Consider the following 55,187-nt stretch of genomic DNA (forward strand, 5'->3'; position numbering starts at 1 on the left):
CGGCACCTTCGTGCTGGTGTTCGTGGTGATCGGTTTCGGCGGCGGCCGTCAGGGCGACGGCGGACTCGCCGCCCTCGGTGCCCTTCCGGTGGCGCTGCTCGTGATCGCGATCGGCGCGTCGCTCGGTGGCCCCACGGGATACGCGATCAACCCGGCTCGTGACCTCGGCCCGCGCCTGGCGCACGCCTTCCTGCCGATCAAGGGCAAGGGATCCTCGGACTGGTCCTACTCCTGGGTCCCGGTGGTGGGACCGATCATCGGCGGTGTGCTCGCCGGCCTCGCCGCGATCCCGCTGCTGCCGATCCTCACCTGAGCCGGGCATCCGTCTCCCTGATCCAACAGAACACCTCTCAGAACCATCTCTACAAAGGAGTTAGACATGACTGACACGAAGTACGTCCTGGCCATCGACCAGGGCACCACCTCCTCGCGGGCGATCATCTTCGACCACGCCGGCACGATCGTCTCGACCGGCCAGAAGGAGCACGAGCAGATCTTCCCGAAGGCCGGCTGGGTCGAGCACGACCCGATCGAGATCTGGGACAACGTGCGCGAGGTCATCGGGCAGGCTCTCTCGAAGGCCGACCTGACCCGCCACGACATCGCCTCGGTGGGCATCACCAACCAGCGCGAGACCGCGGTGGTGTGGAACAAGAACACCGGCAAGCCCGTCTACAACGCCATCGTGTGGCAGGACACCCGCACGCAGTCGATCGTCGACCGCCTCGCGGCCGACAGCGACCTGGGCGTCGAGCGCTTCAAGCAGATCGTGGGCCTCCCGCTCGCGACCTACTTCTCGGGCACCAAGATCGTCTGGATCCTGGAGAACGTCGAAGGGGCCCGCGAGGCCGCCGACGCCGGCGACCTGCTGTTCGGCACCACCGACTCGTGGGTTCTCTGGAACCTCACCGGCGGCACCGAAGGCGGCGTGCACGCCACCGACGTGACGAACGCCTCGCGCACCCTCTTCATGGATCTCGAGACGCTGCAGTGGCGCGACGACATCCTCGAGGCCTTCGGCGTGCCGAAGTCCATGCTGCCCGAGATCAAGAGCTCCTCCGAGGTCTACGGCCAGGTCGAGTCGTCCAACCTGCTGCGCGAGGTCCCCGTGGCGGGCATCCTGGGCGACCAGCAGGCCGCCACCTTCGGTCAGGCCGCGTTCGACGCCGGCGAGTCGAAGAACACCTACGGCACCGGCAACTTCCTGATCTTCAACACCGACACCGAGATCGTGCACTCCAAGAACGGACTGCTCACCACCCTCGGCTACAAGCTCGGCGACGCCCCGGCGCACTACGCGCTCGAGGGCTCGATCGCGGTGACCGGTTCGCTCATCCAGTGGCTGCGCGACAACCTCGGCATCATCTCCTCCGCCCCCGAGGTGGAGGAGCTGGCCAAGACGGTCGACGACAACGGCGGCGCGTACTTCGTGCCGGCGTTCTCGGGGCTGTTCGCTCCGTACTGGCGGTCGGATGCCCGTGGTGCGCTCGTAGGCCTGACCCGCTACGTGAACAAGGGGCACATCGCCCGGGCCGCCCTCGAGGCGACCGCGTTCCAGACCCGCGAGGTGCTGGATGCGGTCAACGCCGACTCCGGCGTCGACCTCACCGAGCTCAAGGTCGACGGCGGCATGATCGCCAACAACACCCTGATGCAGTTCCAGGCCGACATCCTGGGCGTGCCCGTGGTGCGGCCCGTCGTGGCCGAGACCACGGCGCTCGGTGCGGCGTACGCGGCCGGCCTGGCGGTGGGCTTCTGGGGTTCGCTCGACGAGCTCCGCGCCAACTGGCAGGAGGACTCGCGCTGGACGCCCAACATGGACGACGCCGAGCGCGAGCGCCAGCTGCGCAACTGGAAGAAGGCCGTCACGAAGACCCTCGACTGGGTCGACTCTGACACTGAGTAGATTGCGCGGGCGCCGGGCTTCGCTCGGCGTCCGCTGCTGCGCCGGTCCCTGCCCGGCGCAGGGCGACATGTGAGCGCGCGGTCGACGGGCGCGGGCTTCGCTCGCACCCGTCGGCCACACGCTCACCTTGGGTCGTCGAGTAGGGCCTGTTGCGTGGTGCCACGCGGGTGTCGGGGTTGATGCGTGAGGTCTTGTGGGTGTCACCGTGTTACGGGTTTCACGTGGGGTTCATACGGCTGAAACACGGCGGGGTTAGCGTGGGGGCATGGGGAGAATTGAGTTTCACGAGAACAAGAGCGCTCTGCTGTTCGTGGGGGAGGCCGAGGTGCCCACCGCGGTGCTGTTCGAGCTGAAGGACGGCTGGCACGCCAAGCTGGCACGGCTGCACACCGCTCAGGCCTGGTCGGGGCCGTACGAGAGCCCCGAAGCGGCGCTCGGGGCATTCGCCCGGCCGTAGCATCCGTTCCTCGGGTCCGGCGAGCGACATCCGGGTCTTGATGCGGGATGCCCGGCTGTGCCAGGGTGACCTCTAGACCGGTACGCGCGTTCTGGATCGGGGTCCCTCATGAGCGACAGTCCCACCGAGAAGTACCCGGCCTTCCCGCCGGGCGGCTCCGGATCGGGTGCGGGCGGGATCCCGCCGCTGCCTCCCGGGGCGAACACGCCTCCGAGTCCGCCCACGCCACCCCGACCGCCCGTCGGCCCACCGGCGGGGCCGCCGTCCGGTGCCGTGCCGCCGAGCCCACCGCCGTCGAGCCCACCGCCGTCAAGTTCACCGCCACCCGGTTCACCGCCACCGAAGAGATCCAAGGCCTGGATCTGGATCATCGTGCTCGCGGTCGCCGTGCTGGCCCTGGTTGCCGTGGTGCTGGGCCTGGTCTTCGGCAACGGAGCCGACACCCCGGCTCCGACCGCATCCTCGACCGCCTCGGCGACCCCGAGCCCCACCGCGACGAGCACGCCGACGCCCACCACCTCGGCGTCGCCGTCCGCGTCGCCGTCCAGCGATCCCGCCCCGGACCCGGATCCGAATCCCGACCCGGGCCCCGATCCGCAGCCCGGCGTGGCCGCGCCCGTGATCATCTCGTTCTCGGCCTCGCAGAACACCGTGCCGTGCTCGGTCGACGCACCGGGCTTCCCGGGCCTCGCGAGCACGCCGATCACGTTCAGCTGGTCCAGCAGCGGGGGAGCGAAGGCCTGGTTCGGCGTCGACACCTCGGATGCGCAGGCCGCTCCGTACCAGTCGGTGTCGCCCGACGGCGGCTCGATCACGATCGACTTCCAGTGCTACGACGACCACGTCTACGCCTTCACCGTGGTGGGTGCCGACGGCCAGAAGACGAGCTCGACGGTGTCCGTCTCGAACACCGGCGACCGCCCCTGATCGCCGCCCGCTGAGCGGCGCCCGAGCACACCCCCCTTTCGATCCTCAGGGCCTTAACCCCCTGTTCGGGAGCATCCGCGATCCTGCCTTGTGTGACAGCATTTCCCCATCTAGAGAATGGGAATCTCATGGCATTGAAAGCGGTTCGCGGCACGTTCCTCGACTTCATCGACGACCCGTGGAAGCACGTCGGGAACGAAGAGGCCGCCGTGCGCTTCGAGCTCGACGGCCTGCTCGTCATCGACGACGGCATCATCGTGGACTTCGGCCCGTACGCCGAGGTCGCCCCGAAGCATCCGGAGGCCGAGGTCACCGAGATCGCCGACCGGATCATCCTCCCCGGCTTCATCGACGGCCACATCCACCTCCCGCAGACCCGCGTGCTCGGCGCCTACGGCGAGCAGCTGCTGCCGTGGCTGCAGAAGTGGGTCTTCCCGGAGGAGCACCGCTACGCCGAGCGCGACTACGCCGAAGAGGGCACCAAGCACTTCTTCGACAACCTGCTCGCCTCGGGCACCACCACCGCACAGACCTTCACCACCGGCAGCCTCACCTGCAACGAGGTCTTCTTCGAAGAGGCCTCGCGCCGCAACATGCGCATGATCGGCGGCCTCACCGGCATCGACACGCACGTGCCCGACTACTTCGCCAACACGCCCGAGCAGTTCTACGCCGACTCGAAGACGCTGATCGAGAAGTGGCACGGCACCGGCCGCAACCTCTACGCCATCACCCCGCGGTTCGCCTTCGGCGCCTCGGTGGAGCTGATGGAGGCCTGCCGCACGCTCAAGCAGGAGTACCCCGACCTGTGGATCAACACCCACATCTCGGAGAACCCGGCCGAGATCCACGGCGTGCTCGCCCTGCACGACGACTGCACCGACTACCTCGGCGTCTACGAGAAGTTCGACCTCGTCGGCCCGAAGTTCACCGGAGGTCACGGTGTCTGGCTCTCCAACGACGAGTTCCGCCGTTTCAGCGACAAGGGCGCCGCCGTGGCGTTCTGCCCGTGCTCGAACCTGTATCTCGGATCGGGCCTGTTCCGCCTCGGCCGCGCGCTGGATCCGGAGCACCGCGTGCTCATCTCGATCGGCACCGACATGGGCGGCGGCAACCGCTTCAGCCTGCTCAACTCGCTCGAAGACGCCTACAAGGTCGGGATGCTGCAGAACACCATCCTCGACGGCTCGATCGTGCCGAGCGACCAGGACCTCGCCGAGTCCGAGCGCAACAAGCTCTCCTCGCTGCGCGCCTTCTACCTCCTCACCCGCGGTGGTGCCGAGTCGCTGTACATCGACGACAAGGTCGGCACCTTCGACATCGGCAAGGAGGCCGACTTCGTCGCCCTCGACTGGACCCAGGGTCCGCCCGCCGCGCCGTGGCACGCCTCGCTGCTGCTGGAGAAGGCCGGCGACGTGCTGAACCTGCAGACCGTCACCGACCTGCTGTTCGGCATCATGATGGTCGCCGACGAGCGCGCCGTCGACCAGACCTGGGTGATGGGCGAGCTCGCCTACCAGAAGGCGTGACTGCCGTGACCGAGACCAGCGCGGGAACGGCGGCGGCGGAGAAGGCCGGCGGTCCGGTCGCTCTGGTCGTGCACCGGCGCCTGGCGGAGTCGAGCTACGAGACGTACGCGGCCTGGCAGGAGCGGGTGGGCGAGCACATCGCCCAGTGGCCCGGTTTTCTCGACCGGCAGGTCATCCGTCCCGACCCGCCGCTGCAGGTGGACTGGGTGGTGGTGCAGCGCTTCCGCGACGTCGACTCGGCGCGCGGCTGGCTGCAGAGCGCCGAGCGCCAGCAGCTGATGACGGAGATCCGCGACGAGTTCATCGGCAACGACGACGTGCACCTGTTCACCGAGGAGGCGAAGCATCCCTCCGAGGCGGCGTCGGTGCTCATCTCGAGCAAGGTGGCGCCGGAGGACGAGTCGGCCTACCTCGACTGGCAGCGCGAGATCTCGGCGGTGGAGTCGCGTTTCGACGGATTCCTCGGCCACAAGATCGAGCGGCCGGTGCCCGGGGTGCAGGAGGACTGGGTGGTCATCCTCAGCTTCGACACCGACGCGCACCTGAACGCCTGGATCGACTCGCCCGAGCGCAAGGCGCTGCTGGAAGTCGGCAAGGCGTACAACGAGAAGCTGTCGCTCACCAAGGCGAGCTACGGTTTCGGCTTCTGGAGCGGGCAGAAGGACAAACCGCTGCCCGATCCGGTGTTCAAGAGCAACCTGCTGGTGCTCATGATGCTCTACCCGATCGTGTTCCTCTGGGGCTACTTCGTGGCGGCGCCGCTGTTCGACGACCACGGGGTGCCGTTCTGGCTTTCGCTGTTCATCGGCAACCTGGTGTCGACCCAGCTGCTCGGCTGGCTCTTCGTGCCCTGGGCGTTCCGGATGTTCGGCTGGTGGATCAAGCGCAACCAGCCCGCCCGGGTGCACTTCTACGGCTACGCCATCGTGATCGCCGTCTACGCGATCTCGATGGCCGTCTACGCCTGGCTGATCGCGATCCGGGCCGCTTAGCGTCGTTCGCTCCCGCGCCGGGGAAGGTCAGGGGAGGGCGGCCGCCAGGGCGTCGGCGGCGAGCTGGGCGCTGGTGTCGGCGTCGCGCATCCAGAGGGGGACGGCGCGGGTGCGGATGCCGGCCGCCTCGAGCACGGGGACGGATGCGGCATCCGTCTCGTCGACCAGCCAGGCGTCGAGCAGGCCGGTGGTGCTGCGGCGGCGGGAGCCGTAGTGCTTGGCGACCGCTGCGGCGGTGGTCTCGACACCGATCGCCGTGAGGCAGGCGTCCGCCATGCCGCGCACGGCCGCGCCGGAGATGATGGGGGAGACCCCCACGATCGGCGCCTTCGCCTCGCGCAGGGCCGCCCGCAGGCCCGGCACCCCGAGGATGGTGCCGATCGAGACGACGGGGTTCGACGGGGCGATGAGCACGATGTCGGCGTGCGCGATGGCGTGCCGCACCTCGGCCGTGGGCGAGGCCGCGTCGACCCCCACCTGGATGAAGCGCTTGGCGGGCACGGTGGCACGGTGCTTCACCCACCACTCCTCGAAGTGCACGATGCGGCGCCGGCCGTCGAGCTCGATCTCGACGTGGGTCTCGACGGACTGGTCGCTCATCGGAAGGAGCCGGATGCCGAGGTTCCAGCGTTCGGCGAGGCGTGCGGTGGCCTCGGTGAGCGTCAGGCCGTCGCGCAGAAAGCTCGAACGGGCGATGTGGGTGCCGAGGTCGAGATCGCCGAGCGTGAACCACGGCCAGCCGACGCCGTAGGCGGTGAGTTCGGCCGAGACCCGTTCGCTCTCGCCCTTGCGGCCCCAGCCACGCTCGTCGTCGTTGGCGCCGCCGAGGGTGTACATGATCGAGTCGAGGTCGGGGCACACCCGCAGCCCTGTGAGCCACATGTCGTCGCCGGTGTTCACCACCGCCGTGATCTCGGCGGTCGACCCTCCGTCGCCGTTCGGATACGCCTTCCGCAACTGCGTGCGAAGCCCCCGCAGGAACCTCGCACCCCCGACTCCGCCCGCCAGCACCGTGATCTTCACGTCACCATTCAATCCCATCGAGAACCCCGGGACGTCAGGCGAACGATTTCATCCTCCCCACGGATCGTCGATCGGTCAGAGAGTGAGCGCCGGCGTGTGCAGTGCCGCCACCAGGGGGGCGAGTTCGGGTGCCGAGGCGGCCTCGTCGAGGGCCTGCTCCAGCACCTCGTCGTGCACCGGGCGTGCCGTCGCCAGCAGCGACTGGCCCGCGGGAGTGAGCTCGGTGTAGATGCCCCGGCGATCGTCGGCGCAGAGCACGCGGCGCAACAGGCCCCGATCCTCCAGCCGGTTCACCAAGCGCGTCGTGGCGCTCGGGGAGAGTGCCGAGGCGCGCGCCAGCTGCTGCATCCGCATGTGCCAGCCGTCTTGCCGGCCGAGGGCGTCGAGCACGGTGAACTCGACCACCGACAGGGACGCGGATGCTCCCAGCGCCTGCTCGAGCCGGGTCTCGAGCAGCGCGTGCAGTGCGGCGAGCGTGCGCCACCCCTGCGCGCGGATCTCCACGGCATCGTCGGCGATTCCCACGAGAGCTCCCTGCATCCACGAAAGCTTGCTTGCGCTAATAGTAAGCGTGTGCAACTATCTAACTCGGCCACGCATTATCCCGCGTGTGCAAGTAATCATAACCGACCACACCAGGAGACAGCCATGCCCCTCGGCCTCATCGCCCTCGCCCTCGGCGGATTCGGCATCGGCCTCACCGAGTTCGTGATCGCGGGGCTCCTCCCCGAGGTGGCCGCCGACTTCGGCGTCGACGAGGCCACGGCCGGCTGGCTCATCTCGGGCTATGCGCTGAGCGTGGCCGTGGGTGCGGTGGCGGTGACGCTCGCCGTGACGCGACTGCCCCGCAAGCCCGTGCTGATGGGGCTGCTCGTGCTGTTCATCGTGGGCAACCTCGTCTCGGCGCTCGCCCCCGACTACGGCGTAATGCTCGCCGGCCGCGTCGTGGCCGCTCTGTGCCACGGCGCGTTCTTCGGTATCGGAGCCGTGGTCGCGGCCTCCCTCGTCGCACCCGAGAAGCGTGCGAGCGCCATCGCCGTGATGTTCACGGGGCTCACCCTGGCCAACGTGCTGGGTGTGCCCTTCGGGACCTTCATCGGCCAGGCCTACGGCTGGCGGGCCACCTTCTGGGCCATCACGGTGATCGGCGTGATCGCCCTGGCGGGCATCGCGGCCCTCGTGCCCGCCCCCGAGAAGGCGCGGGCCGGCGGGAGCGACGAAGCCGCGACGGATGCGCCCGCCCGCTCGAGCATCCGTTCGGAGCTGAGCGCCTTCCGCTCCGGCCAGGTCTGGTTCTCGATCGTGGTGACCGTGCTGGGCTTCGGCGGCATGTTCGGTGCGTTCACCTACATCGCCTACACGCTCACCGGGGTGAGCGGCTTCGACGCCTCCGTGGTGCCGTGGCTGCTCGTGGTGTTCGGGATCGGCCTGTTCGCCGGGAACCTCGTGGGCGGGCGCCTCGCCGAGCGATCCGTCGACCGCACCCTGATCGTGATGCTGGCGGCTCTCACCGCGGTGATGGCCGCGTTCGCGCTCACGGCGCAGAACCAGATCGCCACGGTGATCGCGCTCGTGCTGATGGGGGCTTTCGGCTTCGGCACGGTTCCCGCTCTGCAGACCCGGGTGATGGATTTCGCCCCCGCGGCCCCCACCCTCGCCTCCAGCGCCAACATCGCGTCGTTCAACATCGGCAACGCACTCGGAGCCTGGATCGGCGGCCTCACCATCGCCGCCGGCCTGGGCTACACCTCGCCCCTGTGGACGGGCGCCGCCTTCAGCGCCGCTGCCCTCGCGGTGATCGTGCTGGCCTCCGCACGCGCCGGACGCGCCGCACGCGCACGCGCCCGCGCCCGCGCCTCAGCGGGCCTGAGCCAGCGCGGCCGCCGCGAGCAGACCGCCGACGAGCTCGAAGTCCTCGCTGACCCGCCCCGCGGTCACGCGTAGGAACTGCCCGCCGCCCGGCGCCGTCGAGAACGTCGACCCCGCCGCCACGCGGATGCCGCTGGCCGCGAGCGTCACGATCGCCGCCTTCTCGTCGGCCACGGGGATCCAGGTGTTGATGCCGTCCGACGCGGTGTGCGGCACCCCGTTGCGCACCAGGGCCTCCGAGAGCATCCGCTGCCGGGCCTGGTAGATCCGCCGCGCGTCGTGCACGGCGTTCACCGAGACGCTCGCCGTGAGCAGCTGGTAGAGGATGGTCTGCAGCATCCGCGAGGTCCATCCCGGGCCCAGCATCCGTCTGGCCACGATCCGGTCGATCAGCGCCTCCGGGCCGCCGAGCGCCGCGATCCGCAGATCGGGCCCGTGCGACTTGGCGTAGCTGCGGATGTGCAGTGTGCGCTGCGGCAGCCAGGCGCCGAGGCTCTGCGACGGCGACGACGAGATCTCTCCCGAGTGGTCGTCTTCGATGATCACCGGATCGCCCAGGTGCTCGTGCGCCCGCAGCACCCGCGCGAGCTCGCGCATCCGCCCCGCCGTCATCGAGATGCCCGTGGGGTTGTGGGCGCGCGGCTGCAGGATGATCGCCACGGGGTTCAGCAGCAGGGCCCGGGCGAGCTGGTCGGGTCGCATCCCCTCGGCGTCGAGCTCCACCGGGATCCGCTCGACCCCCAGGTGCTCCAGCAGGTCGAGGAAGGGCGGGAAGCCGGGGTTCTCGACGACGACCCGGTCACCGAAGCGCACGAGGGTCTCGAGCGAGCGCGAGACGGCGTCGAGGGCGCCGTCGACGATCGTCAGCGAGCCGACGGAATAGGACCAGGATGCCCGCAGGTGCCGCTCCAGCTCGGGCAGCACGGGGCTGGAGAGGTAGCTGGCGGTGTCGGCGCGGGTGGGCAGCTTGGTGAGGGCGGCCGACAGGTCGGGCAGCAGCAGCGGATCGGGTGTTCCGGTCGAGAGGTCGAGCCGGGCCACGACGTGCGAGCCGGCGAGTTCGCCGAAGTGCGGCGGCATCCACGGCGCGGTCGCCTGCAGCACGAAGCTGCCGGCCCGGCCGCGCGAGGTGATGAGTCCCACCCCGCTGAGCGCCTGCCAGGCGCTGCTCACCGTGGCGGGGCTCACCCCGAGGTTCGAGGCCACGTCGCGAACGGTCGGCAGCCGGTCGCCGGCGTTCAGCGCTCCCGTGCGGATGAGCCGCGAGATGGCGGCGGCGATGCCCTCCGGAGTGCGGTGTTCGACCGCCTCCACGATCGTGTCGAGCATCTGGCTCCGATTCGTCGAAGGACCCGGTGATAGCCCACCGGGGGTGGTGCTCGCAACTCTTGACATATTTACTCTCGCGTCACAGTCTGAAACACACGAGAAATGTTCAGACCGAATAATAACAAAACGGGCTGCGGAGACAAGCTGCTCGTCCCTCACCGAAAGGCAGTGCAGATGGCGACGATCCGAGCGGCGATCACCCAGGCGTCCTGGACGGGCGACAAGGAATCCATGATCGCCAAGCACGAGCAGTTCGCCCGTGACGCGGCGGCCGAGGGCGCGCAGGTGATCTGCTTCCAGGAGCTGTTCTACGGCCCCTACTTCGGCATCACGCAGGACAAGAGGTACTACGCCTACGCCGAGGCGGCCGACGGCCCGATCGTGCAGCGCTTCGCGGCGCTGGCCAAAGAGCTCGGCCTCGTGATCATCCTGCCGATCTACGAGGAAGACCAGCCGGGCATCTACTACAACACCGCCGTGGTGGTGGATGCCGACGGCACGATCCTCGGCTCGTACCGCAAGCACCACATCCCGCACGTCGACCGCTTCTGGGAGAAGTTCTACTTCCGTCCGGGCAACCTGGGCTACCCGGTGTTCGACACCGCCGTGGGCAAGATCGGCGTCTACATCTGCTACGACCGCCACTTCCCCGAGGGATGGCGCGAGCTCGGCCTGAACGGCGCCCAGATCGTGTTCAACCCCAACGCCACCAAGCCCGGCCTCTCGAACCGTCTGTGGGAGCTCGAGCAGCCCGCGGCCGCGGCCGCCAACGGCTACTTCGTGGCCGCCCCCAACCGCGTGGGCCGCGAGGACAACGAATACGGCGACCTCGCCGTCACCTTCTACGGCACGAGCCAGTTCGCCGACCCGCAGGGCAACATCGTGGGCGGCTACGCCTCGGGCGACGAGGAGGAGCTCGTCATCCGCGACCTCGACCTCGACATGATCCGGGCCGTGCGCGACGACTGGCAGTTCTACCGCGACCGTCGCCCCGACTCGTACACGAGCATCCCGAAACCGTAACCACCGAGCGAGCAACGGAGCTGACGATGACCAAGACCCTGATCACCAACGGAACCGTCGTGAATGCGACCGGCACGGCGCAGGCGGACGTGCTGATCGACGGCGACACCATCGCCGCGGTGCTCGCACCCGGCAGCACCCTGCTCGGGTTCGACCTCGCGGGCAACGTCGACGAGGTCGTGGATGCGGCCGGCAAGTACGTGATCCCCGGCGGGATCGACGCGCACACGCACATGGAGATGCCGTTCGGCGGCACGTTCGCGAGCGACACCTTCGAGACCGGTACCCGGGCCGCGGCGCACGGCGGCACCACGTCGATCATCGACTTCGTGGTGCAGTACGCGGGCGAGAACATCCTCGACCAGTACAACCTGTGGCAGGAGAAGGCGGCCGGCCAGTGCGCGGTCGACTACGGCTTCCACCAGATCCTCTCCGACGTGCAGGACAGCTCGCTGACGGCCATGGATGAGCTGATCAACGAGGGCGTCACCTCCTTCAAGCTCTTCATGGCCTACAAGGGCGTGTTCCTGAGCGACGACGGCCAGATCGTCAAGGCCATGCAGAAGGGCGCCTCGAACGGGGCGCTGATGATGATGCACGCCGAGAACGGCTCGGTCATCGACCTGCTCGTGCAGCAGCACATCGAGCGCGGCGAGACGACCCCGTTCTACCACGGCGTCTCCCGCCCCTGGCAGGCCGAGGAGGAGGCCACGCACCGCGCGATCATGCTCGCGAACCTCACCGGCGCCCCGCTCTACATCGTGCACGTCTCCGCCAAGGAGGCGCTCGCGCAGATCACCCAGGCCCGCGACACCGGCCAGAACGTGTTCGCCGAGACCTGCCCGCAGTACCTCTACCTGTCGCTCGAAGACCAGCTGGGCGCCACGAGCGAGCAGTGGGGCGACTTCGAGGGCGCGAAGTGGGTGTGCTCCACCCCGCTGCGCTCCAAGCACGAGGGCCACCAGCACCACATGTGGCAGGGCCTGCGCACGAACGACCTCCAGGTCATCTCCACCGACCACTGCCCCTTCTGCATGAAGGGCCAGAAAGACATGGGGATCGGGAACTTCTCGAAGATCCCGAACGGCATCGGCTCGGTCGAGCACCGGATGGACCTGATCTACCAGGGCGTCGTGATGGGTGAGATCTCGCTCCCGCGCTGGGTGGAGCTGACCAGCACGACGCCGGCGCGGATGTTCGGCATCTACGGCAAGAAGGGCGTCATCCAGCCCGGCGCCGACGGCGACGTGGTGATCTACGACCCGAACGGCCACACCTCGATCGGCATCGGCGAGGGCCGCACCCACCACATGAACATGGACTACTCGGCCTGGGAGGGCTACGAGATCGACGGCCACGTCGACACCGTGTTCTCGCGCGGCCGCAAGATCGTCGACGACAACGCCTACCTCGGCGCCAAGGGCGACGGTGCGTACTTCAAGCGCGGCCTGAGCCAGTACCTGATCTGAGAGAGAGACACACAGCATGGATTTCGGCGTCGTCGTACAGACCAACCCGCCCGCCGCCCGCACGGTGGGACTGGCGAAGCTCAGCGAGCAGTACGGTTTCGACTACTTCTGGACCTTCGACTCGCACCTGCTCTGGCAGGAGCCCTACGTGATTTACTCGCAGATCCTCGCCGAGACGCACAAGATCAAGGTCGGCCCGATGGTCACCAACCCGGCCACGCGCGACTGGACGGTCACGGCATCCGTCTACGCCACGCTCAACGAGATGTACGGCAACCGCACGGTGTGCGGCATCGGCCGCGGCGACTCGGCGGTGCGCGTCACCAACGGGGCGCCCACCACGCTGAAGGCGCTGCGGGAGTCGATCCACGTCATCCGCGAGCTGGCGTCGTCGCGCTCGGTCGAGTACAACGGGGCCACCCTGCAGTTCCCGTGGAGCCACGGCTCCGAGCTCGAGATGTGGGTGGCCGCCTACGGTCCCCTCGCGCTGAAGCTCACCGGTGAGGTCGGCGACGGCTTCATCCTGCAGTGCGGCGACGTCGACATCGCCAAGTGGATGATCGCCACCGTGCGCCAGGCCGCCGAGAACGTGGGCCGCGACCCCGATGCCATCACGTTCTGCGTGGCCGCCCCGATGTACATCGGCGACGACTGGGAGCACATGCGCGACCAGTGCCGCTGGTTCGGCGGCATGGTGGGCAACCACGTGGCCGACATCGTCTCGAAGTACGGAACGGATGGCGCGGTTCCGCAGGCGCTCACCGACTACATCAAGGGCCGCGAGGGCTACGACTACAACGAGCACGGCCGGGCCGGCAACACGCACGCCGACTTCGTGCCCGACGACATCGTCGACCGCTTCTGCATCCTCGGCACCGCCGAGGACCACATCGCGAAGCTCCAGCAGTTCAAAGACATCGGAGTCGACCAGTTCGCCGGGTACCTGCAGCACGACAACAAGGAGGAGACCCTCCGCGTGTACAGCGAGACGGTGATGCCCGCCATCCGCGAGCACATCACGGCCAAGGCATGACCGCAGCCCCCTCGTCGAGCGCTCGCGCGAAGGCTCCCCGGCCGCGCTCCGGCCCGGGCGGGCAGAACGCGCCCCGCGGCAATGCGGTGCTGAAGCGGATCGCCTTCGGCGTCGGCGGCGTGCTGCTGCTGATGGTGCTCTGGGAGCTGTACAAGGCGCTCGGCCCCGCATCCGGAGTCGTCGTGGGCGACCTCACCATCCTGCCGCGCACCACCGACCTCGCCATGCCGCACGTCTGGGACATGGTGGGCCGGCTGTTCGGCGAGACCGGATCGGGCCGCAACGCCCAGCCGGTGTGGCTGGCCGTGGCGCAGGCCGCCGTGTTCACCCTCGGCGTCGCCGCCGTGGGCTGGGTGGTCGGCGTGGCCGTCGGGCTGCTGCTGGCCGTGCTGATGCAGCGCTTCCGCACGGCCGAGTCGGCGGTGCTGCCGTGGATCATCCTCAGCCAGACCGTTCCGCTGATCGCCATCGCCCCGCTGGTGCGCCGCTGGGGTTCGCAGCTCGAGTTCGGCGACTTCACCTGGGAGAACTGGATGTCGGTGGCCGTGATCGCCTCCTACCTCGCGTTCTTCCCGGTGTCGATCGGCGCCCTCCGCGGGCTCAACTCGCCCGACGCCATCCACGTCGAGCTGTTCCGCAGCTACGGGGTCGGCTGGTGGAAGACGCTGTTCACCCTGCGCCTGCCGGCCAGCGTGCCGTACCTGCTGCCGGCGCTGCGCCTCGCGGCCGCCAACGCCGTCATCGGCACGGTCGTCGCCGAGGTGTCGATCGGCCTGCGCGGCGGCATCGGCCGGATGATCATCGAATACGCCCAGCAGGCCTCCGGCGATCCCGCCAAGACCTGGGCACCCATCTTCGGAGCCATCGCGGTCGGCCTCGTCGCCGCCGGCTTCATCGCACTGCTCGGAGTCGTGCTCCGCCGTTACCGCAGAGGGGAGGTGCCCGCGTGAGCGAGGCATCCGCAGTTCTGGTCACCGGGGTCGACAAGATCTTCACCGGCAAGAAGAAGGCCACCGTCACGGCGCTGGAGAAGATCGAGCTCACGGTGGCACCGGGCGAGTTCGTGTCGCTGATCGGGCCCTCCGGATGCGGCAAGTCGACGCTGCTGCGCCTGATTGCCGATCTCGACACGCCCACCACGGGCACGATCTCGGTGTTCGGCAAGACCGCCCGCCAGGCCCGGATCGACCAGGAGTACGGCATCGCCTTCCAGCAGGCGGGCCTGCTGCCCTGGCGCACGGTCACCGCGAACATCGAGCTGCCGCTCGAGCTGCACGGCGTGGGCGCCGCCGCCCGCAAGGCGCGCTCGGCCGAGCTGCTCGCGCTGGTCGGCCTCTCCGACTTCGCCGAGAGCTACCCCGACCAGCTCTCGGGCGGCATGCAGCAGCGCGTCGCGATCGCCCGCTCGCTCGCAGAGAGCCCCCGGCTGCTGCTGATGGACGAGCCCTTCGGAGCGCTCGACGAGATGACCCGCGAGCGGATGCAGACCGAGCTCGTGCGCATCACCGCCGAGACCGGCGCCGCCGTGGTGTTCGTCACGCACTCCATCCCGGAGGCCGTGTACCTCTCCAACCGCGTCGTCGTGATGTCGCCGCGGCCCGGGCGCATCCGCGACATCCTCACGGTCTCGCTCGGGAGCGCCGCCGAACGCACCGAGCAGCTGCGCGAGAACGAGGCCTTCTTCGAGAACGTCAGCAAGGTGCGCGAACTGCTGCACGGCGAGGCGCCGGTCGGCATCCGCGGGGTGGAGACCCGATGAACGCCTCGGCCGGCCGCCTGCGCACCGTGCTCGCGCCGGTGCTGCTCGGCGTGGCCGCGCTAGCGCTCTGGCAGCTGCTGATCGTGGCGTTCGAGATCAAGCCGTTCATCGTGCCCGGGCCGCTGGCCATCGGCGAGCAGTTCGGCTCGAACCTCGACACGGTGCTCGCGGGCGCCCTGGTGACCGGCGGCAACGCCCTCGTCGGGCTCGTCATCGGGGGAGTGCTGGGCATCCTGTTCGCCATCGTCTCGGCGCTCGTCCGCGTGATCGACGAGCTGAGCGCGGCCGTGATCGCGGCGCTCGCCGTGGTGCCGATCGTGGCCCTCGCCCCCGTGCTTTACACGATGTTCGGGGCGGGAGCCGAGACCGCGCGGCAGCTCGTCGCGGCGATCGCCGTGTTCATCCCCGTCTACATCAACACGCTGCGGGGGCTTCGCCAGGTGCGCCCGGTGCACCGCGACCTGATGCACGTCTACGCGGCATCCGCCTGGCAGACCACCCGCACGGTCACGGTGCCCGGCGCCCTGCCGTTCATCTTCACCGGGCTGCGGATCGCGTCGAGCCTCGCCGTGATCTCGGCGCTGATCGCCGAGTACTTCGGCGGCCCCGTCGGCGGCCTCGGCAAGTCGATCACCTCGGCCGCCTCGTCGTCGAACTACCAGCTGGCCTGGGCCTACGTGCTCGGCGCCATCCTCGTCGGGCTCCTCTTCTACTGCGTCACCCTGGCCATCGAGACGTTCGCCACCCGCCACTACAAGCCGAACCGGTAGCCGGCCCACCAGACCCCGGATGCCCCGCACCACCGCGCATCCGGTCGCTCCACCCGCACCATCCGCAGCACCATCCACTAGGAGGAAGCATGAAACGCAGCACACGTCTCATCACCGGCGTCGGAGCGCTCGCCGTCACGGCACTCGCGCTCGCCGGCTGTTCCAGCGGAGGCTCGAGCTCGGGCTCCGGCGACTCCACCGACGCCGCATCCGGCGACCTGACCCCGGTGAGCCTGCAGCTGCAGTGGTTCTCGCAGGCGCAGTTCGCGGGCTACTACGCCGCACTCGACCAGGGCTTCTACGAGAAGGAGGGGCTCGACGTCACCATCCTCGAGGGCGCCGCCGACATCGTCCCGATCGACGTGCTCACCGGCGGCGACGCCGACTTCGCCATCTCCTGGGTGCCGAAGGTGCTCGGCTCGATCGAGCAGGGCGCCGCCGTCACCGACATCGCGCAGATCTTCGAGCGCTCGGGCACCACCCAGATCTCGATGAAGGACCAGAACATCACCTCGGTCGCCGACCTCAAGGGCAAGACCGTCGGCAGCTGGGGCTACGGCAACGAGTGGGAGCTGTTCGCCGGCATGGCGAAGGACAAGGTGAACCTCTCCGACATCTCGCTCGTCTCGCAGGCCTTCGACATGAACGGCTTCCTGGCCGGCGACATCCAGGCCGCCCAGGCGATGACGTACAACGAGTACGCGCAGGTTCTCGAGTCGGTGAACCCCGCGACCGGCGAGCTCTTCACTCCCGACGAGCTCAACGTGATCGACTGGAACACCGAGGGCACGGCCATGCTGCAGGACGCCATCTGGGCCGACAGCGACCGCCTGGCTTCGGACTCGGACTACGCCGACACCGCGGTCAAGTTCATCAAGGCCTCGATCGAAGGCTGGGCGTACGCCCGCGACAACCCCGAGGAGGCCGCGAAGATCGTGACCGCCGCGGGCTCGCAGCTCGGCGAGAGCCACCAGCTCTGGATGACCAACGAGGTCAACAAGCTGATCTGGCCCTCCACCTCGGGCGTCGGAACCATCAACCAGGACCAGTGGGACCAGACGGTCTCCATCGCGATGGACACGCCGAACGAGACGGGTGCGACCGTGATCACGGAGGAGCCGCCGGCTACTGCGTTCTCGAACGAGTACGTGGAGAAGGCTCTGGCCGAGTTGAAGGACGAGGGTGTTGACGTCATGGGAACGGATTACAAGCCGATCTCTGTGACGTTGAAGGAGGGCGGCGAGTAGTCTCGCTGTTCGTCGATCCGGGGGTGTTCCGTCCTCCGCCTAGGGGTTGAGCAGAGCTCAAAGGCGGCGGAGGCCGGAACACCCCCGGATCGACTGCTGGTAGTACAAGTCGATGCAGACAAGAGAATTAGGGAAAAGGCATGGAACTCGATCCGGGAGACCAGCAGCTGGCGCTTGAGTTGGATCGGGCGCATGTGTTCCATTCGTGGTCGGCTCAGGGGGCGCTGAAGCCGATGGTGATCGCCGGTGGGGCCGGCTCGACGGTGTGGGACTTCGAGGGGAACCAGTACCTCGACTTCTCGTCGCAGTTGGTGAACACGAACATCGGGCATCAGCATCCGGCGGTCGTCGACGCCATCAAGGCGCAGGCCGACCTGCTGACCACGGTGGCACCGGCTCATGCGAACCTGACGCGGGGCAAGGCCGCTCAGCTGATCTTGGAGAAGGCCGGTCCGTCGTTCAGCAAGGTGTTCTTCACCAACGGGGGTGCGGATGCCAACGAGAATGCCATCCGGATGGCCCGGCTCTACACAGGGCGCGACAAGGTGCTGTCGCAGTACCGGTCGTACCACGGGAACACGGGGGCGGCCGTGGTGGCCACCGGCGACTGGCGGCGGGTGCCGAACGAGTATGCGCGGGGGCACGCCCACTTCTTCGGACCGTTCGCGTACCGCTCCGAGTTCTGGTCGACCTCCGTCGAGGAGGAGTGCTCGCGGGCGCTGCACCACCTCGAGCGCATCATCCAGGCCGAGGGGCCGGCGGGGATCGCCGCGATCCTGATCGAGACGGTGCCGGGCACGGCGGGCGTACTCGTGCCGCCGCCCGGGTACCTCAGCGGGGTGCGGGCGTTGGCCGACAAGTACGGGATCGTGCTGATCTTCGACGAGGTGATGGCCGGGTTCGGACGCACCGGAGGGTGGTTCGCGTTCCAGTCGCTCGCCCCGCAGGAGGGTGGGCTCGTGGAGCCCGACCTCATCACCTTCGCCAAGGGCGTCAATTCGGGTTACGTGCCGGCCGGCGGAGTGATCATCTCGCCGTCGATCGCCGAGACCTTCGACGACGCCGTCTTCCCGGGCGGACTGACGTACTCGGGGCATCCGCTGGCCATGGCTGCGATCGTCGGCACCATCGACGCGATGGAGTCGGAGGGGATCGTCGACAACGCCGAGCGGATCGGGCGCGAGGTGCTGGCCCCGGGGCTGGCTGCGCTGGCCGAGAAGTACGAGGTGATCGGCGAGGTGCGCGGGCTCGGCGTGTTCTGGGCGCTCGACCTGGTGACCGACCGGGCGACGCACGCCCCGGTGCCGGCATCCGTCATCGGCGAGTTGAAGGCCGCGCTGCTCGCGCGGGGCCTGCTGCCGTTCTTCGCCGACAACCGGCTGCACGTGGTGCCGCCGTGCGTGGTGACCGAGGCCGAGGTGCAGAAGGCGCTGGCGATCTACGACGAGGCGTTCGGCTCGCTCGACGTGCAGGTCTGATACCAGCCGGCCGGTCGGCGTGCCGGCTCGCGACGATAGCCGTCGCGGGCCAGCACGGCGATCGAGCCGACAATGCCGGCGAGGGCCACCAGGGCGAACAGAACCAGTGCGATCATCAGGGGGCCTCCTCGGGTGGATGCTCCGGTCGTCTGCGGGCCGGATGACTTCACCGTGGCAGCGCCGAGGTGTTAAGCACAATCGATTGATTCTGCAATTACGGTGTAGGATTCCTTCATGGACGTACGCCGGCTCGAACTGCTGCGTGAACTCGCCGAGCGAGGGAGCATCACCGAGGTCGCCCGCGCGACGCACCGCACCCCGTCGGCGGTATCGCAGCAACTGCGTGTTCTCGAGCGTGAGGCGGGCCTGCCGCTGACCGAGAAGGCCGGCCGCGGGATCGTGCTGACGGATGCGGGGCGGGCTCTGGCGCGCAGCGCCGCCGACGTGGCCGTGGCGATCGAGCACGCGAACGCGCTCTGGGACGAGTTCCGCAACGACCCCACCGGTGAGGTGTCACTGGCCACGTTCCCGACCGGCGGGCAGATGCTGCTGCCGGGCACGGTGAAGCGGCTCGACGCCATCGGCGGGCTGACGCTGCACTGCTCGGACCGCGATCCCGAGAGCGACGACTTCCCGGCTCTCACCGCCGACTTCGACATCGTGCTGGCGCACACCGCCTCGCCCTCCGCCATGAACTGGCCCTCGAACGAGATCACGGTCGTGAAGTTGATGACCGAGCCTTTGGACATCGCGCTGCCGCCGGGGCATCCGCTGGCCTCGAAGGAGCTGCTCGACCCCGAGGACCTCATCGGCGAGCGCTGGATCGGCGTGCCCTGGGGCTACCCGTTCGAGCGGGCCATCCAAGACATCTCGACCGCCGCCGGCACACCCATGAACGTGGTGCAGCGCTTCGGCGACACCCGGGTGACCGAGGCCTTCGTGGCGAACGGCCTCGGCATCGCCATCCTGCCCTGCTACACGGCCGGCGGCGCCTACCGCAGCGAGATCGTGCTGAAGAACCTGCGCGGCGTCGTCTCGGAGCGCCACATCTTCGCCCTCATGCGCCCCGACCGCGCCGAGCGCCTCGCCGTCCGCACGGTCGTCGACGCCCTCCGCGCCGAGGCCGACGCCGTGGTCGCCGCCAACGCCCACCGCAACCCGCCTCGCCCCTGACGATAATGAGCATTCATCGAGTAAAGTCGAGGAATGATCCGGAAAAAGTTCACCCCTAACCGCACGGCGGCGATCGCCCTGGTCGTCGGAGTCGTGTTCGTCGTACTCGCCGTGACCGCCGTCCTCCTTCTGGTGTTCGGGCAGGAGGAGAGTCGGCGCACCGTCGGCAAAGTGTTCGCCCTCGCCCCCGTGATGGGGCTGCTCGGTCTTCTCGGCATCGGCCTCGGCATTCGGGCGGCATTCCATCGCGTGTGCCGGGCGTGCACTGCGCGCGTGGAAGAGCTGCCTGATCTCGCTTATGCCGCAGCCGACGGTCCCGAGCTGGTTCGTGCCATCACCCACGCGGACTGGGCGGCTGCGCAGGCGCTGACTCCCGTGGAGAAGCGCAAGATCCTGCCGTCGAAGGCCACGCCGAACACGGTGGTGGTGAATCCAGAGGCGTGCACCGGGTGCGGAAAGGCGGGGTGGGTGAGTGCCTATCGTGCCGGCGCGGAGATCCCGGATGCCGTGCAGCTCATCTCCGGGCGCGAGGCCGACGGTGCAGAGCTCTCCCGCCTCGTGAGCGGCCCCGGGGGTCGCTGACTCGGGTAGAATCTCGTAGTGAGCACATTCAAGAAGACCCCTTTCACGGTCAACGTGCGCGACCTCCTCCACAAGCCGGGGGAGATGCGCGAGCACTCCTTCGACGTGGCGGTGAAAGAGAAGCTGGGCGAAGGCCTGGTGGCCGTTCAGGCCGGCGAAGAACTGCATGTCGACGTGCGCCTCGAGTCGGTGCACGAGGGCATCCTGGTGAGTGCCGAGGTCTCCAGCGAGGCCGACGGGGAGTGCGGGCGATGCCTGCGCGAGATCACTCTGCCTGTCGAAGTCGAATTCCAGGAGCTTTTCGCGTATTCTTCTGACGAAGCTTTCGATCACGAGGTTCACGACGACCATGTCGATCTCGAACCTCTGATCAGGGATACGGTGGTTTTGTCGCTGCCGTTCCAGCCGGTGTGCACGCCGGATTGCCCAGGCCTCGACCCGGTGACGGGCGAGCGACTGGCCGATCAGCCGGCGGCCCCTGCACCCGAAGCGATCGATCCGAGATGGTCGGCGCTGGCCGGACTGACTGGGTCTGGAAATACGGCAGCTTCCACAGACACGGACTCCGACGAAAACTAGTCGCGGGTCCACGAACCCCGGCCGTGTGCTGAACAGCGCAGGGCAGGCCGAGAAGAAGAGAGAAAATCATGGCGGTTCCGAAGCGGAAGCAGTCACGCTCCAACACCCACGCGCGTCGTTCGCAGTGGAAGGCCGAGGTCCCCACGCTCGTCAAGACCATCGAGAACGGCAAGACCACCTACAGCCTCCCGCACCGCGCGAAGGTCGTCGAAGACTCCGCGGGCACCCCGCTGTTCATGGAGTACAAGGGCCGCAAGGTCGCCGACGTTTAGTAGTTCTCTGAGAGGTGCGACCGTGTCTTCCGACTACACCGAAGACCGGTCGCACCTTTTGGCGACCCTGCAGATCGCGCTCGACGCCGACCTGCTCGATCTCGCGCTGACCCATCGCTCGTATTCCTACGAGCACGGCGGCATCCCCACGAACGAGCGCCTCGAGTTCCTCGGCGACTCCATCCTGGGCCAAGCCGTGACGGTGATGCTCTACACGACGTTCACGGATCTCGACGAGGGCGAGCTCGCCAAACGTCGGGCCTCGCTGGTGTCGACCGTCGCGCTCGCCGAGATCGCCCGCACCATCGGGCTCGGGGCCTACCTCAAGCTCGGTCGCGGCGAAGAGCTCACCGGGGGCCGCGACAAGGCCTCGCTGCTCGCCGACACCATGGAGGCGCTGATCGGCGCCACCTACCTCGATCAGGGTCCGGATGTCGCGACCGCGCTCGTGCTGAGGCTCGTGTCGCCGCTGGCGAACGACCCGCTGCGCTTCGGCATCTCGATGGATCCGAAGACCTCCCTGCAGGAGCGGGCCGCCCAGCTGGGCTACGAGGCCCCGGTGTACGAGATCCAGGAGAGCGGGCCCGACCACCGCAAGACCTTCGAGGCCACCGTGTCGGTGCGCGCGGTGTCCGACGGGTCCACGGTCGCCGCCTCGGGCAGCGGGTCGAGCAAGAAGCAGGCCGAGTCGCTCGCTGCCGCGGCGGCGTTCGCCCTGCTCGGCGGTGCCGCGGGCGCTCCCGCAGGTACCGGATCCGGTGCCTGAGCTCCCCGAGGTCGAGGTCGTCCGCGCCGGCCTCGAGCCCGCCGTCTCGGGCGCGCTGATCACGGGCGTCGAGGTGTTCGACCAGCGGTCGCTCAAGCGGCACAGTCCTCTCGAGGGGTCGTTCGAGGCTCTGCTGACCGGGCGCCGGATGCTCGCGGCTGGTCGCCGGGGCAAGTTCCTGTGGTTCCCGCTGTCGGCGCCGAAGACCGCCGAGGCCGGCTCCCACCCCGATGCCGACGAGCGCGCTCTCGTCGCTCACCTCGGGATGAGCGGACAGGTGCTGCTGCGCACGCCGGGCGTCGAGGAAGACGGCCTGCTGCGCATCCGGCTGCAGATCGAGCATCCGGAGCACGGCGAGTTCTGGGTGAACTTCGTCGACCAGCGGATCTTCGGGTCGATGGCCGTCGACCGCCTCCTGCTCACGCCCGACGGGCATCCCGGCGGCTACTTCGGGTTCGGTGCCGGGCGGGACGGCGCGACCGGATGGGCGCGCGTGCCGTCGCAGGTCGCGCACATCGCGCGCGATCCGCTCGACCCCGCCTTCGACGACGAGCGCTTCTTTGCAGCTCTGGGCCGCAAGCGCACCGGCATCAAGCGCGCCCTGCTCGATCAGACCCTGATCTCCGGCATCGGCAACATCTACGCCGACGAATCGCTCTGGGCGGCCCGCCTGCACTACGAGTACCCCTCCGACAAGCTGGCCAAGCCGCGGATGCGCGAACTGCTCGCCGAGGTGCGGATCGTGCTGGAGAAGGCGCTGGCCGAGGGCGGAACGAGCTTCGACGCGCAGTACGTGAACGTGAACGGCGCGTCGGGCTACTTCTCGCACAGCCTGAATGCCTATGGCCAGCAGGGCAAGCCGTGCCCGCGTTGCGGCACGCCGATCGTGCGCGAGCAGTTCATGAACCGCTCCTCGCACCTCTGCCCGCGCTGCCAGCGCCCCTTCCGCGCCCGCACGCCGCGCTGAAGCGGTAGTCGGTCAGCGGATGCAGATTTCGGGCTGACCGACGCCGTATAGGGGGTCGGTCAGCGAAATTTCTGCATCCGCTGACCGGATGGCCTCTCAGGCGGCGGCCTCGGCCGGGGCGGGGGCGGATGCCGGCGCGGGGGTGTGCTTCACGTGGGCGGCGATGTGGCCGAGCAGGGCGGCGATCAGCGTGATGAGGGCGGCGACGGCCACGCCCCAGCCGATGTGCAGCATGAGCAGAAGGGCGCCCACGCCGGCGCCCGCGGCGATCAGCACGATGGCGGCCGCCCGGCGGAACCAGGGCTGGCCTTTGCCCCCGGCGAGCCGGGAGTCGGCGGCGAAACCGGTGATCGTGGACGTGACCACCACGGTCGTGACATCCTTCACCGCGATGTGGCGGGCCGTGGCCGCCTGCATGCCCATCGCGGCGGCGAGGAGCACCGTGATGATGAGCTCCCAGGGCTGCGGCGGTTTGCCGTTCAGCACGAACAGGGCGATGGCGAGTCCGGCGAGCACGGCGCCCACGACGGCGAAGAGCCAGGTGGTGCGGGTCGTCCAGCCGGCCTTGACGGGGCGCAGCACCCGCCCGCCGATGACGGCGCCCAGCATGAAGGCGAACAGCGCGAGCAGCGGGCCGACCCAGGGCAGGTCGTCGGCACCGGCGAGGGCCATGCCCAGGATGACGACGTTTCCGGTCATGTTGCCGGCGAACACCTTGTCCAGACCGAGGTAGCCCACCGCATCCACGACCCCGGTGGAGAAGGTGAGGGCGAGCATCAGCCCGAGGTGCAGGTTGTCGCGCTTGGCGCGGAGTCTGGTGAGCACTGTCGTTCCCGTCGGTGAGTTGTGTGAATCAAAGCCGATGCACGTTTCGGTCATGTAAAAGATTCCGGAGGAGTTGCCGGAGGATGCCGCAGAGTTCCCGGGCGGGCGTGCCGACGATGCCCTGAAACGGTAGCCGCTCGGCCGGGGCCCGTGCAAACGGGCGCTACTCTCGGGTTGTCGGCGCGCCCACGGAGTGCCCTGCTGCGCCGAGAGCACGTGAGGAGAGGTGACCGCATGTCGATGTCGGCCGCACTGCAGCCCGGCGCGGGGGAGATCCGCGCCACCGAATACCTCGCGGCGACCCGCGACAACGTGCTCTGGGGCCGGCTGCCCTGCGCGAGCGATCGTGCGGTGCTCGAGATCGATCCGGGAACCGAGGTGACGATCGACACCCTCAGCCACGAGGGCATCCTGGAGGACCAGGGCCGCAATCCGGCCGGGTTCTTCGCGGCGCACGGGGTGGACCGCGACTTCGTGCTGTCGGACGCGATCGGGCTGGCCGCCTCCGACTACCCGCGGCACGCATCCGATGGACCCCACGTGGTGACGGGGCCGATCGCGATCCGCGGGGCCCGGCCGGGCGACCTGCTGAAGATGACGGTGCTGGAGACCACTCCGCGGGTGCCCTACGGGGTCATCTCGAACCGGCACGGCAAGGGCGCGCTCGTGGGCGAGCATCCGCTGGGCCCCGACAACGTGAGCGTGTTCGCCGAGCTGCAGGACACCCTCGAAGGCACCCGCATCGGGGCACTGCCGCTCGTGCCCGGTGGCGACCCCGTGGTGCGCTTTCCGCTCGCACCGTTCCTCGGCATCATGGGGGTCGCGGTGTCGGGCGACCAGCGACCGCACTCGGTGCCGCCGGGAGCGCACGGGGGGAACATCGACATCAACGTGCTGACCGTGGGATCGGCGCTGTACCTGCCCGTGCAGGTGCCGGGCGCGCTCGCCTACGTGGGCGACCCGCACTTCGCGCAGGGCGACGGCGAGGTGGCGCTCACGGCGATGGAGGCCTCGCTGCGGGTGACCGTGCGGTTCGACCTGCTAGCCCGCTCGGACGCCGAGGCCGAGTTCGGCGCGATCGCCGGGCCGATGGCGGAGACGAGCGAGTTCTTGGTGCCCACCGGCATGGACGAAGACCTCGACGTGGCCGTGCAGAACTGTGTACGGGCCGCGCTCGCGCTGCTGGAGGCGCGCTACGGCATGGATCGCGCGCTGGCTTACGCCTACCTCAGCGCCGCCACCGACTTCAACATCTCGCAGGTCGTCGACATCGTGAAGGGCGTGCACGCGCGCATCCGGGTGTCCGACTTCGCCGGGGTGCGCTGAGCGCTTGCCACGCTGAGCGCTTCGTACGCTGAGCCCGGCTCGCGCCGGACCGGACGAGACAGGATGCGGCCCCGCGGCCGCCCAGACCAGGAGAGAACCGCAATGCCCGAGCACGCCATCCCGGCCGGAGTCACCACCATCGACGGCGCCCTGGAGCCCGCTGCGCTCGACGAGCTGCTGCTCGCGTTCCGCGGCTACGAGAGCGCTCTGATGGCCAACGATCTCGAGGTGCTCGACCGCTCGTTCGCGCGCGGTGCGTCGACGCTTCGGGGGGATGCCTCGGGGCTGCTCGTGGGGCACGACCGGATCAGCGCGTTCCGCGGGCTGCGCGGGGGCCTGCCGCCGCGCACGATCACCGAGGTGCATCTGCGGGTGATCGGCCCCGAGGCGGTGCTCATCGTGTCGGTGAGTGCACCGGTGAAGGGGGGCTCGGGTCTGCAGACCCAGCTGTGGGAGCGGCGCGAGGGGGCGTGGGTGATCTCGGCCGCGCACGTGCACGGAGCGCCGCCCGCGCTGAACGGCTCGGTGTGGCGGGTGGCCGGGGTTCCGCTGGTGCCGGCGGTGCCTCCGGTGCCGGCGCTGCCGCTGGGCGCAGCCGCTGCGTCGGGTGAGGCGGGTCCCGGCGGTGGCGTGGCCCGCGTGGCAGCCGGCGACGACGGTGGCGGTGCCAAGCCGCGTGCGCTCGAGGGGATGACCGTCGCGGTGAAAGACCTCTACGCCGTGGCGGGCTTCGCTATCGGCGCGGGGATTCCGCAATACCTCGCCGAGGCGCCGGTGCAGACGCAGGATGCCGCGGCGGTGGCCGCAGTCCGGGCCGGGGGAGCCGCGCTGCAGGGCATCGCCCAGACCGACGAGTTCGCGTACAGCATCGCCGGGCGCAACGTGCACTACGGCACCCCGCCGAACGTGGCGGTGCCCGGGGCCATCCCGGGCGGTTCCTCCAGTGGTCCCGCGGCCGCGGTGGCCCTCGGCCAGGCGACGATCGGGCTGGCGACCGACACGGCGGGCTCGATCCGCGTGCCCGCCTCGTACAACGGACTCTGGGGTCTGCGCACCTCGCACGGCTCGGTGAGCGCCGAGGGTCTGCTGCCGCTCGCGCCGAGCTTCGACAGCATCGGCTGGCTGACGCGCTCGGCCGCGGCGTTGCGGGCGGCGGCCGCGGTGTCTTTCGCGGGTGCCCCCGGGGCGACGGCGGTCGCCGGCGTGCCGGGCGCCGCAGGTGGTGGGATCGTCGGCGTGCACGGGGACGCGGCGGGCTTTGACGGTGCGACGAACGCTGCGGAGGGTGGCCGTGTGGGTGCACCCGGAGGCGGCGGGGCGAGCGGGCTCCAGGCCAGGTTCGTGGTCGACCCCGGACTGCTCGAGGGGTGCGACGAGACGGTCCGCGCGGCGTTCTCCGGGCTCGTCGACGGACCACGGGCAGCCGAGCTGTTCGGCGTGATCGAACAGGTCGATCTGGGGGACCTCGATGCGCTGTTCGCCGCCTTCCGGACGGTGCAGGCCGCCGAGGCCTGGCGGGAGCACGGCGACTGGATCACCGCCCACCCGGGCGTGCTCGGACCGGACATCGCCGAGCGATTCGATGTCGCCTCCGCGGTGGACGCCGATGCCGAGGCCGCCGGGCGCGCCCACCTGGCCGACGCACGCGAACGGCTCGACACCGTGCTCGCCGGGCGCATCCTGCTGCTCCCCTCGGCCTCCTCGGCGGCACCGGCGCTGAACGCGCCCGCCGAGACGATCGCGGGCGTGCGCGCGGCCACCCTGCGGATGACCTCGGTGGCCGGAACGGGCGGCTATCCCGCCGTCTCGGCCCCCGTGCTCTCGGTGCCCGCTCCGGGCGGCCGCGCCCCGCTCGGCCTGTGCCTGGTGGGCCCGCGGGGTTCCGACCTCGCCCTCATCGACGTGGCGGCACAAGTGGCGGAGCTCCTCCGTGCCTGACCCACCGCGATCCCTTCCCTCGCCGACCCGTCACTTCGTCCCGTTCCGAGGCGTCGAAAGCGGGACATTCTGACGGGTCGATGCCGGGTTGCGGCGGAGCGACTGCGATAAACGGTGCGCGGGGCGCTCGACGAAGAGCGCGAAGAGCGCGGCCGCCGGGAAGCACAGGAGCAGCGCGATCAGCACGGTGCCGGGCGCACTGCCGAACAGCCTCACGGCGCCCACCAGGATCGGCTCGTGCACGAGGTACAGGCTGAACGAGATCGCACCGAGCCAGCGCACGGGGCGGCTGGTGGACATCCGGATCAGCGCCGGTGCCAGGCCCACCAGCACCACGACCAGCGTGACTCCGGCCAGAGCGGATGCCGTGTCGACGACGGTGAGCCACCCGGTATCGAGCCCGCTGCCGCGGAGGACCGATCCGACTGAGCACGACGCGACCGCCAGGGCGATCCCGGCGGCAGTGACGACCGTGGCGACCAGGGCGGGCACCCGCGGGGAGCCCGACGACGTGGGCGGTGTCGGGTGGTCCCGCATCCGTCGCCCGCCCGGGCTCTGGAGCCGGCGAGCCAGGCCGCTCAGCTGCGGCCAGCCGAGCGCGAGCGCCACCCCGATCGCGAACATCGGCAGGTAGAGCAGGATCTCGGAGCCGAGGCGCGCGCCGAGCGTGGCCAGGGCGATCCCCAGTGCGACCCCCGCGGCCGGCGGCACGCGCCGCAGCACGGCGATGTACAGCACGAGGAGGAGCGAGAACAGCACCTCCCACTGCAAGGTCCACAGCGGGGAGAGCGTGCCGCTCGTGCCCGCGACCAGCGTGGCGTCGGCGACGAGCCCGGCCGGTGTCATCCCGGGGGGATGCCCGTCGATCCACTGCCCGAGCCCCAGGTTCGCAACCCTCGGCGCGATCAGCAGGCTGGTGGCGGTGAGAGCCAGCGCCGCCCATACCGGGAGATACAGCCGGGCCAGGCGCGACAGCAGGTAGGCGCCGTAGTCGAAACCGGACCGGCCGGTGGCGAAGCGCGTGAGCACGAGCCCGGAGAGCACGAAGAACAGCCAGACGGCCTTGTTGCCGATCACCCCGACACCCTCGGCGACCTGCTGCAGGCCGGCGACGGTGAGAACCGGGTCGGCCAGCAGGATCAGACGGGCGTGCCCGAGCACGACCGTGAGCGCGGCCAGGCCACGCAGGCCGTCCAGCGAGGCGATCCGACTCGACGTGTTCATGGAGAGCGAGGCTAACAGAACATGAACAATGCTCAGGCACCATGACGAGGTCTGTGGATAAGATCCGCCCGTCCGAAACATGTGTGAAACGTCCGTTTCGTATGATGGCGACGACGAAACAAACTTTTCGATCACGCCGCGAGGAGACGACATCATCAGTCAGCCGATCAACCCGCCGCCCCGCCTTCTGATGGGCCCCGGCCCGATCAACGCCGACCCGCGCGTGCTCCGCGCCATGTCGGCGCAGCTGGTGGGCCAGTACGACCCGGCGATGACCGCCTACATGACCGAGACGATGGGCCTGTACCGCGAGGTCTTCAAGACCGCCAACGAGCAGACGCTGCTGATCGACGGCACGAGTCGCGCCGGCATCGAGGCCGCGATCGTGTCCCTCGTCACACCGGGCGACCGCGTGCTGGTGCCGGTCTTCGGGCGCTTCGGGCACCTGCTGCGCGAGATCGCCGAACGGGCGGGCGCCGAGGTGCACGTGATCGAGCGCGAGTGGGGCACGGTGTTCACGGCGGCCGAGATCGAGGAGGCGATCGTGCGCACCCAGCCCGCTCTGCTCGCGGTCGTGCACGGCGACACGAGCACCACGGTGGCGCAACCGCTCGAGGGGCTCGGTGAGCTCTGCGAGAAGCACGGCGTGCTGTTCTACACCGACGTCACCGCGAGCCTCGCCGGCAACGCCTTCGACACGGATGCCCTGGGCCTGGACGCCGTGACCGCCGGCCTGCAGAAATGCCTCGGCGGGCCCTCCGGGTCGGCTCCCGCGACCTTCTCGGCGAAGGCGGTTTCCGTGATCGAGAGCCGCAAGAGCATCGAGGCGGGGATCGCCGGCGACGACTCCGAGATCCGCGAGTCACGCATCCGTTCGAACTACTTCGACCTGGCGATGATCTTCGACTACTGGGGCGAGAAGCGCCTGAACCACCACACCGAGGCCACCACGATGCTCTACGGCGCGCGCGAGTGCGCCCGCCTGCTCGTGGAGGAGGGTCTGGATGCGGCCGTCGAGCGGCACCGCCTGCACGGCGCGGCGATGTTGGCGGGCGTGCGAGGTCTCGGCCTCGAGGTGTTCGGCGATCTCGCGGTGAAGATGAACAACGTCGTGGCCGTGCACATCCCTTCGGGCGTGAACGGCGACGCCTTGCGCGGTGAACTGCTCGAGGACTTCGGGATCGAGATCGGCACCTCGTTCGGGCCGCTGCACGGCAAGGTGTGGCGCATCGGCACCATGGGCTACAACGCCCGCAAGGATGCCGTGCTCAGCACGCTCGCCTCGCTCGAGCAGGTGCTGCGCCGGCAGGGGGCGTCCGTCACGGCCGGCGGGGGAGTGGGCGCCGCCTACGACGTGTACAGCGACGGATCGGTGGCCTGATGGCCGACATCCACGCCCTCGACGTTCCCGAGACCACGACCGCAGCCACCCTCCTCGCCCGCTGCGAGGAGCTCGCCACGCACAGCTCGCTGCCCGACGGGCTGATCGAGCGCGTGTACCTCTCGAAGGAGCACGCCGAGGTCAACGCGATCGCCGCCGACTGGATGCGCGCCGCCGGAATGACCACCTGGCAGGATGCGGCGGGCAACCTCTGCGGCCGGCTCGAGGGCGCGACGCCAGGGCTCCCGGCGCTGCTGCTCGGCAGCCACCTCGACACCGTGCCCTCGGCCGGCAAGTACGACGGCATCCTGGGCGTGCTGACCGCGATCGCCGTGGTGGAGCGGCTGCACGCCTCCGGGCGTGCGGCGACGCTGCCGTTCGCGGTGGAGGTCGTCGCCTTCGCCGACGAGGAGGGCACCCGCTTCGGGCGGGCGCTGCTCGGCAGCCGCGCGTATGCGGGCACCTGGGACGACGCCTGGTGGGAGCTCCGCGGCGAAGACGGCGTGACCCTCCGGGACGCCTTCGTGGCCTGGGGGCTCGACCCGGCGGCGATCGGCGAGGCCGCCCGCTCGCGCTCGGACTTCGTGGGCTACCTCGAAGCCCACATCGAGCAGGGCCCGTACCTCGAGGACGAGAACAAGGCGCTCGGCATCGTCTCCTCGATCGCCGGCGCCCGTCGCTTCCTGGTGACGATCATCGGCCGCGCCGGGCACTCCGGCACCCCCTACGAGCGGCGCCGCGACGCGCTCGCCGGGGCCGCGGATGCGATCATCGCCATCGAGCGGATCGCGCGATCCGCTCAGCTCATCGCGACCGTGGGGCACCTCGAGGTGTTCCCGGATGCGGTGAACGTCATCCCGGGCAAGGTGGAGTTCAGCCTCGACCTGCGCGGTGAGTACGACAGCGAGCGCGACCGCATCTGGACGGTGATCCAGGACATGCTGTCGGACATCTGCCGGCAGCGGCGACTGCGCTGGGAGAGCGTCGAGACGCACTCGGCGCCGGCCGCGGTGTGCAGTGCGCGGCTGCGCGGCGTGATCGCCGAGGGCATCCGCTCGACCGGCGACCGGCGGCCGATGTCGTTGTTCTCCAAGGCCGGGCACGACGCGATGGCGATCGCCGAGATCGCCGAGATCGGGATGCTCTTCGTGCGCTGCGAGGGCGGCGTGAGTCACAATCCCGAGGAGCGGGTGACGGCGGCGGACGTCGCGGCCACGATCGACGCCTTCGAGCACGCGGTATTGGCGCTGGCTCGCGCATGACGATCGAGACGGCCGCCGATGCGCCGATGAACATCGGGCAGCGGATCGACCGCTCGTACGGCGAGCTGTCGCCGCAGGAGCAGCGGGCGGCCGACTTCATTCTCGACCATCTCAGCGACCTGGCGATCTACTCGGGGACCGAGCTCGCGCAGCGCAGCGGGGTGTCGAAGGCGACCGTGTCGCGGTTGTTCCGGCGGCTCGGCTTCGAGAATGCGCAGGAGGTGCGGGAGCACGCGCGGTCGCTGCGGTCGCTGGGCGTTCCGGTGGGGGGATCCTCGCCCGGGGCATCCGCCGACCTGTCGGCCCATCTCGTGCGCGAGGTGGAGAACCTGCGGCGGTGTCTGGACGCGCTCGGCCCGCAGCGGCTCGAGCAGGCGACGGAGCTGCTGGTGCGCAGCCGCAGCGTGACCGTGGTGGGCCTGCGCAACAACTTCGCCCTCGCGCTGCACCTGCGCGAGCAGCTCGCGCAGGGCCGCGCCGGCGTGCACCTGGCGCCGCAGCCGGGGCAGACGATCGCCGAGGAGTTCGCGGAGCGGGACGCGCGCGACGTGGCCGTGGTGTTCGCCTTCCGGCGGCGAACCTCGGGCTTCGGCCGGCTCGTGGCCGGGATCGCCGCGCAGGGGGTGCCGATCGTCCTGATCGGCGACCCCTCGGCCCGCCGCTACTCGGAGTTCGCCGCGGTCTGGATCGAGTGCCCCATCGACAGCGTCTCCCCGCTGGACAGCTACGCGAGCGCCATGAGCGTGGTGAACGTGCTGGCCTCGAACGCCTTGGCCGCGCGCCCCCGCGACTCCCGCACCCGCATAGCCGCGATCAACGGCCTGTACGACGCCCTAGGTGAACTAGAGCTGTAGTTGTGCTTGTTGCCGGTCGCGCCGGGCTTCGCTCGGCGTGACCGGGCTGCGCCGGTCCTTGCCCGGCGCAGCGCGACATGTGAGCGCGCGGTCGAGGAACGCGGCCTTCGGTCGCATCCCTCGGCCACACGCTCACCTTGGGTCGTCGAGTACGGCCCGAGACCTGGGTGCCATAATTCTGTATAGCAGACAGGGGGCCGATCACTTCTGAGCTACTACCGGCTCCCGGCCTCGGCGAGCTTGGCCACGGCCTCCGTCGCGTTCATCCGCACCACGTACGCCGGGCGGTCGCGCTCGAAGCGCCAGCCTTCGGAGAGGGGGCCGGCGTCGACGGCGTCGAAGCCGAACTCGTCGAGCAGGGTGGTGACCGTGGCCTTCGCGGCGGCGTCGTCGCCGGCGATCGGGAGGGCACGGCGGTCGTCGCTGCCCGAAGGCGATCCGCTGGTCGTCAGGTCGGCGGCCATGATGTTGTTGAAGGCCTTGACGACGGTGGCGCCCGGGGCGTGCGCCTGCAGCATCTCGGAGACCGTCGTGCGACCCTCCTCGAGCTCGGCGATGCGGCCGTCGCGCTCGAAGTAGTAGTTGTTCGTGTCGATCACGATCTTGCCGGCCAGGGGAGCGGCCGGCACCTGGCGGTAGTTCTTGAGCGGCACGGTGACGACCACGAGGTCGCCGGCGGCCGCGGCTTCAGCGGCGGTGGCGGCGGAGGCCTGAGGTCCGAGTTCTTCGATCAGGTCGGCGAGCGTCTCGGGGCCGCGCGAGTTGCTGATGACGACGCGGTAGCCGTGCGCGACCGCGAGACGTGCGAGCTGGCTGCCGATGTTGCCGGCGCCGACGAGTCCGATGGTGGTGAGTCCTGTTGCTGTCATGTCTTCAGTCAACGCCGTCGTGCCGCAGATACTTCCGGAATGCAACGAAATCGCTGCGGATGCTCAGCCCGGCCCGTCGACGTCGTCGCCCCCGCCGAGGTCGGTGCAGTCGACCATCCGCACGCCGTGTTCGCGGAGGTAGGGGCGGGCTCCGGTGTCGCCGCGCAGGTGCTCCAGCAGGGGTGCGAGGTGCGCCGCGCCCAGGAACACCGGATGCCCGGGCCGGCCGTCGTAGGCCGCCTGGAGGAGGGCTGACGAGGTCGAAGCCGAAGTCGCTGTCGAAGTCGAAGCCGACGCCGAAGTCGCTCCCGGCGCGTCCGGCCTCCGGGCAGCATCAATGGCGGCACCGGCGGCGGCCGACAGGACACGGCGCACGGCGGCCGGCCGGAGTCCCGGCAGATCCACCAGGGAAACCAACGCGGAGGGCGGCGGCAGCTCCCGCAGGGCCTGCATCGCACGGACGCCCGCGCGAAGCGACGCGCTCTGGCCCAGTCGCCAGTCCTCTGCGACCACGACCGTGACGTGCTCGCGGAGCTCGGCCGGGATCAGGGACTCCGCCTCGGGTGCGGCTCCGAGCACCGCGACGATCCGCTCACAGCCGCCCTCGCGCAGCACCCGCACGCCGCGCGCGATCCACGGTTCGCCGTCGTCGCCGATCACGAGCGCCTTCGGCGTGCCCATCCTCCGGCCGGCGCCGGCGGCGAGCAGGATGCCGACGGCCTCCGGGGCCGCATCGCGGGTGGGACGGATGCTCATGACCTCATCGTAGGAGGCTCGCTCCCGGGCGCGCCCTAAGCTGGAATCATGGCGGAACCCACTGCAGCCCCCGACGGAACCGACGGACGCTCGGCCATGGTCGCCGACCTCCGCGAGGCACTGTTCTCGTGCCTCGGCGTCGATCGTTTCGCCGACGACGTGGCGGCCGGAGCTCCGTTCGCATCGAACGCCGACCTGCTCGCCCTCGCCGACCGCGTGGCGTCGTCGCTGACACCGGTCGAGGTCGACGCGGCCCTCGCGCACCACCCGCGCATCGGTGAGCGCGCCAGCGGTGAAGGGCGCTCGCAGACCTTCAGCCGCTCGGAGCAGTCGGCCGCCGAGGCCTCGGATGCGGATCTCGCCGAGGCGATCGCCGCCGGCAACGCCGCCTACGAGGCCCGCTTCGACCGCGTCTTCCTCATCCGCGCCGCTGGCCGCGACCGAGCCGAGATCCTCGCGGAGCTCACCCGCCGGCTCGAGCTCGACCCCGCCGAGGAGGCCGCCACCGTGGCATCCGAGCTCCACGACATCACGATGCTCCGCCTGCAGCAGCTCTACCCCGCCTGAACCCTTCGATGCGACCACAGGAGCACCCATGAACGCCACCGAGCGCAGCCACGTCACCACGCACGTCCTGGATTCCACCATCGGCAGGCCCGCCGCCGGGGTGCCCGTGATCCTGGAGCACGACGAGGTGGGGAACTGGGTGATGATCGGGTCGGCGGAGACGGATGCCGACGGGCGCGTGAACGTGCTGGGGCCGGTTCGGCTGGCGGTCGGCCGGTACCGCGTGAGCTTCGACACGGCGACGTACTTCGCCGAGCAAGAGGTGAGGGCGTTCTACCCCGAGGTGCAGATCACGTTCGAGCTGCACGACGCCGCCGCGCACTACCACGTGCCGCTGCTGCTGAGTCCCTTCGCGTACAGCACCTACCGCGGCAGCTGAGCCGTCCGGGGTGTGGCGGTGCGGTTCGAAATGGACGCAATTCAGGCATAGCGAGGCCGTATACGGGGTCGGTCTGCGATATTTGCGGCTTTTTGAACCGGACCGGGTCGGCGGCTAGGCGAAGCCGCCGGCGATGGTCCAGGCCGGGCCGGCGGGGGGAGCGTCGTCGCGGAGGACCGAGGCCTGGATGAGGCCGTAGGGGCGGTCGTCGGCGTTGAAGACCTCGTTGTCGTTGGCGACACCGAAGGGGGAGAGGTCGTAGAGGAAGTGGTGCTTGTTCGGCGCCGACATCCGGATCTCGGCCAGGAACGGGTAGGCCTCGAGCACGGCCTTGCCCATCTCGTAGAGGGTCTGCTGCAGGGCGAGCGAGTGCAGCGTGGCGAAGACCTCGATCATGATCTGCTTGATGCCGGCGTAGGTGGCCTCCCAGTCGAGGTCGGCCCAGCTGCCGTCGGGGGCGGTGAAGCGCCACTGCGCCACCAGCGAGGTGGCCATGATGCGGTCGTTCGTGGGCTGCAGGAGCGTGTACGAGTCTTCGAGGAAGTCGCTGAACTCGCTGCCGGTGGTCTTCAGCAGCACCAGCTCCTTGAAGCCGCCGATGATCCAGGTCTTCTGATCGGCACCCTTGCCCTCGATCGTGATGGCGGCGGTGCGCACCTCCTGGCCCTTGCGCACGAAGGTGAAGTCGTGCTCCGAGCCGCCGACCAGGGCACGCTCCCAGGCGTACTCCTCGATCTCGATCCGGGCGCCGGAGACCGGCTCGACGTCGTCGACGAAGTGCCGCGCGAGCGTGAGCCCGTAGGACTCGATCGACGTGAGGCCCTTCTCCTTCGCGTAGGAGTAGGCGGTCTGCTTCTGCGTGTCGGTGGGGAGCACCGAGCTCTGGTCGCCGACGAGGTGTGCGGCGTCGAAGGAGCCGCGGAGGGCGGTCGAGACGTTGACATCGTGGATCTCGTGCCGGGCCGAGTCGCGGTAGATCCGCACGATGCGGTTCTCCGCCTTGCCGTACTGGTGCGGGCCGAGGACGATTGCCATGCTCTCCTACTCACTGCGCGACGGGAGGGTGCGGGTGCGCGCCCGTCCAGTCTGGCGGCTGCGCCGAGACCGGAAGAGCGGATGCTGCACCCGGCCGCCGGAATTTACGTCCAATTTACGTACGGCATCACTCGCTGGAACGCGCGAGCAGCCGCCCCTGCGGCAGGCGGACGGAGGCGTCGTCTCCGAGCACGTGGACGACCGATCCGCCGAGCCAGGTGGTGTGCACCACCCCGTGCAGCGTGCGCCCGTCGTAGGCCGTGACCTTGTTCTTGTGTTCGAGCTGCTCGGCGTGCACCGCGAAGGACTCGTCGGGGGCGAAGTCGACGAGATCGGCGTCGGCACCGAGCGCGATCGACCCCTTCCGCTCGCCGAGCCCCACGAGGGCGGACGTGTTCAGCGCCATCCAGCCGAGGACGCGCTCCAGCGGGATGCCGCGCTCGCGCGCCGCCGTCCACACGGCCGGGAAGGCCAGCTGCAAACCCGAGATGCCGCCCCAGGCCTCCTGGAAGTCGCCGTTGCCGGCGAACTTCAGTTCGGCCGTCGAGGGCGAGTGGTCGGACGCGATCAGGTCGATCGTGCCGTCCAGCAGCGCCTCCCAGAGCAGGTCGCGGTTGCCCTCGTCGCGGATCGGCGGGCAGCACTTGAACTGCGTCGCGCCGTCGGGGATGTGCTCGGCCGCGAAGCTGAGGTAGTGCGGGCAGGTCTCGACCGTGAGCGGCAGGCCCTCGGCCTTCGCCGCGCGGATCTGCGCCAGCGCCCGGGCACTGGACAGGTGCAGGATGTGCGCTCGCGCCCCGGTAGCCCGCATACCCTCGATGACGTGCGCGATGGCATCCTCTTCGGCGAGCTCCGGGCGGGAGGCGACGAAGGCGAAGTAGTCCGGGCCGCCGTCGGCCGGCGCCTCGTCGAGCACCTCCGGGTCTTCGGCGTGCACGATCAGCAGGCCGCCGAAGCCGGCGATCTCCTCCAGGGCCGCGCGCAGCTGGGGGCCCGAGAGGTGCGGGAACTCGTCGACGCCCGAGGGGGAGAGGAAGGCCTTGAAGCCGAAGACCCCGTCGTTCCAGAGCGGCTCGAGCGTGCCGAGGCTCGACGGGATGGCCCCGCCCCAGAACCCCACGTCGACGCTCGCCTGCGGGGCGGCGGCCTCGCGCTTCACGGCGAGACCCTCGACGGTGGTGGTGGGCGGGATGCTGTTCAGCGGCATGTCGACGATGGTGGTGACCCCGCCCGCGGCCGCGGCACGGGTGGCGGTGGTGAACCCCTCCCACTCGGTGCGGCCCGGCTCGTTGACGTGCACGTGCGTGTCGACGATGCCGGGAATGAGCACGTGACCTTCGGGCAGCGTGACGACCTCGTGCGCCGGCACCTCCTCGTCGTACTCGGCGACGGCCGCCACGACGCCGTCGCGCACCGCGATCGTGGCCTCCCGCCAGCCCCCGTCGACGAACACCGATCGGGCACGGATCGCGAGGTCGTACAGCGGTGTCATGGCGGCTCCAGAGGTCGGGGTGATGGCGCTGTTCCAGCCTAAATGCGGGCACGCGGACGAAACACCGCTGTCACACCTCGCGGATAGCATCAGCGGATGAACGTCACCGCCCCCGATCGCGCCGGATGCCCCAAGCACATGGAGTACGGGCCGTGCGGAGGCGTCGACTTCGATGGCACGTGCGAAGTGGGCGACTTCCGCTGCGTCTTCCTCGAGACGCCGACCGTGCGCTGGCACGGGATCGCGCCGAATCCGCAGTCGCCCGCCGCGCCGGCATCCGCGGTGCAGGTGCACCACCTCGGTGATGCGCACGAGTTCCCGGTGGCGCCGCACGCCGGCGCCGCAGCCATGCGCGCGAGGATGGCCGCCGGCCCCGTGCTGATCGCCGATTTCCCGGGCCGATCCGTCGACCGCGCCTCGCTGCGGGAGTGCGCCCAGGCGCTCGCCGGCCGGGTGGATGCCACGCTGGCCGGAGACTCCGGGCGCAGTCGCGTGCAGTTCTCGCCCAGCTACCGCGCGCACCTCATCCAGGAGGCCGGTCTCCCGGTGTGGGCCGGCCTGAACGCGCGCGACCGCAACCGGGTCGCCCTCGAGGGCGAGCTCGCGGGCCTGGCCGAGGTGGGGGTGGCGGCCGTGCACTGCGTGACGGGCGATCACACCGCCACGGGCGACCGGCCGGATGCTCTGCCCGTCTTCGACCTGGACTCCACCGGGATGGCCGCCCTCGCCCGGCAGGCCGGTCACCTCGTGTCGGTGGGCGAGTCGCCCACCACACCGCCGCAGCAGAAGAGGGCGGCCCGGCTGCACGAGAAGGTGCGGGCCGGGGCCGACCTGTGCTTCGTCAACCACGCGGGCGGCGCCGAGCCGGTGCGCCGCTTCATCGACGAGGTGCGCGAGCTCGGCGTCTCGCCCGGTTTTATCCCGTGCGTGCCGATGGTGGTCGACGCCGGCAGCGCCGGGCTGCTGAAGACGTTCACCACGCTCGTGCTGCCGGAGGGCTACCTCGACCGCATCCTGCACGCCGCCGATCCCTTCGCCGCGGGGATGGATGCCGTCACCCGCCTGTGCGAGCAGCTGCTCGAGCTCGACGGGGTGGTGGGCGTGAACCTCTCGGGAGGGGCGGCGGCCGGCGCCGAGGTCGCCTTCGCGGATGCGATGGGACGGGTCGCCGACCGCCTGGGCCTCAGGCCGTAGGCGCCGAGGGAACGGCGGCCACGGGTGATGCCGACGCCGACGGAGCCACCGGCGGAACCGCCTGGTCGAGCACGGCCCCGTTCGAGGCCACCAGCTGCTGGTACCAGAAGAAGCTGTCCTTGCGCACGCGGTCGTAGCTGCCGGTGCCCGCGTCGTCCGCATCGACGTAGATCACGCCGTACCGCTTGGTCATCTGCGAGGTCGAGGCGCTCACGATGTCCAGCCCGCCCCAGGCGGTGTACCCCAGGAGCTGCACGCCGTCGGCGATCGCCTCGCGCACCTGGCGCAGGTGCTGCACGAAGTAGTCGATGCGGTAGTCGTCGTGCACGCGCCGGGTGTCGGATGCCCCGGTCGCGGCATCCGGAGCCGTCCCCTCCAGCACGTCGGTGGCCCCGAGACCGTTCTCCACGATGAACAGGGGCACCTGGTAGCGGTCCCAGAGATCGTTGAGTACGTAGCGCAGGCCTTCCGGGTCGAAGTGCCAGCCCCACTCGGTCGTGGGCAGGTGCGGGTTCTTGATGGTGCTGAACAGGTTTCCGCCGGTCGCCCCGTACTTCTCGGGCGACACCGACGAGACCAGGCTCATGTAGTAGCTGAACGAGAGGAAGTCGACGGTGTTCGCCGCCAGCAGCTCCTCGTCGCCCGGTTCCATGACCACGTGGATGCCCTGGTCGCGCCAGAAGCGGCGCACGGTTCCGGAGTACCGTCCGCGCACCTGCACATCGGTGTGGAACAGGTTCAGGTTGTTGTCGAACTGCGCCTTCACGATGTCGGCCGGGTCGCTGGAGGCGGGGTAGTGCGCCATCCGGGCGAGCATGCAGCCCACCTGCGCCTCCGGGTCGAGCTCGTGCACGAGGCGCACGGCCAGAGCGCTCGCCACGAACTGGTGGTGCAGCGCCTGATAGCCGGCCTGGCGCGGGCCGACACCCGGCGCCGGCTCGCGCTCGATCACCCCACCGCCCGTGTAGGGCTCGATGACGGTCGTGTTGATCTCGTTGAAGGTGAGCCAGTAGCGCACGAGCCCCCGGTAGCGGGTCACAAGGGTGCGGGCGTAGCGCTCGAAGAGGCCCACCACCGCGCGGTTCGTCCAGCCGCCGTACTCGGTCACGAGGTGCAGCGGCATCTCGTAGTGCGACATCGTGACGACCGGCTCGATGCCCTTCTCGCGCAGGCGCGTGAAGAGGCGCTCGTAGAACAGCAGGCCCTCCTCGTTGGGCTCCGCGTCGTCGCCGTTCGGGAAGATGCGCGACCAGGCGATCGACATCCGCAGGGCCTTCAGGCCGAGCTCGGCGAAGAGATCGACATCGCCCTCCCAGCGGTGGTAGAAGTCGCTGGCCGAGCGTTTGGGGTAGCCGGCCGAGCCCGGGGTGGCGACCGCCTCGGCGATCGTCGCATCCGTCGCCTTCATCAGCGCGCTGATGTCGACGTAGTCGCGGGCGGTGCGGAAGGGGATGACGTCGGCCTGCGAGAGGCCCTTGCCGCCCTCGTCGAAGCCGCCCTCGACCTGGTTCGCGGCGAAGGCCGTGCCCCAGAGGAAGCCCTCGGGGAAGGGGCCGGTGGCGCCGGCGGGGCTGGGGTCGGTCGCGGTCACGGGGCTCGGGCCGGTGGCGTCGACGGATGCCGCGGCCGAGGTGGCCGCGTCAGTGCTCTCGGCGGTCATACGGCGGCTCCCTCGGTGGTGCGGGTGACACGGATGAGGGCGTCACCGGCGCGCACGGGACCCGTGGTTCCGGGGTCCACGGCGTAGTCGCCCGAGTTGGTGATCACGATCACGGTCAGGGTGTCGTTGGTGAGCGCGATCGCGGCGAGGTCGACGTCGAGCAGCAGGTCGCCCGTGCCGACCCGGTCGCCGACGGCGACGTGCGAGATGAAGCCGGCGCCCTTCAGGTTCACCGTGTCCAGGCCCACGTGGATGAGCACCTCGACGCCCGAGTCGCTGCGCACGGCGACGGCGTGCTTGGTGGGGAACACCGTCACGACCTCGCCGTCGACGGGCGAGGTGACCCGGCCGTCGGTAGGCCGGATCGCGGTGCCGTCACCGACGATGCGCTTGGAGAAGGTGGCGTCGGGCACGTCGTCGAGCGACACGAGCTCGCCGGTCATGGGGGAGGAGACGATCTCGCCGAGGCCGGTGCCGGTGGGGAGGGTTCCGGATGCGGCGCCCGCGGTCGAACCGGAGACCGCGGTCGCGGCATCCGTCGTCGCCGCCGACGAAGCGACCGGAGCAGCGGCAACGGGAGCAGCAGCAACCGCACCGTTCTCGGCGGTGCGCGCCAGGATCGACTCGTCGATGCCGAGGATCATCGACACCACGGTCGAGACGATGAACGCCACCACGATGCCCACGATCGCCCAGATGAAGGTCTCGCCGACGAGGCCGGGCAGGCCCGGGAGCCCGCCGTTGCCCGCGAGCACGTAGGCCTTGACGCCCAGGCCGAGCGAGATCGCCCCGCCCACGCCGGCGCCCGCCATGGACGCGATCAGCGGCCGGCGCAGCGGCAGCGCCAGGCCGTAGAGGGCCGGCTCGGTGACACCCATCAGCGCGGTGAAGGTGGTGGAGAGCGAGAGCGCCTTGACCTGCTTGTTCTTCGCGCGCAGGAACACGCCGAACACGGCACCGGCGGTGGCGAAGGTCTGCACGTAGGTGAGCGGCAGGAACTTGTCGTAGCCGAGCGTGGCCAGGTTCTGCAAGATGAACGGCACGAGCGTGTAGTGCATGCCGGTCATGATGATCAGCGGCAGCAGCGCGCCGATCACGAATCCGGCGGGGGCGCCACCGTTGTCGAGGGCCCAGTTGATGCCGCCGGCGACGCCGTTGCCGATGAAGGTGCCGAGCGGGCCGAGCGCGATGAGCGTGATCGGGGCGACGATGACGAGCGTGAGCATCGGCACGAAGGTGAGCTTGAGGAAGCTCGGGATGATCGCGGTGAACCCGCGCTCCACCCACGACATCAGGTACACGCCGAGCAGCACCGGGATGACCGAGTACGAGTACGTCACCGCCGTCACCGGGATGCCGAACAGGGCCACCGGGTCGCCGGCGCCGAGCAGCGTGCCGAGGGCCGGGTAGACCAGGATCGCGCCGAGCGAGCCGGCGACGTAGGGGTTGGCGCCGAGCTTGCGGGCGGCCGAGATGGCCACGATGACGGGCAGGAAGAAGAACACCGCGTCCGCGATGGCCGAGAAGATCAGGAAGGTCTGCGAGGTGGGGTCGACCCAACCGAAGGCGTTGATCAGGGCGAGCACACCCTTCAGCAGACCCGCGCCGGCGATGGCGGGCAGGATCGGCGCGAAGGTGCCCGAGATGAAGTCGAGGAAGCGGGCGAAGGTGCGCTTGGCGAGGTTGCCGTCCTTGGCCGTGGCGGCTCCGGATCCGTCTTCGGATGCGGCGCCCGATCCGTCGACCGTCTCGGCGCTGGCCAGGCGCGGCAGCTCGGCCACGATGGCGCGGTAGACGTCGGGGACGTCGTTGCCGACGATCACCTGGTACTGCGTGCCGGCGTCGTTCACGCCCATCACGGGGGCGATCGCCTGGAGCGCGCCCTGGTCGGCCTTCGCGTTGTCCTTCAGGCCGAAGCGCAGTCGGGTGACGCAGTGGTAGAGGGAGGCGATGTTCTCCTCGCCGCCGACCGCCGCGATGATCGCGGTGGCATCTTTCTGGTACTTCATGGAACTCTCCGATGAGTAGAGAATCCCGGGCTTCACGCGGAGGGTCCTGACGCGGCTTCGGATTCGGTGTTGGGGGTGTGGGGGTGGTGCGGGTGGGGTGGTGCGGGTCGGTGGGCGGGCATCCGGAGCCGGATGCTCGCGAGGCTTCTAGAGGAAGTTCGCGATGTGCAGGCCGATGTAGACCTTCTCCGAGGCGCTCATCGCGTGCCCGTGGCTGCGCATCACGAAGGCATCGACCTTGTCGACGCTCGCGAAGGCCTCCGGTTTCTGCTCGCGCAGGATGCGCAGCAGTTCGGCGTCGTCGCGCTGCACGGTCTCGCCGAGCAGCACGCGCTGGGCGAAGAAGCGCAGGTGGGTGACGAAGCGGAGGTAGGCGGGGCTGTCCTCCTCGTAGTCGAGCCCGTAGTGCAGCCGCACGATCTCGAGGATCGCGTGGGTGAGCTCCATCAGGCGGGCCGCGCTGTCGGCCGCCCCGCCCACCTGGGCGTTGATGACGTGCAGCGCGATGCTGATCGCCTCCTCGGGCGGCAGCTCGACCTCGAGGCGGGTGTTCAGCTCGGTCACGGCGCTCTTCGCGAAGGCGTACTCGGTGGGGTAGAAGCGGCGCACCTCGACGGCGAGCGGCACCGTGAAGTCGCCGCCCTCGCGGGCGCGCTGCACCGCGAAGCTCAGATGATCGGCCAGCGAGGCGTAGAGGCTGTCGCTGATCTTCGACGACAGTTCGGCACGGGCCCGGGTGACCAGGTCGGCGGTGGCCGACAGGATCTCGGCCGGGATCGAGCCCACGATGCTCGCGAAATGGCGGCTGGCCGCGTCGTCGTCGAGCCGGAACACCTTCTCGATCAGCGACTCGTCGATGCTCTCGCCGGGCTTGGAGTGGAAGCCCAGGCCCTTGCCGAAGACGATGACCTCTTGCAGCGAGTCGTCGAGGGCGTCGACCACGCTGTTGTTCAGTACCCGCCGTACGATCACTTCTGCCACTCCTAGGAACACGGTCTGCGGCCTCGTCTTCGAGTGCCGCTACGGTGTTGCCTGCAGATGCAGTGACAAGCCACAGGGATACTAACATGAGCTCTCCGCCCCCCGCCCCGATGCCTTCCGGCTCGACGGATCCGATCCGCTGGGGCATCCTGGGTGCGGGCAGGATCGCCACCGCGTTCGTCGCCGATCTGGTGGCCGCGGGGCACACCGTCGCCGCCGTGGGGGCCCGCTCCGGCGACTCGGCCCGGGCCTTCGCCGACCGATTCGGCATTCCGCACGCGCACGCCGGCTACGAGGCGCTGCTGGCGGACGACAGGGTGGATGCGGTCTACATCGCCACCCCGCAGGGCCTGCACGAGGAGCACGCGGGGATGGTGTTCGCGGCCGGCAAGGCGGCGCTGATCGAGAAGTCGTTCACGGTCGACGGGCCGAGCGCACGGCGGGTCGCGGATGCGGCGCGCGAGGCGGGTGTGTTCGCGATGGAGGCGATGTGGACGCGCTTCCTGCCGCCCATGGTGGAGCTGCGGCGGGCGATCGCCGAGGGCCGCATCGGCGGGCTGCGCTCGGTCGACACCGGCCACTACCAGGCCATCCGTCCGCAGGCCGGGAGCCGTCATCTCGACCCGGCACTCGGCGGCGGCGCGCTGATCGACCTCGGCGTGTACGGCGTCTCGTTCGCGGTGCAGCTGCTCGGGGCGCCGACCTCGATCGAGGCGGTCGGCGACATCCTGCCGAGCGGTGTCGACGGTGACGCGACGGTGCTGATGCGGCACGAGCGCGGCTACTCGAGCACGCGCTTCTCGATGCAGCAGGCGGGGCCGAGCCGGGCGGCCGTGATCGGCTCCGAGGGGTACCTCGAGCTCGACCCGTACTGGTTCACCTGGACCTCGCTCAGCCGGCACAGCGGCGACCGCCCCTCGGTCGAGCTCGAGCGGTTCGAGGCCGGGCTGACCCCTCGCGGCCTGCACTTCCAGGCCGCCGAGGTCGAGAGGTGCCTCCGCGCCGGGCTGACCGAGAGCACCGTGATGCCGCTGGAGGAGAGCGTCGTGGTGATGGAGACCCTCGATCGCATCCGGGAGCGACTGCGAGATGGCTGATTTGACACTCGCCGCGTCGCGCGGTGGACTAGGGGCCGAAACAGGATTGTTACCACGCACGGGCAAAACCTGAGGTCATCCCCCTTCCCTTTCAGGAGTCGCACCATGCCCGAACGCCGTTTCACCGTCACCGCCCCCTCCGGCCTGCACGCCCGCCCCGTGGGCATCATGGTCAAGGCGGTCACCGAGAGCGGTCACGCCGTCACCATCGGGCGTCCGGATGCGGCGGGCGTCGACGCGCGCAGCATCCTGGCCGTGCTCGGCCTCGGCTTCGGCCAGGGCGACGAGGTCGTGCTGCACTCGGACGACGAGTCGGCCGACGCCTTCCTCGGCGAGCTCGCCGAGACGCTCGCCGCCGCGGAGTAGCAGCGCTACCGGGGCTGCGGGGCCCGAGATGGCATGCTGGTCGCATGAGTGACCAGACACAATCCGGAAGCCCCACCCCCGCCGGCCCGACACCCACCACCGTGACCGTCGGCCAGTACCTCGCCACCCGCCTGGTGCAGCTCGGCGCCGACCACGTGTTCGGCCTGCCGGGCGACTTCAACCTCAGCCTGCTCGACCAGATGGTGACCGTGCCCGGTTTTCACTGGACGGGCTCCACCAACGAGCTGAACGCCGCCTACGCGGCCGACGGCTACGCACGACTGCGCCGCGGCATCGGCGCGCTCGTGACCACCTTCGGGGTGGGTGAGCTCTCGGCCATCAACGGCGTCGCGGGCAGCTTCTCCGAAGACGTGCCCGTGGTGCAGATCACCGGGATGCCCTCCACCACGGCCCGCGCGCAGGGGCTGCACCTGCACCACACCCTGATCGACGGCGACTACGAGCACTTCTTCCGCGCCTACCGGGAGGTGACCGCCTCGGCCACGATCGTGCGCCTCGCCACCGCCACGCGCGACATCGACGCCGCGCTGATGACGGCGCTGCGCGAATCGAAGCCGGTGTACCTGGGCATCCCGTCCGACGTGGCGGTCGCGCCGGTGCACGCGGCGAACCTGCGCACTCCGCTGGTGGCCGCCTCCAGCGATGCCGCCGAGCTCGCCCGCTTCACGGCGGCGCTCGCCGAGGCCGTGGCCGCGCAGTCGCAGGTGACGATGCTCGTGGGCCCGCAGGTGCACCGCCGGCGGCTCGAGCCGCTCATCCGTTCGATCGCCGATCACGACGGGGTGTACCTGGCCTCGCAGAACATGTCGAAGGCCATCCTCGACGAGTCGCATCCGGCGTCGCTCGGCACCTACATGGGCGCGTTCACGCGGGTCGACGCGGCCCGCGAGGCGGTCGATTCGGCGCCGTTGCTGGTGCTGGCCGGCACGGTGATGAGCGACTTCCTGACCGGCTTCTTCACGCAGCGTTTCGACGAGGACGCCGCGATCGAGCTCGGGCTGACCTCGGCGCGGATCGCCGACACGACCTTCTACGACGTGCGCCTCGAGGATTCCCTTCGAGCGCTGCACGCCGTTCTCGGGGAGTCGTCCCGGCCGGCGGTCTCGCCGGTCGGGCATCCGGATGTCCCGTCCGCCGCCTCGCCCGAGCCGGGTGCGCCTCTTTCCCAGGAGTATTTCTGGGGCGCGATCCAAGACTGGCTGCAGCCCGGCACGACCGTGATCGCGGATGCCGGCACCTCGTTCTACGGAGCGCTGGACCTCGTGCTGCCCGACGGGTCGGCGCTGCTCGGGCAGCCGGTGTGGTCGTCGATCGGCTACACGATCCCCGCGACGCTCGGCGCGTGCGTGGCCGACCCCTCGCGGCGGGCGGTGCTGTTCGTCGGCGACGGTGCGGCGCAGCTGACCGTGCAGGAGCTGGCCACCGTGCTGCACCGCGGCTTCACGCCCGTGATCTTCCTGCTGAACAACGACGGCTACACGGTCGAGCGCAAGATCCAGAGCCCGGCGGCGGTGTACCAGGACATCACGCCCTGGGACTGGACCCTCATCCCCGCAGCCTTCGGCGCGGCCGATCGCGTGGTCACGGCGAAGGCCTCGACGCAGGACGAGCTGGCCGCCGCGCTGCAGATGGCGCACGCCACGCCCGACCGCGCGATCTTCATCGAGGTGCGCCTCCCCGAGCTCGACTCCCCGCGCCTGCTCACGGTGCTCACCGAGGCGATCGCCGCCGCGGCCGCGAAGCACTGAGGGGGAGCGGGGTCAACCCGGGAGGAGGGCGCGGGTCCAGGGGGCGTCGGGGGAGGGGGCCTCGCGGGTGAACTCGGTGCGGCGGCCCGCGGTGTCGGGGCGGCCCTCCCAGAAGGTGAGGCGGATCGGGGTGACCACGTAGCCGACCCAGGTGTCGGGCGGGGTGAGCGTGCCCTCCGGATGCTCGGCGTCGAAGGCGGCCCAGCGGGCGATCCGCTCGGCCAGGGGGAGCGCGGCGAACTCCGGCGTGTTCAGCCAGGCGAGGATCTGCAGGTACCGCGAGCGGCAGCCGTAGACGCGCTCGGCCTCGTCGGCGGGCGCGATGCTCGCGTCTCCCTGGATCACCAGCTGGCGCCCGGGGCCGAGCAGGGTGAGGGCGACCCGGGGCGTCGCGGTGCCCACGATCTTCCGCGAGCGGGAGTCGGTGTGGAAGAAGAAGCCGCTCTCGTCGTATTCGCTGAGCAGCACGGTGCGCGCATCCGGGTACCCGTCGACGCCGAGGGTCGAGAGGCTCATGGTCGGCCGCACCGGGTCGTCGTTCCGCGGCAGCCAGTCGGGCAGGATGCGGTCGGGTGTCGCGTTGTCGGGGATCTGCACCGGGCTCGCGGCGGTGGCGCCGGGCAGGCCGGGCGGCGGCACCGCGCCAGCCGTCTGACCCTGCGTGGATCGGGCCGTGCCGGTCTCGGTCGGGTCGCTCACGCCGCCCCTCCCGCGGCGTCGAAGCGGCCGATCTCCGCGAAGGCGGCGACCGAGTCGGTGACCGCTGCGTCGAAGAGCTCGGCGCCGTAGGCGGCCGTCGCACCGGTCGGATCGCCGAGCGTGCCGTTGGTGGCGAAGTCGTTCGAGAGCCAGCCGAAGGTGACCCGCTTCTTGAAGCCGATGTGCTCGTAACCGGCCAGGTGTTCCGGCACGCTCCGCTCCGCGAGCGAGAGATCGACCAGCTCGGGCCGCAGGTGCAGCACCAGCGAGGTCTCGGCGTGGCCGGCGTGGATGCCGAGACCGAGCTCCTCGGGGCCGTCGTGCGCGCCGGCGGGCACGGTGGCGCCCATCAGGAAGGTCTGCAGCCCGAAGCGGCGGCGCAGTTCCCGGCAGGCCACCTGCAGCAGCGCCAGGTTGCCGCCGTGCCCGTTGAAGAACACGAGCTTGCGAGCCGGCGTCGCCGCGATCGAGTTGCCGAGCTCGACCACGGTCTGCATCAGCGTGTCCCAGCTGATCCACATCGTTCCGGACGCCCAGTGGTGCTCGTCCGACTTGGTGTAGGCGAGGGTCGGCAGGATCCAGACGTCTTGTCCCTCGGCGGCCGCCTGCTCGACGGCGGCGTTCGCGACGCTGTCGGCGATCAGGTAGTCGGTCATCAGCGGCAGGTGCGGGCCGTGGTGCTCGATGGCGCCGGTGGGGAGCACGATGACGGAGTCCTCGGACAGGGCGACAGTGGCTGCGGTGCCGGAGAGCTCGACCAGGCGGCGGCTCATGCGCGCTTCTCCGGGCCGAGCAGGGCGCCCTCGGGCGGTAGCTTGCCCGGGTTGAGCAGGCCCTCGGGGTCGGTGCCGGCGGCCAGGGCGCGCGTGCGCTCCACCTGGTGGTCGACGAACCACTGGTGCGGGCTGTGGTAGCCGACGTCGATCGCGAGCAGGCGCTCGAAGCCCTCGTAGACGGCCTCGGGGCTCACGTAGGGGGCCGCGAGCATCCCGATCGGGTAGTCGCGCTGGGCCTCGATGTGCAGCAGGCCACCCGGGTACACCGCGTGCACCTCGTCGAGCCGGTCGACGAGCGCGTCGCCGGAGACCTCGACGTGGAACCAGGTCTCGTCGGGCACCGACTTCTGCAGCCACTCGATCGGGTGGTTGTAGGAGAGCATCGAGATCTTCACGGTGGACTGCGGTCCTTCGCGCACCTCCTCGACCCGGCCACCGGCGCCCTCGACCAGGGCCGTTGCCGCCTCGATCGTCGCGGCGTCGAGGATGGCACGGAGCGACGCGCGGCCCTTCGGGATGGCGTCGTCGGCGGGCAGGGCGTCGGCGATGCGCGGCAGGTCGGCCGAGACCAGGCGCGGGGTGGGTTCGAGCCTCCCGACCTGCCGCAGGATCGAGGTGGCCTGCTCGAAGGAGGGGAAGCTCGCGTAGAAGCCGCGCCAGTCCTGTACCGGCTCGAGGGCGATGGTGGCCCGGGCGATGATGCCCGCCGTGCCGTAGGTGTGCACGTAGGGCTGCGCCTCGGCGCCTTCGACGTGCACCAGCTCGGCGTCGGGGGAGGCGTAGACCACGTCGAGCGCGAGCACGTAGTCACCGCTCATGTTCGAGCCGTGCTTGATCGAGCCCGTGCCGCCGGAGCCGCCCGACAGGAAGCCGCCGATCGAGGACTGCGCGGTGGACGGGTACATCAGGATCTGCTGCCCGCTCTCGCGCGCCGCCTGCTCGATCGTGACCATCGGCGTGCCGGCCTCGGCGGTGAGCCAGCCTTCGCCGACCTCCACGACGGCGCGGGCCTTGGACATGTCGAGCACCAACCCGCCCTCGAGGGGGATGGCCTGCCCGTAGTTGCCGGTGCCCTTGCCCCGCGGGGTCACGGAGACGCCGTGGCGCACGGCGGCGGCCACGACCTGGGCGATCTGCTCGGCGTTCGTGGGGAAGGCGACGATGTCGGCGAGCCCGAGCGGCAGCTGCTCCGCCAGGATGGGCGACATCTTCGCCCCGTCGACCGAGGCCTTCTCGCGGCCACGGAGTTCGGTGCTGACACCTCGCTCTCCCAGGATGCCGACGAGTTCGGCGGCGAGGGCGGAGATGTCTTCAGGGGTGGTCATGCGGAGGATCCTCTGGTGCGGTGGAGCGGATGGGGAGACGAGCCGGCGCTCAGGACATGAGCATCCCGCCGGTGACGTTGACGGCCTGCCCGGTCATGTAGTCCGAGTCGGCGGAGGCGAGGAACGCGGCCACTCCGGCCACGTCGGCGGGGTCTGCCAGCCGCCCGAGCGGCGAGTAGGTCGACCACTCGGCCACGTCTTCGGCCGTGCGGGTGTCGGCGCCCATCTCGGTGAGCACGTAGCCCGGGCAGATGCAGTTGGCGGTGATTCCGGATGCGCCGAGTTCGAGCGCGGTCACCCGGGTCAGGGCGATCACGGCCGACTTGGAGGCGGCGTAGTGGCCCTGCCCGGCACCGCCGGTCTTGCCGGCCATGCTGGCCATGTTGATGATCTTGCCGCCGTGGCCGGCGGCGATCATCGAGCGGGCGGCGAGCTGGGTGGTGACCAGCATCGCCGTGGTGTTGATGGCGAACATCGTCTCCCACTCCTGCACCGTGATCTCCAGGAGCGGCGCGAAGCGCAGGATGCCGGCGTTGTTCACGAGCACGTCGATGCCGTCGAGCTTCTCGAGCGCGGTGCCGAAGGCGTCTTCGGTGTCCGCCTGGTCGCCCAGGTCGACCGGCACGAAGTGACAGCCGATCTCCTGGGCGAAGGCGGAGCCCTGCTCGGCCAGACGGTCGAGCACCACCACCTCGGCGCCCTCGGCGGTGCAGCGCTCGGCGATGGCGGCACCGATCCCACGCGCCCCACCCGTGACGAGCATCCGCGTGCCCTCGAGTCGTCGACCCGGAGCGCGCTGCTCGGTCACGGATGGGAGCGTCATGGTCTCAGCTGCTTTCTGTTCGCGGGAGAGGGGGCCGGCCTGAGCCGGCTACTTCAGCCCGATGGAGCTGTCGATGAACTCGTTGGTGTAGATGTCGTCCACCGCGAGCCCGTCGGACGGGGAAGTGCCGAGACCGGAGAAGATCGGCACGACCGTGTCGAAGAAGGTCGACATGCGGTCGTCGTCGAAGTCGCCGATGGTGTCGTTCGGGCCGTTGCCCACGATGCCTTCGTCGATCATCGTCTTCACCGAGTAGTCGGCCACGCCCTGAGAGTAGACCCAGCCGGTGTCGAACTTCTCCACCAGGTCGAGGATCATCGTGTTCACCGGCGCGGGGTCGGCGAAGTAGTCGACCTCGGCCTGCTGCAGCACGGGCACGAGCGCCTTGAGGCAGTCGCTGTCGGCCGCGAGGTCATCCGTACGAACGGCCATCGCCGACTGGTACGCCTCGTAGCCGGTGTCGTTGATGAGCTGGTAGGCGACCGGCTTCATCCAGTCGGCGACCTCGTTCTCGTAGATGTAGGGCTCGGCCGAGGCGAAGCCCTGCTGGGCGTCCTTGCCGCCGGAGGCGATGAAGCTGGCGGGGGTTCCGTCGTAGCTGCCGTCGGCCTGGGCGGTGGGGATGATGTTCGTGGTGTTGAGGTACTCCATGTACGCCGATCCGCCGAAGTAGCGCACCACGGCGCCGGCCTTCACGACGTCTTCGATGGTCTTCGCGTCGGGGTAGGTCTCCGGGTCCCACATCACCATCAGCGGGCTGATGTCCAGCGGAGCGAAGACGGCGGTGGTGGGCATGTCGGCCGAGAGCAGCACGGCCTCGTCGGTGGTGACGTAGCCGAGCATGATGTCGGGGTCGGTGTACATCTGGCTGGAGACGGTCTGGAAGCCGATCGCCGGGCCGCCGGAGCGGATCTCGACGTCGACTCCGGTGTACTCGCCGGCCGAGAAGAGCGGGCCGGAGACGAGCTTGTTGTCGGAGTCGATCACCGGATCCGGCCCGAGCAGCTGGTAGAGGTGACCGTGCTCGGACTCCGGGTTCCAGTCGGTCTGGATGACGACCTTCGCCGGACAGCCCGCCGCGGCGAGATCGACGGAGCCGATGGTGAGATCGGCCGAGGAGGTGGATTCGTCGCTCGCCGAGGAGCCGCTGCTGCAGGCGGCGAGGGCGATCGCGGTGGTGGCCACGAGGCCGGTGGTGAGGATGAGCCGTGTTCGGGTGCTGCGCATGTCTACTCCTTGTGTCTGTGGTGCAGGGAGGGATGGTGCGGTGGAGCCAGGGTGGGATGGTGCGGTGGAACGCTGTGGGCCGGCGGCAGGCGCCGGCGGATCAGCTGGCGGAGAAGTCGTACCACTTGCCGACGACCCGCTTGCCGAGCCAGCCGAACAGGATGAAGATCAGCACGCCGAACAGCGAGGCCGTGATGATGGCGGCGAAGAGCTCGGCCGACTGCACCCGGGACTGGTAGTTCGAGATGAGCGACCCGAGACCCGGTTCGCCGCGGCGGAAGAAGTAGTCGCCGACGATCGCGCCGACCACGGCGAGGCCGGCGGAGATCCGCATGCCCGCGAAGATGGCGGGCAGCGCGGCCGGGAACTCGAGCTTGGTGAGCACCGTCCAGCGGGACGCCTTCTGCAGCTGGAACAGCTCGCGCTGACCCTTGTCGACCGACTGCAGCCCGAACAGGGTGTTCGACACCATCGGGAACAGGGCGATCATCACGCAGACGATGATGCGGGCGGGGTAGTCGAAGCCGAACCAGAAGCCGATCAGCGGCACCAGGGCGAGGATCGGGATGCACTGCAGGATGACGGCGTAGGGGAACGTGGAGCGCTCGATCCAGCGGGCCTGGCTCATCGCGATGGCCCAGCCGATGCCGATGATCATCGCGATCGCGAGACCAACCAGGGCCACCACCGCGGTGCGGCCGAGCGCCACCATGATGTCGCTGAACACGTCGGGCTGGAAGAAGGCCTCGGTGAACACCTCGTGAGGGGGCGGCAGCAGGAAGCGGCGCTTGTCGTCGAGCACCACGTACGAGACGAGGTACCAGATGGCGATGATGCCGAGGGCCACCAGCACCGGCGGCACCCAGGTGGCCGACTTCTTCTTGGTCGAGCTGACCGTGGCCGGCCGCATCAGCGTGCGGTTCTTCGGGGGAGCGGGCGGTGTCGTCGTCATCAGTGGTGACCTTCTCGGAGAGCGTGGGAGACCTGGCCGCAGAGTTCGGCGAACTCGGCGGTGAAGCGGATCTCGGGGTCGCGGGGGAACGGGAACTCCACCGGGAACTCGTCGACGATCTTGCCGGGGCGCCCCGACATGACGACCACCTTGGTGGAGAGGTACACCGCTTCCGACACGGAGTGGGTGATGAACAGGCCGGCGAACTGCTGCTCGGTGAAGAGCTTGATCAGCTCGTCGTTCAGGCGCTCGCGGGTGATCTCGTCGAGTGCGCCGAAGGGCTCGTCGAACAGGAACAGCTCGGGGTCGAGGGTGAGCGAGCGGGCCAGCGAGGTGCGCATCTTCATGCCGCCCGAGAGCGTGCGCGGCAGGTGCTTCTCGAAGCCGGACAGGCCGACCAGGTCGATCGCCTCCTTGGCGGTCTTCTGCCGCTCCTTCTTGGACTTGCCGTTCAGCTCGGCGAGAAGCTCGACGTTCGACTGCACGTCGCGCCAGGGCAGGAGCGTCGCATCCTGGAACACGTAGCCGATGCGGCTGGTGTCGACCTGCGTCGTGCCCTCCGTGGCCGGGGTGAGGCCGGAGGCGATCCGGAGCAGCGTCGACTTGCCGCAGCCGGAGGGGCCGACGACGGTGACGAACTCGCCGCGGTTGACGGTCAGGGACACTCCGGAGAGCGCCGTGGTGCCGTTCGGGAACGTCATCGCGACGTCGTCGAAATGCAGCAGCTGATCGGTCGTGGTCGTGGGAGCGACAGGCGGGGTGGCGATGGACATGGAGCTTCTCACCTCGTTTCGAGAATGGGATCGGGGGACGGTTCGGAAAGGGGATCGGATGCGGGGACGGTTGGGAGGGCGATCTGCCGGCGAACCTCGCTCTGGGCCACCAGGCGGCCCTCGTGCACGACGAAACGGTCGGCGGGCGCGTTGGCGATCACATCCGAGAGGCTGCCGCCGCGCACGGCCAGCAGCTCGGCCCGGGCGCCCACGGCGACACCCGCCTCGGGCAGGCTCATCACCGAGCGTGCGCCGCTGGACACGGCGGCGTAGGCCTCGTCGAGCGTGAGGTGCCCTGCCGTCACCAGCAGTGAGGCCGTCTCCAGCGCGTCGCTGCGGCCGACCGGGTTGAAAGGATCGCGCACGTTGTCCGCGCCGGCGCCCAGGCGCACGCCCGCGTCGAGCAGGGCGCGCACGGCGGTGAGTCCGCGCGGGGTGGAGACCGGGTGCTCCCAGCCCTGCAGATAGAGGTTCGTGATCGGCAGCGTCACCACGCCGATGTCGCTCCGCACGATCTCGCGGATGACCGCGTCGAGCTCGGCCGGCTCGAGGGTGCCCAGGCGCACGCAGTGCCCCGCGGTGACGGGGCGGCTCGCGGGCCAGTCGCGCACGACCTCGGCCAGGGTGTGCATGGTCACGGCGCCGTGCAGGCTCTCGTCGGTGTGCATGTCGACCCCGCGGGAGCGGCGCTCGGCGATCGCCAGCAGGCGGCGGAGATCGGCGTCGGGGTCGTCGGCCAGGTGGGGGGCGCCGCCCACGAGCTCGACGCCCAGGTCGAGGGCCTCGTGGATGTGCGCATCCGGAACCGTCGGCCCGGCGAGGGCGGCGAGCTCGAGATCGACGAGCCCGCGCAGCTCGTCGCGCACCTGCAGCAGGGCCTGCACCCCGCGCATCGGCTGATCGCCCTGCAGGATGTCGACGTGGCAGCGGATCGCGGTGGTGCCGTTCTGCAGCATCGCCAGCGCCTGGGCGCGGGCCCGGTCGGCGATGCTCTCCACGGTCATCACGGCGCTGTAGCGCTTCCAGGAGTCGATCGCGAGGCCGAGGTCGCCCATCGGCGGGTCGATCAGGTCCCAGGAGAGCGCCTTGTCCAGGTGCGCGTGCGGCTCGGCGGGGGCGGTGAGCAGCAGGAAGCCGTCGAGGTCGAGGGTGTCGCCGACGGCTCCGGATGCTGCGGCGGCAGACGTGGAGGAGGCCGCGGTCGCGGCATCCGTCGACCCGGCGGGGCGGATGCTCGACACGACGGATCCGGCCAGCTCCACGTCGACGACCGAACCGTCGGCGAGCCGCGCGTTCCGCAGGTGCCGGAGGGGGCGGGGAAGCGTGGTCATCGATCGTCTCCCCACGGAAATCTAGGGCGCGGTGGCCCGGGTGATGATCATCACGGCGTCGGGGTGATCGGTGCCGGCGGACGCCGGTCGGATGTTGATGGCTTCAACATGGGCCACGCTACGGACGGCGCGTTTCCATCACGTAACGCAAAGATTTCCGAATGTAAATTGCCGCTCGCGCCGATTTCGCGACCCGTACAGTTCGTGGTTACTGTCTGTATCGACCCGCGGTGTGCGCCGCGGCGACCGCCGTCCCGACCCGTCCCGAAAGGGGTTCGCCATCAGTACCGGAAGCGCCGTCCTCGACGAGCAGACCGTGCGCCTGGGCGCGCGGATCCGCTCGTTCCGGCAGGCGCGCGGGCTGACACTGGTCGAGCTGGCGCGCCTGGCCGGGTTGTCGCATCCGTTCCTCAGCCAGCTCGAGCGCGGCCAGGCCCGCCCGAGCATGGTGTCGCTGGAGCGCATCGCCCGGGCGCTCGGCTCCAGCCAGATCGAGCTGATCGCGGCCGCCACCGACGACCTGGTCCCGGGAACCGGGGGCGCCCGGGTGTCGATGGTGCGCCGGATGGAGGGGCCGCAGGGCCCGTTCGGCGGCGGCGAGGCGCGCATCCTCGTGCACGGCGACGTGTCGTTCGTGCCGATGGAGTTCCGCGGCCGCAACCGCTCCCTGGGCGAGTTCTACCGGCACGACGAGGCCGAGTTCCTGCACGTGGTGCGGGGGACGGTGCTGGTCGATCTCGGCGACGAGGGCACCTTCCAGCTCGAGGCCGGCGACTCGATCCACTACGCCGGCGGCACGCTGCACCGCTGGTGCTCGAGCGGAGAAGGCGAATACCAGTTGTTCATCGTGAAAGAACGGAGGGACGGCGCATGAGTGCTTCTGCGGCCGGCTCCGGAGCCTCGGCGCTCGCCGAGATCGATGCGGTCGTCGCATCCGCCTCCGTCATCGCCGAAGACGTGGTGCTGATCGAGCTGCGCGCCGTCGACGGATCGCTGCTGCCGGCCTGGACGCCGGGCGCCCACCTCGACGTGGTGGTGCAGCCGGGCGTCGAGCGGCAGTATTCGCTCTGCGGCGACCCCGCCGACCGGAGCCGCTACCTGGTGGCGGTGCTGCGCGAACCCGACGGGCGGGGCGGGTCGGAGCACC

55 protein-coding genes (1 of these 55 running past the window's edge) are annotated in these 55,187 nt (G+C 70.0%); 34 read left to right on the plus strand and 21 right to left on the minus strand.

Annotated features, from left to right (window positions below):
• The 6 genes from ACN4JJ_RS16915 to ACN4JJ_RS16940 all read left to right on the plus strand — a co-directional run.
• Nucleotides 1-313, plus strand: a 313-nt coding sequence (locus ACN4JJ_RS16915) for an MIP/aquaporin family protein (protein ID WP_440711070.1), incomplete at its 5' end; no start/stop codon positions are given.
• Between the two features lie 66 nt (nt 314-379).
• Entirely contained in the window at nt 380-1,906 is a 1,527-nt protein-coding gene (gene glpK, locus ACN4JJ_RS16920) for a glycerol kinase GlpK (protein ID WP_440711071.1), read from the plus strand.
• A gap of 265 nt (nt 1,907-2,171) precedes the next feature.
• Complete coding sequence (locus ACN4JJ_RS16925; RefSeq protein ID WP_291049989.1) at nt 2,172-2,363, plus strand: hypothetical protein; 192 nt, start codon at nt 2,172-2,174, stop codon at nt 2,361-2,363.
• Between the two features lie 372 nt (nt 2,364-2,735).
• Nucleotides 2,736-3,290 carry a hypothetical protein gene (locus ACN4JJ_RS16930; RefSeq protein ID WP_440711072.1) on the plus strand — a complete coding sequence of 185 codons (555 nt, stop codon included), beginning with the start codon at nt 2,736-2,738 and terminating at the stop codon, nt 3,288-3,290.
• Between the two features lie 128 nt (nt 3,291-3,418).
• On the plus strand, nt 3,419-4,819 hold the full coding sequence (gene guaD, locus ACN4JJ_RS16935; protein WP_440711073.1) for a guanine deaminase: 1,401 nt from the start codon (nt 3,419-3,421) through the stop codon (nt 4,817-4,819).
• A gap of 5 nt (nt 4,820-4,824) precedes the next feature.
• A complete protein-coding gene (locus ACN4JJ_RS16940; RefSeq protein ID WP_440711074.1) occupies nt 4,825-5,811 on the plus strand; it encodes a hypothetical protein in 987 nt (328 codons plus the stop codon).
• A gap of 27 nt (nt 5,812-5,838) precedes the next feature.
• Here the strand turns inward: ACN4JJ_RS16940 and cofD are convergent, their stop codons facing one another.
• Both cofD and ACN4JJ_RS16950 read right to left on the minus strand, forming a co-directional pair.
• Complete coding sequence (gene cofD, locus ACN4JJ_RS16945) at nt 5,839-6,834, minus strand: 2-phospho-L-lactate transferase (RefSeq protein WP_440711075.1); 996 nt, start codon at nt 6,832-6,834, stop codon at nt 5,839-5,841.
• Between the two features lie 75 nt (nt 6,835-6,909).
• Nucleotides 6,910-7,359, minus strand: coding sequence for a MarR family winged helix-turn-helix transcriptional regulator (locus ACN4JJ_RS16950; protein WP_440711076.1), 450 nt, complete (start codon nt 7,357-7,359; stop codon nt 6,910-6,912).
• Between the two features lie 123 nt (nt 7,360-7,482).
• Between ACN4JJ_RS16950 and ACN4JJ_RS16955 the strand changes: the two genes are divergently transcribed.
• Nucleotides 7,483-8,778, plus strand: coding sequence for an MFS transporter (locus ACN4JJ_RS16955; RefSeq protein WP_440711077.1), 1,296 nt, complete (start codon nt 7,483-7,485; stop codon nt 8,776-8,778).
• Here ACN4JJ_RS16955 and ACN4JJ_RS16960 read toward each other — a convergent pair.
• Complete coding sequence (locus tag ACN4JJ_RS16960; protein WP_440711078.1) at nt 8,692-10,032, minus strand: aminotransferase class I/II-fold pyridoxal phosphate-dependent enzyme; 1,341 nt, start codon at nt 10,030-10,032, stop codon at nt 8,692-8,694. The two genes, ACN4JJ_RS16955 and ACN4JJ_RS16960, sit on opposite strands and share 87 nt — an antisense overlap.
• Before the next feature lie 174 nt (nt 10,033-10,206).
• On the opposite strand from ACN4JJ_RS16960, the gene ACN4JJ_RS16965 reads away from it, so the two are divergent.
• The 8 genes from ACN4JJ_RS16965 to ACN4JJ_RS17000 all read left to right on the plus strand — a co-directional run bounded on the left by ACN4JJ_RS16965 (nt 10,207) and on the right by ACN4JJ_RS17000 (nt 18,811).
• The gene (locus tag ACN4JJ_RS16965; protein ID WP_440711079.1) at nt 10,207-11,055 is read left to right on the plus strand and encodes a nitrilase-related carbon-nitrogen hydrolase; all 849 of its coding nucleotides are present in this window, start codon (nt 10,207-10,209) and stop codon (nt 11,053-11,055) included.
• Nucleotides 11,056-11,081: 26 nt separating this feature from the next.
• Nucleotides 11,082-12,524: a dihydropyrimidinase gene (gene hydA, locus ACN4JJ_RS16970; RefSeq protein ID WP_440711080.1), complete on the plus strand. Its 1,443-nt coding sequence runs from the start codon at nt 11,082-11,084 to the stop codon at nt 12,522-12,524.
• A 16-nt stretch (nt 12,525-12,540) separates the two neighbouring features.
• Nucleotides 12,541-13,557 carry a TIGR03842 family LLM class F420-dependent oxidoreductase gene (locus ACN4JJ_RS16975; RefSeq protein ID WP_440711081.1) on the plus strand — a complete coding sequence of 339 codons (1,017 nt, stop codon included), beginning with the start codon at nt 12,541-12,543 and terminating at the stop codon, nt 13,555-13,557.
• Nucleotides 13,554-14,507 (plus strand): ABC transporter permease, encoded by a 954-nt coding sequence (locus tag ACN4JJ_RS16980; protein ID WP_440711082.1) that lies wholly within the window; start codon nt 13,554-13,556, stop codon nt 14,505-14,507. Before ACN4JJ_RS16975 ends, ACN4JJ_RS16980 begins: the two co-directional genes overlap by 4 nt.
• On the plus strand, nt 14,504-15,316 hold the full coding sequence (locus ACN4JJ_RS16985) for an ABC transporter ATP-binding protein (RefSeq protein ID WP_440711083.1): 813 nt from the start codon (nt 14,504-14,506) through the stop codon (nt 15,314-15,316). The genes ACN4JJ_RS16980 and ACN4JJ_RS16985 overlap by 4 nt, the downstream gene beginning before the upstream one ends.
• On the plus strand, nt 15,313-16,086 hold the full coding sequence (locus tag ACN4JJ_RS16990) for an ABC transporter permease (RefSeq protein ID WP_440711084.1): 774 nt from the start codon (nt 15,313-15,315) through the stop codon (nt 16,084-16,086). Before ACN4JJ_RS16985 ends, ACN4JJ_RS16990 begins: the two co-directional genes overlap by 4 nt.
• An 89-nt stretch (nt 16,087-16,175) precedes the next feature.
• A complete protein-coding gene (locus tag ACN4JJ_RS16995; RefSeq protein WP_440711085.1) occupies nt 16,176-17,333 on the plus strand; it encodes an ABC transporter substrate-binding protein in 1,158 nt (385 codons plus the stop codon).
• Nucleotides 17,334-17,473: 140 nt separating this feature from the next.
• Nucleotides 17,474-18,811 (plus strand): aspartate aminotransferase family protein, encoded by a 1,338-nt coding sequence (locus ACN4JJ_RS17000; RefSeq protein WP_440711086.1) that lies wholly within the window; start codon nt 17,474-17,476, stop codon nt 18,809-18,811.
• Here the strand turns inward: ACN4JJ_RS17000 and ACN4JJ_RS17005 are convergent.
• Complete coding sequence (locus tag ACN4JJ_RS17005; protein ID WP_440711087.1) at nt 18,772-18,927, minus strand: hypothetical protein; 156 nt, start codon at nt 18,925-18,927, stop codon at nt 18,772-18,774. The genes ACN4JJ_RS17000 and ACN4JJ_RS17005 overlap by 40 nt on opposite strands.
• A 118-nt stretch (nt 18,928-19,045) precedes the next feature.
• Between ACN4JJ_RS17005 and ACN4JJ_RS17010 the strand changes: the two genes are divergently transcribed.
• The 6 genes from ACN4JJ_RS17010 to mutM all read left to right on the plus strand — a co-directional run bounded on the left by ACN4JJ_RS17010 (nt 19,046) and on the right by mutM (nt 23,150).
• Nucleotides 19,046-19,984, plus strand: a complete 939-nt coding sequence (locus ACN4JJ_RS17010; RefSeq protein ID WP_440711088.1) for a LysR family transcriptional regulator — start codon at nt 19,046-19,048, stop codon at nt 19,982-19,984.
• 33 nt (nt 19,985-20,017) lie between these two features.
• Nucleotides 20,018-20,566 carry a hypothetical protein gene (locus tag ACN4JJ_RS17015; RefSeq protein WP_440711089.1) on the plus strand — a complete coding sequence of 183 codons (549 nt, stop codon included), beginning with the start codon at nt 20,018-20,020 and terminating at the stop codon, nt 20,564-20,566.
• Between the two features lie 84 nt (nt 20,567-20,650).
• Nucleotides 20,651-21,145: a YceD family protein gene (locus ACN4JJ_RS17020; protein ID WP_440711251.1), complete on the plus strand. Its 495-nt coding sequence runs from the start codon at nt 20,651-20,653 to the stop codon at nt 21,143-21,145.
• Nucleotides 21,146-21,213: 68 nt separating this feature from the next.
• Nucleotides 21,214-21,417, plus strand: a complete 204-nt coding sequence (rpmF, locus tag ACN4JJ_RS17025) for a 50S ribosomal protein L32 (RefSeq protein ID WP_440711090.1) — start codon at nt 21,214-21,216, stop codon at nt 21,415-21,417.
• 22 nt (nt 21,418-21,439) lie between these two features.
• A complete protein-coding gene (gene rnc, locus ACN4JJ_RS17030; RefSeq protein WP_440711091.1) occupies nt 21,440-22,183 on the plus strand; it encodes a ribonuclease III in 744 nt (247 codons plus the stop codon).
• Nucleotides 22,176-23,150 carry a bifunctional DNA-formamidopyrimidine glycosylase/DNA-(apurinic or apyrimidinic site) lyase gene (gene mutM / locus ACN4JJ_RS17035; protein ID WP_440711092.1) on the plus strand — a complete coding sequence of 325 codons (975 nt, stop codon included), beginning with the start codon at nt 22,176-22,178 and terminating at the stop codon, nt 23,148-23,150. Before rnc ends, mutM begins: the two co-directional genes overlap by 8 nt.
• Before the next feature lie 96 nt (nt 23,151-23,246).
• Here mutM and ACN4JJ_RS17040 read toward each other — a convergent pair whose 3' ends face one another.
• Nucleotides 23,247-23,975: a YoaK family protein gene (locus tag ACN4JJ_RS17040; protein ID WP_440711093.1), complete on the minus strand. Its 729-nt coding sequence runs from the start codon at nt 23,973-23,975 to the stop codon at nt 23,247-23,249.
• 234 nt (nt 23,976-24,209) lie between these two features.
• Here ACN4JJ_RS17040 and ACN4JJ_RS17045 point away from each other — a divergent pair, with 234 nt between their 5' ends.
• A complete protein-coding gene (locus ACN4JJ_RS17045; RefSeq protein ID WP_440711094.1) occupies nt 24,210-25,301 on the plus strand; it encodes an acetamidase/formamidase family protein in 1,092 nt (363 codons plus the stop codon).
• A gap of 102 nt (nt 25,302-25,403) precedes the next feature.
• The gene (locus tag ACN4JJ_RS17050) at nt 25,404-27,239 is read left to right on the plus strand and encodes an AtzH-like domain-containing protein (protein ID WP_440711095.1); all 1,836 of its coding nucleotides are present in this window, start codon (nt 25,404-25,406) and stop codon (nt 27,237-27,239) included.
• A gap of 30 nt (nt 27,240-27,269) precedes the next feature.
• Here ACN4JJ_RS17050 and ACN4JJ_RS17055 read toward each other — a convergent pair whose 3' ends face one another.
• Entirely contained in the window at nt 27,270-28,463 is a 1,194-nt protein-coding gene (locus tag ACN4JJ_RS17055) for an acyltransferase family protein (protein ID WP_440711096.1), read from the minus strand.
• A 190-nt stretch (nt 28,464-28,653) separates the two neighbouring features.
• Between ACN4JJ_RS17055 and ACN4JJ_RS17060 the strand changes: the two genes are divergently transcribed.
• Genes ACN4JJ_RS17060 through ACN4JJ_RS17070 form a run of 3 tightly spaced genes read left to right on the plus strand, consistent with a single transcriptional unit; the run spans nt 28,654 to nt 31,960 of the window.
• Nucleotides 28,654-29,844 (plus strand): pyridoxal-phosphate-dependent aminotransferase family protein, encoded by a 1,191-nt coding sequence (locus tag ACN4JJ_RS17060; RefSeq protein ID WP_440711097.1) that lies wholly within the window; start codon nt 28,654-28,656, stop codon nt 29,842-29,844.
• Entirely contained in the window at nt 29,844-31,106 is a 1,263-nt protein-coding gene (locus ACN4JJ_RS17065) for an allantoate amidohydrolase (protein ID WP_440711098.1), read from the plus strand. Before ACN4JJ_RS17060 ends, ACN4JJ_RS17065 begins: the two co-directional genes overlap by 1 nt.
• Entirely contained in the window at nt 31,103-31,960 is an 858-nt protein-coding gene (locus ACN4JJ_RS17070) for a MurR/RpiR family transcriptional regulator (protein ID WP_440711099.1), read from the plus strand. Before ACN4JJ_RS17065 ends, ACN4JJ_RS17070 begins: the two co-directional genes overlap by 4 nt.
• A 215-nt stretch (nt 31,961-32,175) precedes the next feature.
• Here ACN4JJ_RS17070 and ACN4JJ_RS17075 read toward each other — a convergent pair whose 3' ends face one another.
• Both ACN4JJ_RS17075 and ACN4JJ_RS17080 read right to left on the minus strand, forming a co-directional pair.
• Nucleotides 32,176-32,829, minus strand: a complete 654-nt coding sequence (locus tag ACN4JJ_RS17075) for an NADPH-dependent F420 reductase (protein WP_440711100.1) — start codon at nt 32,827-32,829, stop codon at nt 32,176-32,178.
• Between the two features lie 63 nt (nt 32,830-32,892).
• Nucleotides 32,893-33,585: a nucleotidyltransferase family protein gene (locus ACN4JJ_RS17080; RefSeq protein WP_440711101.1), complete on the minus strand. Its 693-nt coding sequence runs from the start codon at nt 33,583-33,585 to the stop codon at nt 32,893-32,895.
• A gap of 48 nt (nt 33,586-33,633) precedes the next feature.
• Here ACN4JJ_RS17080 and uraD point away from each other — a divergent pair, with 48 nt between their 5' ends.
• The gene (uraD, locus tag ACN4JJ_RS17085; protein WP_440711102.1) at nt 33,634-34,152 is read left to right on the plus strand and encodes a 2-oxo-4-hydroxy-4-carboxy-5-ureidoimidazoline decarboxylase; all 519 of its coding nucleotides are present in this window, start codon (nt 33,634-33,636) and stop codon (nt 34,150-34,152) included.
• A gap of 28 nt (nt 34,153-34,180) precedes the next feature.
• Nucleotides 34,181-34,531 carry a hydroxyisourate hydrolase gene (gene uraH / locus ACN4JJ_RS17090; RefSeq protein WP_440711103.1) on the plus strand — a complete coding sequence of 117 codons (351 nt, stop codon included), beginning with the start codon at nt 34,181-34,183 and terminating at the stop codon, nt 34,529-34,531.
• A gap of 114 nt (nt 34,532-34,645) precedes the next feature.
• On the opposite strand, the gene pucL is transcribed toward uraH, so the two are convergent.
• Together pucL and allB are read right to left on the minus strand one after the other, a co-directional pair.
• A complete protein-coding gene (gene pucL, locus ACN4JJ_RS17095) occupies nt 34,646-35,566 on the minus strand; it encodes a factor-independent urate hydroxylase (RefSeq protein ID WP_440711104.1) in 921 nt (306 codons plus the stop codon).
• Between the two features lie 127 nt (nt 35,567-35,693).
• Nucleotides 35,694-37,058 (minus strand): allantoinase AllB, encoded by a 1,365-nt coding sequence (allB, locus tag ACN4JJ_RS17100; RefSeq protein ID WP_440711105.1) that lies wholly within the window; start codon nt 37,056-37,058, stop codon nt 35,694-35,696.
• A gap of 96 nt (nt 37,059-37,154) precedes the next feature.
• Between allB and ACN4JJ_RS17105 the strand changes: the two genes are divergently transcribed.
• Nucleotides 37,155-38,252, plus strand: coding sequence for a methylenetetrahydrofolate reductase (locus tag ACN4JJ_RS17105; protein ID WP_440711106.1), 1,098 nt, complete (start codon nt 37,155-37,157; stop codon nt 38,250-38,252).
• On the opposite strand, the gene ACN4JJ_RS17110 is transcribed toward ACN4JJ_RS17105, so the two are convergent.
• The 3 genes from ACN4JJ_RS17110 to ACN4JJ_RS17120 all read right to left on the minus strand — a co-directional run bounded on the left by ACN4JJ_RS17110 (nt 38,242) and on the right by ACN4JJ_RS17120 (nt 42,893).
• Nucleotides 38,242-39,912, minus strand: coding sequence for a glycoside hydrolase family 1 protein (locus ACN4JJ_RS17110; protein ID WP_440711107.1), 1,671 nt, complete (start codon nt 39,910-39,912; stop codon nt 38,242-38,244). The genes ACN4JJ_RS17105 and ACN4JJ_RS17110 overlap by 11 nt on opposite strands.
• The gene (locus ACN4JJ_RS17115) at nt 39,909-41,921 is read right to left on the minus strand and encodes a beta-glucoside-specific PTS transporter subunit IIABC (protein ID WP_440711108.1); all 2,013 of its coding nucleotides are present in this window, start codon (nt 41,919-41,921) and stop codon (nt 39,909-39,911) included. Before ACN4JJ_RS17115 ends, ACN4JJ_RS17110 begins: the two co-directional genes overlap by 4 nt.
• Nucleotides 41,922-42,068: 147 nt before the next feature.
• Nucleotides 42,069-42,893 (minus strand): PRD domain-containing protein, encoded by an 825-nt coding sequence (locus ACN4JJ_RS17120; protein WP_440711109.1) that lies wholly within the window; start codon nt 42,891-42,893, stop codon nt 42,069-42,071.
• Nucleotides 42,894-42,988: 95 nt separating this feature from the next.
• Between ACN4JJ_RS17120 and ACN4JJ_RS17125 the strand changes: the two genes are divergently transcribed.
• The 3 genes from ACN4JJ_RS17125 (at nt 42,989) to ACN4JJ_RS17135 (ending at nt 46,134) form a co-directional block, all read left to right on the plus strand.
• Entirely contained in the window at nt 42,989-43,999 is a 1,011-nt protein-coding gene (locus tag ACN4JJ_RS17125) for a Gfo/Idh/MocA family protein (RefSeq protein WP_440711110.1), read from the plus strand.
• A gap of 105 nt (nt 44,000-44,104) precedes the next feature.
• Entirely contained in the window at nt 44,105-44,365 is a 261-nt protein-coding gene (locus ACN4JJ_RS17130; RefSeq protein ID WP_440711111.1) for an HPr family phosphocarrier protein, read from the plus strand.
• A gap of 44 nt (nt 44,366-44,409) precedes the next feature.
• Entirely contained in the window at nt 44,410-46,134 is a 1,725-nt protein-coding gene (locus ACN4JJ_RS17135; RefSeq protein ID WP_440711112.1) for an alpha-keto acid decarboxylase family protein, read from the plus strand.
• 12 nt (nt 46,135-46,146) lie between these two features.
• Here the strand turns inward: ACN4JJ_RS17135 and ACN4JJ_RS17140 are convergent, their stop codons facing one another.
• The 8 genes from ACN4JJ_RS17140 to ACN4JJ_RS17175 form a co-directional block, all read right to left on the minus strand.
• The gene (locus tag ACN4JJ_RS17140) at nt 46,147-46,833 is read right to left on the minus strand and encodes a pyridoxamine 5'-phosphate oxidase family protein (protein ID WP_440711113.1); all 687 of its coding nucleotides are present in this window, start codon (nt 46,831-46,833) and stop codon (nt 46,147-46,149) included.
• Nucleotides 46,830-47,606, minus strand: coding sequence for a creatininase family protein (locus ACN4JJ_RS17145; protein WP_440711114.1), 777 nt, complete (start codon nt 47,604-47,606; stop codon nt 46,830-46,832). The genes ACN4JJ_RS17140 and ACN4JJ_RS17145 overlap by 4 nt, the downstream gene beginning before the upstream one ends.
• Complete coding sequence (locus ACN4JJ_RS17150) at nt 47,603-48,934, minus strand: FAD-binding oxidoreductase (protein WP_440711115.1); 1,332 nt, start codon at nt 48,932-48,934, stop codon at nt 47,603-47,605. Before ACN4JJ_RS17150 ends, ACN4JJ_RS17145 begins: the two co-directional genes overlap by 4 nt.
• 49 nt (nt 48,935-48,983) lie before the next feature.
• A complete protein-coding gene (locus tag ACN4JJ_RS17155; RefSeq protein ID WP_440711116.1) occupies nt 48,984-49,757 on the minus strand; it encodes an SDR family NAD(P)-dependent oxidoreductase in 774 nt (257 codons plus the stop codon).
• A 48-nt stretch (nt 49,758-49,805) separates the two neighbouring features.
• On the minus strand, nt 49,806-50,984 hold the full coding sequence (locus ACN4JJ_RS17160) for an ABC transporter substrate-binding protein (protein ID WP_440711117.1): 1,179 nt from the start codon (nt 50,982-50,984) through the stop codon (nt 49,806-49,808).
• Nucleotides 50,985-51,084: 100 nt separating this feature from the next.
• Nucleotides 51,085-51,936, minus strand: a complete 852-nt coding sequence (locus ACN4JJ_RS17165; RefSeq protein WP_440711118.1) for an ABC transporter permease — start codon at nt 51,934-51,936, stop codon at nt 51,085-51,087.
• Nucleotides 51,936-52,709: an ABC transporter ATP-binding protein gene (locus tag ACN4JJ_RS17170; RefSeq protein WP_440711119.1), complete on the minus strand. Its 774-nt coding sequence runs from the start codon at nt 52,707-52,709 to the stop codon at nt 51,936-51,938. Before ACN4JJ_RS17170 ends, ACN4JJ_RS17165 begins: the two co-directional genes overlap by 1 nt.
• 8 nt (nt 52,710-52,717) lie before the next feature.
• Nucleotides 52,718-54,040: an amidohydrolase family protein gene (locus ACN4JJ_RS17175; protein WP_440711120.1), complete on the minus strand. Its 1,323-nt coding sequence runs from the start codon at nt 54,038-54,040 to the stop codon at nt 52,718-52,720.
• A 232-nt stretch (nt 54,041-54,272) separates the two neighbouring features.
• Here ACN4JJ_RS17175 and ACN4JJ_RS17180 point away from each other — a divergent pair, with 232 nt between their 5' ends.
• Nucleotides 54,273-54,914, plus strand: coding sequence for a helix-turn-helix domain-containing protein (locus ACN4JJ_RS17180; protein WP_440711121.1), 642 nt, complete (start codon nt 54,273-54,275; stop codon nt 54,912-54,914).
• Nucleotides 54,911-55,187 carry the start of a PDR/VanB family oxidoreductase gene (locus ACN4JJ_RS17185; RefSeq protein WP_440711122.1) on the plus strand. The gene runs 710 nt beyond the window's last position, so 277 of the gene's 987 nt are visible here — the first part of the coding sequence; its start codon is at nt 54,911-54,913; its stop codon lies off the right edge, out of view. The genes ACN4JJ_RS17180 and ACN4JJ_RS17185 overlap by 4 nt, the downstream gene beginning before the upstream one ends.

The organism is Herbiconiux dendrobii, assembly GCF_052048175.1.
GTDB lineage: Bacteria > Actinomycetota > Actinomycetes > Actinomycetales > Microbacteriaceae > Herbiconiux.

What these genes read in the sequence shown, in the direction of transcription:
- ACN4JJ_RS17150 (WP_440711115.1), bottom strand. Translation starts at nt 48,934, where the DNA reads ATGACCACCCCTGAAGACATCTCCGCCCTCGCCGCCGAACTCGTCGGC.
- ACN4JJ_RS17160 (WP_440711117.1), bottom strand. Translation starts at nt 50,984, where the DNA reads ATGCGCAGCACCCGAACACGGCTCATCCTCACCACCGGCCTCGTGGCC.
- ACN4JJ_RS17015 (WP_440711089.1), top strand. Translation starts at nt 20,018, where the DNA reads ATGATCCGGAAAAAGTTCACCCCTAACCGCACGGCGGCGATCGCCCTG.
- guaD (WP_440711073.1), top strand. Translation starts at nt 3,419, where the DNA reads ATGGCATTGAAAGCGGTTCGCGGCACGTTCCTCGACTTCATCGACGAC.
- ACN4JJ_RS17080 (WP_440711101.1), bottom strand. Translation starts at nt 33,585, where the DNA reads ATGAGCATCCGTCCCACCCGCGATGCGGCCCCGGAGGCCGTCGGCATC.
- rpmF (WP_440711090.1), top strand. Translation starts at nt 21,214, where the DNA reads ATGGCGGTTCCGAAGCGGAAGCAGTCACGCTCCAACACCCACGCGCGT.
- ACN4JJ_RS17075 (WP_440711100.1), bottom strand. Translation starts at nt 32,829, where the DNA reads ATGACAGCAACAGGACTCACCACCATCGGACTCGTCGGCGCCGGCAAC.
- ACN4JJ_RS17070 (WP_440711099.1), top strand. Translation starts at nt 31,103, where the DNA reads ATGACGATCGAGACGGCCGCCGATGCGCCGATGAACATCGGGCAGCGG.
- pucL (WP_440711104.1), bottom strand. Translation starts at nt 35,566, where the DNA reads ATGGCAATCGTCCTCGGCCCGCACCAGTACGGCAAGGCGGAGAACCGC.
- ACN4JJ_RS17050 (WP_440711095.1), top strand. Translation starts at nt 25,404, where the DNA reads ATGCCCGAGCACGCCATCCCGGCCGGAGTCACCACCATCGACGGCGCC.
- ACN4JJ_RS16995 (WP_440711085.1), top strand. Translation starts at nt 16,176, where the DNA reads ATGAAACGCAGCACACGTCTCATCACCGGCGTCGGAGCGCTCGCCGTC.
- ACN4JJ_RS17125 (WP_440711110.1), top strand. Translation starts at nt 42,989, where the DNA reads ATGAGCTCTCCGCCCCCCGCCCCGATGCCTTCCGGCTCGACGGATCCG.
- ACN4JJ_RS16975 (WP_440711081.1), top strand. Translation starts at nt 12,541, where the DNA reads ATGGATTTCGGCGTCGTCGTACAGACCAACCCGCCCGCCGCCCGCACG.
- ACN4JJ_RS16965 (WP_440711079.1), top strand. Translation starts at nt 10,207, where the DNA reads ATGGCGACGATCCGAGCGGCGATCACCCAGGCGTCCTGGACGGGCGAC.
- ACN4JJ_RS17020 (WP_440711251.1), top strand. Translation starts at nt 20,651, where the DNA reads ATGCGCGAGCACTCCTTCGACGTGGCGGTGAAAGAGAAGCTGGGCGAA.
- glpK (WP_440711071.1), top strand. Translation starts at nt 380, where the DNA reads ATGACTGACACGAAGTACGTCCTGGCCATCGACCAGGGCACCACCTCC.
- ACN4JJ_RS17105 (WP_440711106.1), top strand. Translation starts at nt 37,155, where the DNA reads ATGAACGTCACCGCCCCCGATCGCGCCGGATGCCCCAAGCACATGGAG.
- ACN4JJ_RS16980 (WP_440711082.1), top strand. Translation starts at nt 13,554, where the DNA reads ATGACCGCAGCCCCCTCGTCGAGCGCTCGCGCGAAGGCTCCCCGGCCG.
- ACN4JJ_RS17005 (WP_440711087.1), bottom strand. Translation starts at nt 18,927, where the DNA reads ATGATCGCACTGGTTCTGTTCGCCCTGGTGGCCCTCGCCGGCATTGTC.
- ACN4JJ_RS17145 (WP_440711114.1), bottom strand. Translation starts at nt 47,606, where the DNA reads ATGAGCCGCCGCCTGGTCGAGCTCTCCGGCACCGCAGCCACTGTCGCC.
- ACN4JJ_RS17010 (WP_440711088.1), top strand. Translation starts at nt 19,046, where the DNA reads ATGGACGTACGCCGGCTCGAACTGCTGCGTGAACTCGCCGAGCGAGGG.
- hydA (WP_440711080.1), top strand. Translation starts at nt 11,082, where the DNA reads ATGACCAAGACCCTGATCACCAACGGAACCGTCGTGAATGCGACCGGC.
- ACN4JJ_RS17065 (WP_440711098.1), top strand. Translation starts at nt 29,844, where the DNA reads ATGGCCGACATCCACGCCCTCGACGTTCCCGAGACCACGACCGCAGCC.
- ACN4JJ_RS16960 (WP_440711078.1), bottom strand. Translation starts at nt 10,032, where the DNA reads ATGCTCGACACGATCGTGGAGGCGGTCGAACACCGCACTCCGGAGGGC.
- uraH (WP_440711103.1), top strand. Translation starts at nt 34,181, where the DNA reads ATGAACGCCACCGAGCGCAGCCACGTCACCACGCACGTCCTGGATTCC.
- ACN4JJ_RS17165 (WP_440711118.1), bottom strand. Translation starts at nt 51,936, where the DNA reads ATGACGACGACACCGCCCGCTCCCCCGAAGAACCGCACGCTGATGCGG.
- ACN4JJ_RS16990 (WP_440711084.1), top strand. Translation starts at nt 15,313, where the DNA reads ATGAACGCCTCGGCCGGCCGCCTGCGCACCGTGCTCGCGCCGGTGCTG.
- ACN4JJ_RS17060 (WP_440711097.1), top strand. Translation starts at nt 28,654, where the DNA reads ATGGGCCCCGGCCCGATCAACGCCGACCCGCGCGTGCTCCGCGCCATG.
- ACN4JJ_RS16925 (WP_291049989.1), top strand. Translation starts at nt 2,172, where the DNA reads ATGGGGAGAATTGAGTTTCACGAGAACAAGAGCGCTCTGCTGTTCGTG.
- ACN4JJ_RS17045 (WP_440711094.1), top strand. Translation starts at nt 24,210, where the DNA reads ATGTCGATGTCGGCCGCACTGCAGCCCGGCGCGGGGGAGATCCGCGCC.
- ACN4JJ_RS17135 (WP_440711112.1), top strand. Translation starts at nt 44,410, where the DNA reads ATGAGTGACCAGACACAATCCGGAAGCCCCACCCCCGCCGGCCCGACA.
- ACN4JJ_RS17110 (WP_440711107.1), bottom strand. Translation starts at nt 39,912, where the DNA reads ATGACCGCCGAGAGCACTGACGCGGCCACCTCGGCCGCGGCATCCGTC.
- ACN4JJ_RS17130 (WP_440711111.1), top strand. Translation starts at nt 44,105, where the DNA reads ATGCCCGAACGCCGTTTCACCGTCACCGCCCCCTCCGGCCTGCACGCC.
- allB (WP_440711105.1), bottom strand. Translation starts at nt 37,058, where the DNA reads ATGACACCGCTGTACGACCTCGCGATCCGTGCCCGATCGGTGTTCGTC.
- ACN4JJ_RS17155 (WP_440711116.1), bottom strand. Translation starts at nt 49,757, where the DNA reads ATGACGCTCCCATCCGTGACCGAGCAGCGCGCTCCGGGTCGACGACTC.
- ACN4JJ_RS17000 (WP_440711086.1), top strand. Translation starts at nt 17,474, where the DNA reads ATGGAACTCGATCCGGGAGACCAGCAGCTGGCGCTTGAGTTGGATCGG.
- ACN4JJ_RS17175 (WP_440711120.1), bottom strand. Translation starts at nt 54,040, where the DNA reads ATGACCACGCTTCCCCGCCCCCTCCGGCACCTGCGGAACGCGCGGCTC.
- ACN4JJ_RS17055 (WP_440711096.1), bottom strand. Translation starts at nt 28,463, where the DNA reads ATGAACACGTCGAGTCGGATCGCCTCGCTGGACGGCCTGCGTGGCCTG.
- ACN4JJ_RS17170 (WP_440711119.1), bottom strand. Translation starts at nt 52,709, where the DNA reads ATGTCCATCGCCACCCCGCCTGTCGCTCCCACGACCACGACCGATCAG.
- ACN4JJ_RS16955 (WP_440711077.1), top strand. Translation starts at nt 7,483, where the DNA reads ATGCCCCTCGGCCTCATCGCCCTCGCCCTCGGCGGATTCGGCATCGGC.
- uraD (WP_440711102.1), top strand. Translation starts at nt 33,634, where the DNA reads ATGGCGGAACCCACTGCAGCCCCCGACGGAACCGACGGACGCTCGGCC.
- ACN4JJ_RS17115 (WP_440711108.1), bottom strand. Translation starts at nt 41,921, where the DNA reads ATGAAGTACCAGAAAGATGCCACCGCGATCATCGCGGCGGTCGGCGGC.